At 59.4% G+C, this 57,251-nt stretch carries 53 protein-coding genes and 1 pseudogene; 28 read left to right on the top strand and 26 right to left on the bottom strand.

What is annotated here, in order from left to right:
* Positions 1 to 115 precede the first annotated feature (115 nt).
* The 10 genes and pseudogenes from JQ845_RS22270 to kch all read left to right on the top strand — a co-directional run bounded on the left by JQ845_RS22270 (position 116) and on the right by kch (position 9,420).
* Positions 116 to 370 carry an urease subunit gamma gene (locus JQ845_RS22270; RefSeq protein ID WP_203009473.1) on the top strand — a complete coding sequence of 85 codons (255 nt, stop codon included), beginning with the start codon at positions 116 to 118 and terminating at the stop codon, positions 368 to 370.
* Between the two features lie 54 nt (positions 371 to 424).
* Positions 425 to 844 (top strand): annotated as a pseudogene (gene ureB, locus JQ845_RS22265) (urease subunit beta); the annotation flags it as partial.
* Between the two features lie 179 nt (positions 845 to 1,023).
* Positions 1,024 to 2,742, top strand: a complete 1,719-nt coding sequence (locus tag JQ845_RS22260) for an urease subunit alpha (protein ID WP_003444965.1) — start codon at positions 1,024 to 1,026, stop codon at positions 2,740 to 2,742.
* Positions 2,743 to 2,849: 107 nt separating this feature from the next.
* Positions 2,850 to 3,536, top strand: coding sequence for an urease accessory protein UreE (locus JQ845_RS22255; RefSeq protein WP_003444967.1), 687 nt, complete (start codon positions 2,850 to 2,852; stop codon positions 3,534 to 3,536).
* 21 nt (positions 3,537 to 3,557) lie between these two features.
* Positions 3,558 to 4,244: an urease accessory protein UreF gene (locus JQ845_RS22250; protein WP_003444968.1), complete on the top strand. Its 687-nt coding sequence runs from the start codon at positions 3,558 to 3,560 to the stop codon at positions 4,242 to 4,244.
* A 79-nt stretch (positions 4,245 to 4,323) separates the two neighbouring features.
* A complete protein-coding gene (ureG, locus tag JQ845_RS22245; RefSeq protein WP_003444969.1) occupies positions 4,324 to 4,971 on the top strand; it encodes an urease accessory protein UreG in 648 nt (215 codons plus the stop codon).
* Positions 4,968 to 5,930 carry an urease accessory protein UreD gene (locus tag JQ845_RS22240; RefSeq protein ID WP_029612920.1) on the top strand — a complete coding sequence of 321 codons (963 nt, stop codon included), beginning with the start codon at positions 4,968 to 4,970 and terminating at the stop codon, positions 5,928 to 5,930. Before ureG ends, JQ845_RS22240 begins: the two co-directional genes overlap by 4 nt.
* Before the next feature lie 144 nt (positions 5,931 to 6,074).
* Positions 6,075 to 7,067, top strand: a complete 993-nt coding sequence (gene yut / locus JQ845_RS22235; RefSeq protein WP_127196404.1) for an urea transporter — start codon at positions 6,075 to 6,077, stop codon at positions 7,065 to 7,067.
* A 27-nt stretch (positions 7,068 to 7,094) separates the two neighbouring features.
* A complete protein-coding gene (locus JQ845_RS22230) occupies positions 7,095 to 8,153 on the top strand; it encodes a HoxN/HupN/NixA family nickel/cobalt transporter (protein ID WP_003444972.1) in 1,059 nt (352 codons plus the stop codon).
* Between the two features lie 91 nt (positions 8,154 to 8,244).
* The gene (gene kch / locus JQ845_RS22225; RefSeq protein WP_010657204.1) at positions 8,245 to 9,420 is read left to right on the top strand and encodes a voltage-gated potassium channel protein; all 1,176 of its coding nucleotides are present in this window, start codon (positions 8,245 to 8,247) and stop codon (positions 9,418 to 9,420) included.
* Between the two features lie 77 nt (positions 9,421 to 9,497).
* Here the strand turns inward: kch and crcB are convergent, their stop codons facing one another.
* Entirely contained in the window at positions 9,498 to 9,893 is a 396-nt protein-coding gene (gene crcB, locus JQ845_RS22220; RefSeq protein ID WP_003444974.1) for a fluoride efflux transporter CrcB, read from the bottom strand.
* A 15-nt stretch (positions 9,894 to 9,908) separates the two neighbouring features.
* Positions 9,909 to 10,289, bottom strand: coding sequence for a fluoride efflux transporter FluC (locus JQ845_RS22215; RefSeq protein WP_003444975.1), 381 nt, complete (start codon positions 10,287 to 10,289; stop codon positions 9,909 to 9,911).
* 182 nt (positions 10,290 to 10,471) lie between these two features.
* Here JQ845_RS22215 and JQ845_RS22210 point away from each other — a divergent pair, with 182 nt between their 5' ends.
* A complete protein-coding gene (locus tag JQ845_RS22210; protein WP_003444976.1) occupies positions 10,472 to 10,747 on the top strand; it encodes a hypothetical protein in 276 nt (91 codons plus the stop codon).
* Here the strand turns inward: JQ845_RS22210 and JQ845_RS22205 are convergent.
* From JQ845_RS22205 to JQ845_RS22195, 3 genes are all read right to left on the bottom strand, one after another.
* Positions 10,744 to 13,107 carry a DNA polymerase II gene (locus tag JQ845_RS22205; RefSeq protein WP_160627908.1) on the bottom strand — a complete coding sequence of 788 codons (2,364 nt, stop codon included), beginning with the start codon at positions 13,105 to 13,107 and terminating at the stop codon, positions 10,744 to 10,746. The genes JQ845_RS22210 and JQ845_RS22205 overlap by 4 nt on opposite strands.
* A 14-nt stretch (positions 13,108 to 13,121) precedes the next feature.
* Positions 13,122 to 13,475 carry a hypothetical protein gene (locus JQ845_RS22200; RefSeq protein WP_203009471.1) on the bottom strand — a complete coding sequence of 118 codons (354 nt, stop codon included), beginning with the start codon at positions 13,473 to 13,475 and terminating at the stop codon, positions 13,122 to 13,124.
* Between the two features lie 86 nt (positions 13,476 to 13,561).
* Positions 13,562 to 14,260, bottom strand: coding sequence for a FadR/GntR family transcriptional regulator (locus JQ845_RS22195; RefSeq protein ID WP_203009470.1), 699 nt, complete (start codon positions 14,258 to 14,260; stop codon positions 13,562 to 13,564).
* Between the two features lie 327 nt (positions 14,261 to 14,587).
* On the opposite strand from JQ845_RS22195, the gene JQ845_RS22190 reads away from it, so the two are divergent.
* From JQ845_RS22190 to JQ845_RS22180, 3 genes are read left to right on the top strand one after another with little or no spacing between them, the layout of a single operon-like run.
* Positions 14,588 to 15,928, top strand: coding sequence for an MFS transporter (locus JQ845_RS22190; RefSeq protein ID WP_029612923.1), 1,341 nt, complete (start codon positions 14,588 to 14,590; stop codon positions 15,926 to 15,928).
* 28 nt (positions 15,929 to 15,956) lie between these two features.
* Positions 15,957 to 17,306, top strand: a complete 1,350-nt coding sequence (gene gudD, locus JQ845_RS22185; RefSeq protein ID WP_203009469.1) for a glucarate dehydratase — start codon at positions 15,957 to 15,959, stop codon at positions 17,304 to 17,306.
* Positions 17,307 to 17,349: 43 nt separating this feature from the next.
* The gene (locus JQ845_RS22180) at positions 17,350 to 18,933 is read left to right on the top strand and encodes an aldehyde dehydrogenase (NADP(+)) (protein WP_161719928.1); all 1,584 of its coding nucleotides are present in this window, start codon (positions 17,350 to 17,352) and stop codon (positions 18,931 to 18,933) included.
* A gap of 478 nt (positions 18,934 to 19,411) precedes the next feature.
* Here JQ845_RS22180 and JQ845_RS22175 read toward each other — a convergent pair whose 3' ends face one another.
* The 10 genes from JQ845_RS22175 to JQ845_RS22130 form a co-directional block, all read right to left on the bottom strand.
* Positions 19,412 to 19,822: an SRPBCC family protein gene (locus JQ845_RS22175; protein WP_010657207.1), complete on the bottom strand. Its 411-nt coding sequence runs from the start codon at positions 19,820 to 19,822 to the stop codon at positions 19,412 to 19,414.
* A gap of 123 nt (positions 19,823 to 19,945) precedes the next feature.
* Positions 19,946 to 20,776 carry an amidohydrolase family protein gene (locus JQ845_RS22170; protein WP_161719926.1) on the bottom strand — a complete coding sequence of 277 codons (831 nt, stop codon included), beginning with the start codon at positions 20,774 to 20,776 and terminating at the stop codon, positions 19,946 to 19,948.
* Between the two features lie 27 nt (positions 20,777 to 20,803).
* The gene (locus JQ845_RS22165; protein ID WP_003444993.1) at positions 20,804 to 22,093 is read right to left on the bottom strand and encodes an MFS transporter; all 1,290 of its coding nucleotides are present in this window, start codon (positions 22,091 to 22,093) and stop codon (positions 20,804 to 20,806) included.
* A 122-nt stretch (positions 22,094 to 22,215) separates the two neighbouring features.
* Positions 22,216 to 22,947 (bottom strand): GntR family transcriptional regulator, encoded by a 732-nt coding sequence (locus JQ845_RS22160; RefSeq protein ID WP_003444995.1) that lies wholly within the window; start codon positions 22,945 to 22,947, stop codon positions 22,216 to 22,218.
* A 123-nt stretch (positions 22,948 to 23,070) separates the two neighbouring features.
* Complete coding sequence (locus JQ845_RS22155) at positions 23,071 to 23,376, bottom strand: NIPSNAP family protein (RefSeq protein WP_203009468.1); 306 nt, start codon at positions 23,374 to 23,376, stop codon at positions 23,071 to 23,073.
* A 166-nt stretch (positions 23,377 to 23,542) separates the two neighbouring features.
* Positions 23,543 to 24,502, bottom strand: coding sequence for an isoaspartyl peptidase/L-asparaginase family protein (locus JQ845_RS22150; RefSeq protein ID WP_160627914.1), 960 nt, complete (start codon positions 24,500 to 24,502; stop codon positions 23,543 to 23,545).
* A complete protein-coding gene (locus JQ845_RS22145) occupies positions 24,499 to 25,275 on the bottom strand; it encodes an amino acid ABC transporter ATP-binding protein (protein WP_003445001.1) in 777 nt (258 codons plus the stop codon). Before JQ845_RS22145 ends, JQ845_RS22150 begins: the two co-directional genes overlap by 4 nt.
* Positions 25,272 to 26,369 carry an amino acid ABC transporter permease gene (locus JQ845_RS22140; RefSeq protein ID WP_003445003.1) on the bottom strand — a complete coding sequence of 366 codons (1,098 nt, stop codon included), beginning with the start codon at positions 26,367 to 26,369 and terminating at the stop codon, positions 25,272 to 25,274. Before JQ845_RS22140 ends, JQ845_RS22145 begins: the two co-directional genes overlap by 4 nt.
* Before the next feature lie 2 nt (positions 26,370 to 26,371).
* Positions 26,372 to 27,526 carry an amino acid ABC transporter permease gene (locus JQ845_RS22135; RefSeq protein ID WP_003445004.1) on the bottom strand — a complete coding sequence of 385 codons (1,155 nt, stop codon included), beginning with the start codon at positions 27,524 to 27,526 and terminating at the stop codon, positions 26,372 to 26,374.
* A 13-nt stretch (positions 27,527 to 27,539) separates the two neighbouring features.
* Positions 27,540 to 28,577, bottom strand: coding sequence for an amino acid ABC transporter substrate-binding protein (locus tag JQ845_RS22130; RefSeq protein WP_003445005.1), 1,038 nt, complete (start codon positions 28,575 to 28,577; stop codon positions 27,540 to 27,542).
* A 155-nt stretch (positions 28,578 to 28,732) separates the two neighbouring features.
* Between JQ845_RS22130 and JQ845_RS22125 the strand changes: the two genes are divergently transcribed.
* On the top strand, positions 28,733 to 29,602 hold the full coding sequence (locus JQ845_RS22125) for a LysR family transcriptional regulator (protein WP_003445006.1): 870 nt from the start codon (positions 28,733 to 28,735) through the stop codon (positions 29,600 to 29,602).
* A gap of 170 nt (positions 29,603 to 29,772) precedes the next feature.
* A complete protein-coding gene (locus JQ845_RS22120; RefSeq protein WP_203009467.1) occupies positions 29,773 to 31,476 on the top strand; it encodes an amidase in 1,704 nt (567 codons plus the stop codon).
* A 1,790-nt stretch (positions 31,477 to 33,266) separates the two neighbouring features.
* Here JQ845_RS22120 and JQ845_RS22115 read toward each other — a convergent pair.
* Positions 33,267 to 34,541: a Zn-dependent hydrolase gene (locus JQ845_RS22115; protein WP_003442402.1), complete on the bottom strand. Its 1,275-nt coding sequence runs from the start codon at positions 34,539 to 34,541 to the stop codon at positions 33,267 to 33,269.
* A gap of 48 nt (positions 34,542 to 34,589) precedes the next feature.
* Entirely contained in the window at positions 34,590 to 36,077 is a 1,488-nt protein-coding gene (locus tag JQ845_RS22110; RefSeq protein ID WP_003442400.1) for an NCS1 family nucleobase:cation symporter-1, read from the bottom strand.
* Positions 36,078 to 36,675: 598 nt separating this feature from the next.
* Here JQ845_RS22110 and hydA point away from each other — a divergent pair.
* The 3 genes from hydA to preA are packed head-to-tail and all read left to right on the top strand — an operon-like array spanning position 36,676 to position 40,816.
* On the top strand, positions 36,676 to 38,115 hold the full coding sequence (gene hydA, locus JQ845_RS22105) for a dihydropyrimidinase (RefSeq protein ID WP_003442398.1): 1,440 nt from the start codon (positions 36,676 to 36,678) through the stop codon (positions 38,113 to 38,115).
* 58 nt (positions 38,116 to 38,173) lie between these two features.
* On the top strand, positions 38,174 to 39,541 hold the full coding sequence (locus tag JQ845_RS22100; RefSeq protein WP_003442396.1) for an NAD(P)-dependent oxidoreductase: 1,368 nt from the start codon (positions 38,174 to 38,176) through the stop codon (positions 39,539 to 39,541).
* Positions 39,542 to 40,816 carry an NAD-dependent dihydropyrimidine dehydrogenase subunit PreA gene (gene preA, locus JQ845_RS22095; protein ID WP_003442393.1) on the top strand — a complete coding sequence of 425 codons (1,275 nt, stop codon included), beginning with the start codon at positions 39,542 to 39,544 and terminating at the stop codon, positions 40,814 to 40,816.
* Between the two features lie 77 nt (positions 40,817 to 40,893).
* Here the strand turns inward: preA and JQ845_RS22090 are convergent, their stop codons facing one another.
* Both JQ845_RS22090 and JQ845_RS22085 read right to left on the bottom strand, forming a co-directional pair.
* Positions 40,894 to 41,514, bottom strand: a complete 621-nt coding sequence (locus JQ845_RS22090; RefSeq protein ID WP_003442391.1) for a TetR family transcriptional regulator C-terminal domain-containing protein — start codon at positions 41,512 to 41,514, stop codon at positions 40,894 to 40,896.
* A 143-nt stretch (positions 41,515 to 41,657) separates the two neighbouring features.
* The gene (locus tag JQ845_RS22085) at positions 41,658 to 42,014 is read right to left on the bottom strand and encodes a hypothetical protein (RefSeq protein ID WP_003442389.1); all 357 of its coding nucleotides are present in this window, start codon (positions 42,012 to 42,014) and stop codon (positions 41,658 to 41,660) included.
* A 252-nt stretch (positions 42,015 to 42,266) separates the two neighbouring features.
* Here JQ845_RS22085 and csrA point away from each other — a divergent pair, with 252 nt between their 5' ends.
* Both csrA and JQ845_RS22075 read left to right on the top strand, forming a co-directional pair.
* Complete coding sequence (gene csrA, locus JQ845_RS22080; RefSeq protein ID WP_003442387.1) at positions 42,267 to 42,461, top strand: carbon storage regulator CsrA; 195 nt, start codon at positions 42,267 to 42,269, stop codon at positions 42,459 to 42,461.
* Between the two features lie 284 nt (positions 42,462 to 42,745).
* A complete protein-coding gene (locus JQ845_RS22075; RefSeq protein WP_203009466.1) occupies positions 42,746 to 43,285 on the top strand; it encodes a DUF1269 domain-containing protein in 540 nt (179 codons plus the stop codon).
* A 52-nt stretch (positions 43,286 to 43,337) separates the two neighbouring features.
* Here the strand turns inward: JQ845_RS22075 and JQ845_RS22070 are convergent, their stop codons facing one another.
* Positions 43,338 to 43,658, bottom strand: a complete 321-nt coding sequence (locus JQ845_RS22070; protein WP_003442385.1) for a YbjQ family protein — start codon at positions 43,656 to 43,658, stop codon at positions 43,338 to 43,340.
* 297 nt (positions 43,659 to 43,955) lie between these two features.
* On the opposite strand from JQ845_RS22070, the gene ppnN reads away from it, so the two are divergent.
* A complete protein-coding gene (gene ppnN, locus JQ845_RS22065) occupies positions 43,956 to 45,329 on the top strand; it encodes a nucleotide 5'-monophosphate nucleosidase PpnN (RefSeq protein WP_003442384.1) in 1,374 nt (457 codons plus the stop codon).
* Positions 45,330 to 45,393: 64 nt separating this feature from the next.
* Here the strand turns inward: ppnN and JQ845_RS22060 are convergent, their stop codons facing one another.
* Positions 45,394 to 45,927 (bottom strand): DUF3087 family protein, encoded by a 534-nt coding sequence (locus JQ845_RS22060; RefSeq protein WP_003442383.1) that lies wholly within the window; start codon positions 45,925 to 45,927, stop codon positions 45,394 to 45,396.
* Between the two features lie 112 nt (positions 45,928 to 46,039).
* Positions 46,040 to 46,510: an Lrp/AsnC family transcriptional regulator gene (locus JQ845_RS22055; protein WP_003442382.1), complete on the bottom strand. Its 471-nt coding sequence runs from the start codon at positions 46,508 to 46,510 to the stop codon at positions 46,040 to 46,042.
* Positions 46,511 to 46,634: 124 nt separating this feature from the next.
* On the opposite strand from JQ845_RS22055, the gene JQ845_RS22050 reads away from it, so the two are divergent.
* Positions 46,635 to 47,828, top strand: coding sequence for a methionine gamma-lyase (locus JQ845_RS22050; RefSeq protein ID WP_010657419.1), 1,194 nt, complete (start codon positions 46,635 to 46,637; stop codon positions 47,826 to 47,828).
* Positions 47,829 to 47,902: 74 nt separating this feature from the next.
* On the opposite strand, the gene JQ845_RS22045 is transcribed toward JQ845_RS22050, so the two are convergent.
* Positions 47,903 to 48,043 carry a hypothetical protein gene (locus tag JQ845_RS22045; RefSeq protein ID WP_156428478.1) on the bottom strand — a complete coding sequence of 47 codons (141 nt, stop codon included), beginning with the start codon at positions 48,041 to 48,043 and terminating at the stop codon, positions 47,903 to 47,905.
* A gap of 108 nt (positions 48,044 to 48,151) precedes the next feature.
* A complete protein-coding gene (locus tag JQ845_RS22040; protein WP_003442380.1) occupies positions 48,152 to 49,072 on the bottom strand; it encodes a LysR family transcriptional regulator in 921 nt (306 codons plus the stop codon).
* 310 nt (positions 49,073 to 49,382) lie between these two features.
* On the opposite strand from JQ845_RS22040, the gene JQ845_RS22035 reads away from it, so the two are divergent.
* The 4 genes from JQ845_RS22035 (at position 49,383) to metC (ending at position 53,204) form a co-directional block, all read left to right on the top strand.
* Positions 49,383 to 50,114, top strand: coding sequence for a DUF969 domain-containing protein (locus JQ845_RS22035; protein WP_003442379.1), 732 nt, complete (start codon positions 49,383 to 49,385; stop codon positions 50,112 to 50,114).
* A complete protein-coding gene (locus JQ845_RS22030) occupies positions 50,111 to 51,061 on the top strand; it encodes a DUF979 domain-containing protein (RefSeq protein ID WP_003442378.1) in 951 nt (316 codons plus the stop codon). Before JQ845_RS22035 ends, JQ845_RS22030 begins: the two co-directional genes overlap by 4 nt.
* An 8-nt stretch (positions 51,062 to 51,069) precedes the next feature.
* Positions 51,070 to 51,711: a pyroglutamyl-peptidase I gene (gene pcp, locus JQ845_RS22025; RefSeq protein WP_161719000.1), complete on the top strand. Its 642-nt coding sequence runs from the start codon at positions 51,070 to 51,072 to the stop codon at positions 51,709 to 51,711.
* 323 nt (positions 51,712 to 52,034) lie between these two features.
* Positions 52,035 to 53,204, top strand: coding sequence for a cystathionine beta-lyase (gene metC / locus JQ845_RS22020; RefSeq protein ID WP_236010230.1), 1,170 nt, complete (start codon positions 52,035 to 52,037; stop codon positions 53,202 to 53,204).
* Positions 53,205 to 53,258: 54 nt separating this feature from the next.
* Here metC and JQ845_RS22015 read toward each other — a convergent pair whose 3' ends face one another.
* Together JQ845_RS22015 and JQ845_RS22010 are read right to left on the bottom strand one after the other, a co-directional pair.
* The gene (locus JQ845_RS22015) at positions 53,259 to 53,720 is read right to left on the bottom strand and encodes an Lrp/AsnC family transcriptional regulator (RefSeq protein ID WP_003442375.1); all 462 of its coding nucleotides are present in this window, start codon (positions 53,718 to 53,720) and stop codon (positions 53,259 to 53,261) included.
* A 34-nt stretch (positions 53,721 to 53,754) separates the two neighbouring features.
* A complete protein-coding gene (locus tag JQ845_RS22010) occupies positions 53,755 to 54,135 on the bottom strand; it encodes a RidA family protein (protein ID WP_003442374.1) in 381 nt (126 codons plus the stop codon).
* Positions 54,136 to 54,404: 269 nt separating this feature from the next.
* On the opposite strand from JQ845_RS22010, the gene JQ845_RS22005 reads away from it, so the two are divergent.
* Positions 54,405 to 57,251, top strand: a 2,847-nt coding sequence (locus JQ845_RS22005) for an RHS repeat domain-containing protein (protein ID WP_203009465.1), incomplete at its 3' end; no start/stop codon positions are given.

Raw genomic sequence — 57,251 nt, 5'->3', positions numbered from 1 at the left:
GAGATATTAGCCAGTACCTGATGCATCACTACAACTGGATCCGACCTCATCAATTTAACGATGGATTGGCCCCAGCGAAAACGGAAGAAAAACTCAAAACCGTGTCCGGGATGAGTTGACCACTACATTGCGACGCAAGGCTCGTGGCTTGAAGTTGAACTATCCGGAAGCAGTTTCGATTATCACCGTGACCGCACTGGAAGGCGCACGGGACGGAAAGTCGGTTGAAGACGTAATGAATGAAGCCAGCAAGGTGTTGACCAAAGACGATGTCATGGAAGGCGTCAGTGACCTAATTCCCAACGTTCAGGTTGAAGCGATTTTCACCGATGGCAGCCGCCTGGTTACGGTCCACGACCCGATCAAGTAAAGGCGCCCGCGACATCCGGCTAACGCAAGACAGACCCGTTTTGAGGAATCAGTCATGAGCAGCAAAAAAACCGCGACTCCCGCCAGTGCAGCAAGCCCGCACCAGGATACCCATCCGGATCACAAGATCCCCCATGCCAAAAACCCTGGCGGTGTGCATCAGGGTAATGAACAGGACGTGCCGCTGGGTGGCTGCATCTACGCCAGCAGCCCGATCGTGTTCAACGAAGATCGCCCGGTAACCAAGGTCAAGGTGCGTAACACCGGTGACCGGCCGATTCAGATCGGCTCGCACTTTCATTTTTTCGAAGTTAACCGTGCACTTGAATTCGATCGCGCAGAGGCCTTTGGCAAACGGTTGAATATTTCCTCAACCACTGCGATCCGCTTCGAGCCGGGTGACGAGATTGAAGTGTCGCTGGTGCCTTACGGTGGCAAGCAAACCCTGTACGGCTTCAACAACCTGGTGGATGGCTGGGCGCCGGACAAACTGACCAGCAACCATGAACGCCCGGAAAAACTGCAAGCGATCCAGCGCGCGCGCGATCACGGCTTCAAGTTTTCCAAGCCCGCCAAGTAATCAACGCATTCCCATACTTTGCACTCGCGCCGTTGAGTTATTGACGCCCGTGCGGCATTAGAAAGGAGCCACCGATGCCTACCATTTCACGCAAAGAATACGCCGGCCTGTTCGGCCCGACCACGGGCGACAAGATCCGCCTGGGTGATACCAACCTGTTTGTCGAAATTGAAAAGGATTTACGCGGTTACGGCGACGAGTCCGTATACGGCGGCGGTAAATCCCTGCGTGACGGCATGGGCGCCGACAACACCCTGACCCGCGATAACGGCGTACTGGACCTGGTGATCACCAACGTCACCATCATCGACCCGATCCAGGGCGTGATCAAAGCCGACGTCGGCATCCGCGACGGCAAGATTGCCGGGATTGGTAAAAGCGGTAACCCGGGCACCATGAATGGCGTAACCCCGGGCCTGGTGGTGGGTGTGAGCACCGACGCCATCTCCGGCGAACATCTGATTCTGACCGCTGCCGGGATCGACACCCACGTTCACCTGATCTCGCCTCAACAGGCTTATCACGCGCTGTCCAACGGTGTGACCACCTTCTTTGGCGGCGGCATCGGCCCGACTGACGGCACCAATGGCACCACAGTGACCCCGGGGCCCTGGAACATCCGCCAGATGCTGCGCTCACTCGAAGGCTTGCCGATCAACGTCGGCATGCTGGGCAAAGGCAACTCCTATGGTCGCGACCCGCTGGTCGAACAAGTGATCGCCGGGGTTGCCGGGTTCAAGGTTCACGAGGACTGGGGCGCAACTTCAAACGCCCTGCGTCACGCGCTGCGTACTGCCGATGAACTGGACGTCCAGGTTTCGGTGCACACCGACAGCCTCAATGAATGCGGTTACGTCGAAGACACCATCGACGCTTTCGAAGGTCGCACCATTCACACCTTCCACACCGAAGGTGCGGGTGGCGGTCACGCCCCGGACATCATCAAGGTCGCCAGCCAGACCAACGTGCTGCCGAGCTCCACCAACCCGACCCTGCCCTATGGCATCAACAGCCAGGCCGAGTTGTTCGACATGATCATGGTCTGTCACAACCTCAACCCGAACGTGCCGGCCGACGTGTCGTTTGCCGAAAGCCGGGTGCGCCCGGAAACCATCGCCGCCGAAAACGTGCTGCAGGACATGGGCGTGATTTCGATGTTTTCCAGCGATTCCCAGGCCATGGGCCGGGTCGGTGAAAACTGGTTGCGGGTGATGCAGACCGCCCACGCGATGAAAGCCTCCCGCGGCAAGCTGCCGGAAGACAGCGCCGACAACGACAACTTCCGGGTGCTGCGTTACGTGGCCAAAATCACCATCAACCCGGCTCTCGCCCAGGGCATCAGCCACGTGCTGGGCTCGGTGGAAGTCGGCAAAATGGCCGACCTGGTGCTGTGGGACCCGCGCTTCTTCGGGGCCAAACCGAAGCTGGTGATCAAGGGTGGCATGATCAACTGGGCCGCCATGGGCGATCCGAACGCCTCGCTGCCAACCCCGCAGCCTGTGTACTACCGCCCGATGTTTGGCGCCCAGGGCAAAACCCTGCAAGACACCTGCGTGACCTTTGTCTCCCAGGCAGCAGTGGATGACGGCGTCAAGGAAAAAGCCGGGCTGGAGCGTCAAGTGATGGCGGTGCGCGGTTGCCGGACCGTCTCCAAAAGGGATCTGGTGCGTAACGATAAAACCCCGCATATCGAGGTCGATCCGGAAACCTTCGCCGTGAAGGTCGATGGCGTGCACGCCACGTGCAAACCCATAGATACGGCCGCGATGAACCAGCGTTATTTCTTTGGCTGAGACTGTGGGAGCCGGCCCGGCGATGCAGACCACGCAGTTGCGTCTGTGTCGCCAGGCCCGGCTCCCGCAGGGTGTGGTCCGTAACAATCAAGGAAGGAGTTTGCAACGTGATTTTGATTGAACACATTCTGGGCAATGCCAAGAAAGACCCGGTCTGGAAACAGAAACTGGAAGGCGCCAACGTCGACCTGCTGGTGCTTGACCAGCGTGAAGCGCAAAAAAGCCGCTGCCGGCGCACCAGTATCGGCGGGCTCGATCTGGGGATTTCGCTGGAACGCAACGTAGTGCTGTCCGATGGCGATGTACTGATGTGGGATGAGCCATCGCGCACCGCCGTGGTGGTGCAGCTGAACCTGCGCGACGTGATGGTGATTGACCTCAAGGAGCTGAAAAAACAGCCCCTGGACGTACTGATCAAAACCAGCTTCGAGCTGGGCCACGCCCTGGGTAACCAGCACTGGAAAGCGGTGACCAAGAACAACGAGGTGTACATCCCGCTCACGGTCGAAACCAAAATGATGGATTCGGTGATGCGCACCCACGGCTTCCAGCATCTGCCGTACGCCTTTATTGGCGGCGCCGAGATTCTGCCCAAGCTCACCACCTCCGAAGCACGCCTGCTGTTTGGCGGCGCCGAAGAAACCGACACCCACGTTCACGTCGCCAGCCCGCAAGACAAGCTCGATGCTGCCGCCCTCAAGATCCAGGGCCTGCACAGCCATGGCGACGGTATCAGCCACAGTCACGGGCATGACCACGGCCACTCGCACCACGATCACGACCATAAGCATTAAATCCGGCAAGAAGGCGCCTAGATGAACGCATCTGATCTAATTCGCATCATGCAGTTTGGCGATTCCGTATTGCCAGTGGGTGCCTTTTCGTTCTCGAACGGCGTTGAATCCGCCATTCAGAAAGGCATCGTCCACGATGTCGCGACCCTCAAAGGCTTTGTCCTCACCGCCCTCAAACAAGCGGCCAGTTGTGATGGCATGGGCGTGGTCGCCGCCCACCGCGCGGCCAGCAATGATGATCGTGACGGAATTTTGCGCGCCGACTGGGCCGTAAATAACCGCAAGCTCAACGAAGAAAGCCGGTTGATGGCCACGCGCATGGGCAAAAAACTGGCAGAAATGTCGATCCATGTCGTCGAGAAACCGCTGGTGCGCTGGTGGCTGGAGCAGATCAAGGCCGGTAATGCAGCGGGCACCTACCCCGTCACCCAGGCGGTAGTGATGTCGACCCAGGGCATTGGCGCCCGCGAGGTGGTGGTGATGCACCAGTACGGTGTGGCCATGACCATTCTCAGCGCCGCGATGCGCTTGATGCGGGTCACGCACCTGGACACCCAGCACATCCTGTTCGAACTCAACCACGACATTGAAGCGTTCTGCGACATCGCCGAAATCGGTGATATCGAGCAAATGTCGTCCTATGTGCCGATTGTCGACGTGCTGGCTGCCGTCCACGTCAAAGCCCACGTGCGGCTATTTATGAACTGATGCTGCAAGCGAATCCGGATCAACAGCGCTGACCTGTGTCGACGCTGAATCAGCTTCAATTTTTGTTAAGGAATTTATCGTGAAAAAGATTACTCGCATTGGTATTGGCGGCCCGGTCGGCTCTGGTAAAACCGCGATCATCGAAGTGATCACTCCGATCCTGATCAACCGTGGCTACAAGCCGCTGATCATCACCAACGACATCGTGACCACCGAAGACGCCAAACAGGTCAAGCGCACGCTCAAAGGCATCCTCGACGAAGACAAGATTCTGGGGGTCGAAACCGGTGCCTGCCCGCATACCGCAGTGCGTGAAGATCCGAGCATGAACATTGCCGCAGTCGAGGAAATGGAAGAGAAGTTTCCGGACAGCGACCTGATCATGATCGAAAGCGGTGGCGACAACCTGACCCTGACCTTCAGCCCGGCCCTGGCCGACTTCTACATCTACGTGATTGACGTGGCCGAAGGCGAAAAAATCCCCCGCAAGAACGGCCCGGGACTGGTGCAGGCGGACATTCTGATCATCAACAAAATCGACCTGGCACCCTACGTCGGCGCCAGCCTCGATGTGATGGAAAGCGACACCAAGGTGGTGCGTGGCAACCGTCCTTATATCCTCACCAACTGCAAGACCGGCCAGGGCATCGAAGAGCTGGTGGACATGATCGAACACATGTTCCTGTTCGCCCAGAAACCGGCGGCCAAGAGTGAGGTCACTGCATGACAGCCCAATGCCAGATCGTGAACAACCCTTCAAGGCTTCGCGCTCACTCATTGGGTAATGATGCGCCGGAGCTTGCGCAGTATCAGGACGAGCCGCCGCAAATGAGCAGCGGCGCCGTCGGCAAAAGTGGTTACTTGCGCCTTGGTTTTGAAAAACGCGGCAACCGCAGCGTGCTGGCGGACATGGAGCGGCGGGTTCCGTCGCTGGTGCAGCGGGCACTGTATTGGGACGAAATAATGCCCGAACTGCCCTGCGTGACCATGATTTCGACCTCGGGCTGCATCCTGCAGGGCGATCGCCTGGCCACTGATGTCAATGTCGGGGTGGGTGCCTGCGGGCACGTCACCACCCAGTCGGCGACCAAAGTGCACTCGATGAACGCCAACTACGCCTCGCAAATCCAGAATTTTCGGGTTGAAGAAGATGGCTACCTGGAGTTCATGCCCGATCCCTTGATCCCCCATCGCAATGCGCGGTTTATCACCGAAACCAGAATCAGTATCCACCCTACGGCTACGGCGATTTACTGCGAAATCCTGATGTCGGGACGCAAGTATCACCATGTCGACGAGCGTTTCGGCTTTGACGTGTATTCCTCACGGGTCACGGCCGAAAACCTTGAAGGCAAGGAACTGTTTGTCGAGAAGTACATTCTGCAACCGAAAGAGGAAAGCCTGGACGCCATCGGCGTCATGCAAACCTTCGATGTGTTCGGCAACGTCGTGTTGCTGACCCCCAAGGAGCATCACGACCGGATAGTCGAGCGCGTCCCTGCGATCTTCGACATGGAGGCAGGAATTGCCAGCGGTGTCACCCGCTTGCCAAACAACTGCGGGCTGATTTTCAAAGTGCTGGGCAATGACAGCGGTGAAGTCAAAGCGCAGGTGCGCGAGTTCTGGAAAGTCGCCCGTGAAGAGATTCTGGGCCTGACGTTGCAACCGCAATTTTTGTGGCGATAGGAAATACCAAATGGATCCTGTGGGGGCCGGCTTGCCCGCGATAAAGGCAAAGCGGTTTGACTGACACTGCGCAGTGATGCTTTCGCTGGCAAGCCGGCTCCCCTTGCGATGGATCTGGCCAAGTGCACAATCGGGAGAGTCAATATGGATGCTGCATCAGCCCCTACGTCCAAGTGGTCACAGCTGACCCAAGGTAACGTCTTTCTGGAGTTCGTAGACGTTACCCTGCGCGGTTGTGCCCAGGTCATGTTCCAGAACAATCCGCTGACCGGACTGCTGTTTTTTGCCGCGATTTTTGTCGGTGCCTATGGTGAGGGCAACCCCGCGGTGGCCTATGGCGCGGTACTGGGTACTGTGGTTGCTACCCTTACCGGCTTGAACCTCAAGGACCGTAAATCCTGGAAAGCCGGTTTGTATGGCTATAACGGCTGCCTGGTGGGGGCAGCCTTGCCAACATTTCTGGATGTCACACCGGCGCTCTGGTTGTGCATCATCCTCGGCAGCATGGTCTCGGTGATCGTCATGATTTGCATCGCCGACATTCTCAAGACGTGGAAAGTCGCCGCCCTTACCGCCCCTTTCGTGCTGGTGACCTGGATCATGTTACTGGCCAGCTATGCCTTTGGCGGCCTGAACAGCAGCGTCTTGCCGGTACCCAACCTGCCCCATGAGCTGGTCGCGGTGAACAGCAGCCTGTTCGACGGCATCCATTTGGTCGATGGCACCTTCTACGGCATTTCCGAAGTGTTCCTGTTCAGCAGTGTCATTGGCAGCGTGCTGCTGCTGGCGGGGCTGGCGGTGTCCTCGGTATGGGCCGCAGTGTTTGGATTGTGCGGTTCGCTGCTGGCGATTCTGGTGGCCACGGTGCTGCAGGCCGAACACACCAGCGTCAATAACGGGATGTATGCATTCAGTGCCGTACTGACGGCCATCGCCCTGGGTTCGACCTTCAACAAGCCCAGCCGGCGCGTGCTGATCTATACCCTGATCGGGGTGATTTTCACTGTATTTGTACAGGGCGCCTTGAATACGCTACTGGCACCCGTTGGCATCCCGACCCTGACCATGCCGTTTGTTCTGGCGTCATGGCTATTCCTGGTCCCGAATAAGGATGTGATGCCGCATCACCGTCAATAACGCCCGACTTTTACAGGGAATTTTTCAATGACAGCTATCGCCCGGTTAGCGCCCGCTATCGAGTCGTCCAGCACGACGCGGCGCGCCATCTATTTATTGATCGGCCTGATCGCTGCCAACCTGCTTGCCTGGGCCTGGGCTTTTATCGAGTTCGGCGCCAACCCGGTATTGATGGGCACCGCGTTACTGGCTTACAGCTTCGGCCTGCGGCATGCCGTGGATGCAGACCACATTGCCGCCATCGACAACGTCACCCGCAAGCTGATGCAACAAGGCAAAAAACCCATTGCCGTGGGTACCTGGTTCTCCCTGGGACATTCCACCATCGTGGTGCTGGCATCCTTCGCCATTGCAGCCACAGCCATGGCATTCAAGGACGACATGGCCTGGTTCCATGAAACCGGCGGCCTGATTGGCACCCTGGTTTCTTCCGCCTTCCTGCTGCTGTTTGGCCTGCTCAACCTGGTGATCCTGCTGTCGGTGTACAAGAAGTTCAAACAGGTCAAGGCCGGCCAGCAACTGGCCCCCGAAGAACTCGACCTGCTGGTCGCCAACAAGGGTGGATTGATGGCGCGGATCTTTGGCCGGCTGTTCAATCTGGTGGATAAAAGCTGGCACATGTACCCGGTTGGTTTTTTGTTCGGCCTGGGCTTCGACACTGCCACCGAGATCGGCCTGCTGGGTATCAGTGCCACCAGCGCCTCACACGGCATCAGCCTGTGGTCGATCATGGTGTTCCCGGTGCTGTTTGCGGTGGGCATGGCCCTGATCGATTCACTGGACAACTTCGTGATGATCGGCGCCTACGGCTGGGCCTTCTCCAAACCGGTGCGCAAGCTTTACTACAACATCACCATCACCGCCGCTTCGGTGGTGGTGGCCCTGTTTATCGGCGGGATCGAAGCATTGGGCCTGATCGCCGACAAGCTTGAATTAACCGGCGGGATCTGGACCCCGATCAATGCCATCAACGAAAACTTCGGCCAAATTGGCTACTGGATCATCGGCATGTTTGTGCTGTGCTGGCTGATCTCGGGCCTTAACTACTATCTGCGCGGTTACGACCAACTGGGAGCCAATACCTGATGAAATTTGTCACAGTGCGGGCCTGCTGCGGGCAGCCTGCGAAACCTGGCCTAAAATCCATCCACCTCTCAACAGACGCGTCGTAGGTACTATGACTTTATTACAGGACGTAAAAAATCGGCTTTCCTTTGCCTACGGGGTCGCCTTGCTGGTGGCCATCAATGGCTTTCTCTTGTTCTTGCCGGTGCTGCAACGGGGGGTTGCGCACTCCAATGAGGCTGGTGGCTCATTTGACACCTGGAAGGAGGCGCTAAGCTTTTTGGCCTTGCTGGAAATACCCGGGTTCGTGGTGGGCTTTGTTCTGGTGCTGATGTCACTGGGGCTGCTGATCAAGTCCCGCATCAGTTGGTTCTTCGCCCTGTTGCTGCTGGTGGCTACGGTTTGCGTTGATTTTTTCATTCTGAAAAAGCCCGGCGGCATCACCTTCTTCTCGATCTTCACCATTGCGGTACTGGCCTTTTATTGGCGCCGGTTTGACCACTACAGCCTGGCCACCGGCAGCTTCTTTGCAGTGGTCAGCATCGCCTCGCTGATTGTCTACAGCACCCTGGGCACGCTTTACCTGGGCGAAGAGTTCGCACCGGCGGTGACAGACCTGCCGTCGGCGTTTTACTTCGCCATTGTGGTGATGTCCACCGTAGGCTTTGGCGACATAGTGCCGCACACCACCGATGCGCGTTTTTTCACCCTGACGGTGATCATTCTGGGCATCACCATCTTCGCGATCTCGGTGGCGTCCATTGCCGGCCCGCTGATCAGCAACAACATCCAACGAATCGTTAAAGGCAGGATTACCCATATGGCCCGTAAAAATCACTACATCCTTGTCGGCGTCGGCTCATTGGCCCAGAACATTTACAAGGGCCTGAGCGATCGTGGTGAGCATGTCACCGTTGTGTGCGCCACCGGCAGCCAGCACGAGCTACCGGAAAAGGCCGACATCATTGAAGGTGATCCATCGTCGGTAGCCACCCTCAAACTGGCCGGGGCCGCGGATGCCAAGTACATCGTGACCCTGTGCGACAGTGACGCCGAAAACGTCTTCACCATTCTGGCGGCCAAGGAAATAGCCGGTGACGACACCCAGATCATCGCGCTGGTCAATGAAACGCGGAACATGCCCAAGGTCAAACGCGTCAACCCGACCATGGTGCTGTCGTTGCCGCTGCTGGGCAGTGAGTTGCTGGTACGCACCCTTGAGGGGGATGAAATCAACAAGGACCTGATCACCGAAATGTTCTTTGGCAAACGTACTTCCCTGGCCTGACCCGGGCTGCAACTGCAGGAGCGAGCTTTTCAGGATCAAACGATCGCGAACAAGCCCGCTCCTGCAGGGTCAGGGCTTTAATCTGTCGCTGGCAATGGTTTAACCCTGGCTCCGGCGAACAGGCCCAGTTCAACCGCGGCAAAACCTACCACCAGGCTGGCCACCAGATAGCAGATGGATAGCAGCACCCCGCCCGGATCTTTCATCATCTCCACCGCACCGAATACAAAACTGGAAAAAGTAGAAAGCCCGCCCATGATCCCGGTGCCGATCATTACGTGTACGTATTGATTGATCCGGTTGCTCTTGAACAGCGAAGTGGCGACGCCCAACAGGAATGCCGCGACGATATTGGCGACAAAAATATCCATGGGAAAACCGTCGGCCAGGCGTGGTATCGACAGCATTACAAACTCGCGGCACATGGCACCGAATGCCCCACCGACGAAAATCAGAATAATCAGATTCAGCATATTCCCTGCTCCTTGTCAGCGCGCCAGCCAGGCGCCAAATGCGGCAGCGGCCAGACCCACCAGTACCGAAATGATCAGATAGCCGCCAGCCAGTGCACGGTCCCTGGCGTTGGCCAGTTTGGAGGCGTCCAGTTGCATGCTGCTGAATGTGGTATAGCCACCGAGAATGCCGGTGAGCACGGCAGCATTCATTACATCGCCATAACGGTCGCGCCAGTCCACGGCAAACAGAATGCTCAGGTAGCCGATAACAAAGGCACCGCTGACGTTGATCAGAAACGTGCCCAACGGAAATTTGCCTTTATAAAACTGCCCGACCCGCAGCCCGATCCACCATCGCAGCAGCGAGCCCAGGCCACCTCCCAGCCCCACCCAAAAAACGTCCAGCGCAGTCATGTAGATCCCTCTCGTGTCTGTTGGTTTGGGGGGAACTCTAGTTCATAAGGTCAGTGGTCGCTGACGAGTCACGAAGCTGCGATGGACTGCGCAGCAGACCTTGACGCGACTACGCAACTGCAGGGCGCGAAGAAAAGGAGTAACCTGCCGTCCGGCTTTAATTCCCGCCCCATGGAACCCCTATGTTTCCCAACGCTGAACGCTACAACCACTCCACCGAATACGCCAACAAGCTGGTGGACCGCATTGGCCAGACTCCGGCCTGGATCGCCCAGCGCATCGGCGTGACGGAAAAGCGCATGCGCTACATCCTTGCCGGTTCGCGCACCATCAAGGGTGATACCACCGAGATCATCATGAGTTACGCCGAACAGTTTTGCCTGGAGTGCCTGGCCGCCGAAGCCAAGGCCGCCAAAGACCGCGCCAAGTCCAAGGCAACCCCGGCCAGCGACGCTTAAAACAAGCCCAGCTGCCCGCCCACCAGTGCGCTGAAATCATCGTCGACAAACGCCAGAATCGCGTCCGCCACCGGTTGTAGCTGGCGCGTCAGGTAGTGATCGTAATCCAGCCCGGCCGTGCGGTTCTCCAACGGCTGGGGGCCGGCCAGGGTGATCACGTAGCTGATGGTGCCGCCGTTCTGGTATTGCCGGGGGCGCCCCTGCCGGTCGTTGTACTCGTCCGCCAGCCGCGCGGCCCGCACATGGGGCGGCACGTTGCGCTCGTAGTCACTCAGCTGCCGGCGCAAGCGCTTGCGGTAGATCAGCAGCTCGTCATGCTCCCCGGCCAGGGTACTGCGCACAAAGTCACGCACGTAGTCCTGATACGGCTGGCGATTAAAGATGCGCAGGTACAACGCCTGCTGAAACTGCTGGGCCAGCGGCGACCAGTCACTGCGTACGGTTTCAAGCCCTTTGTAGACCATCTCCCGGCGCCCGTCCGCGTGCGCAACCAGCCCCGCATAGCGTTTTTTACTGCCCTCTTCGGCCCCGCGAATGGTCGGCATCAAAAATCGGCTGTAGTGGGTTTCGAACTGCAACTCCAGCGCACTGCTGAGCCCGTACTCGTCACGCACATGGGCCTGCCACCATTGGTTGACGTGCTGCACCAGTTCGCGTCCGATACGGGCCGCATCGGCCTCACTGTGCTCACTGCGCAGCCAGACGAAGGTGGAATCGGTATCGCCATAAATCACGCTGTAGCCCTGGGCTTCGATCAAAGCCCGGGTCTTGAGCATGATTTCGTGCCCGCGCAAGGTAATGGACGACGCCAGCCGGGTGTCGAAGAAGCGGCAGCCGCTGGAGCCCAGCACCCCGTAGAACGCATTCATGATGATTTTCAGCGCCTGGGACAAGGGGGCGTTCTTCTCCCGCTTGGCGACCTCGCGACCATTGGCTACCCGCTCGATAATGGCCGGCAAACAGTGCCGGGTCCGGGAAAACCTTGCCCCGCGAAAGCCCGGCACCGAGGTCTCGTTACCGGGTTCACGCAACCCTTCCACCAGCCCCAGCGGGTCAATCAGGAAGGTGCGGATAATCGACGGGTACAGACTTTTGTAATCCAGCACCAGCACCGATTCGTACAGGCCCGGCCGGGACTCCATCACAAAGCCACCGGGGCTGGCTTGGGGCGGGTTGTCTCCGACATTGGGGGCAACGAAACCCTGTCGGTGCATCAGCGGCATGTACAAATGATAAAACGCCGCCACCGAGCCGCCGCTGCGATCCGCCTCCAGCCCCGTCACCGAGGCCCGCTCCAGTAAAAAGGTCAGCAGCTGGGTTTTTTCGAAAATCCGCGTCACCAGCTCGCAGTCCTTGAGGTTGTAACGCGCCAGCGCGGGCTTGTCCTCGGCGAACATGCGGTTGATTTCGTCCATGCGCTGGTACGGCGTGCTGATGTCCTTGCCTTCACCCAGCAGAGTCTGGGCAACGTTTTCCAGGCTGAACGACGGAAACGACCAGGTCGCCGAGCGCAACGACTCAATGCCATCGATAATCAGCCGGCCCGCGGCACTGGCGAAGAAGTGGTTGTTGCGGGTGCCGTGCTCGCGCCACTGCATCTCGCTGGCGCCGCGGCCCAACAGCAAGGGAATACCCAGGCGCCGGGCATGCTCGTGCAACACCCGCATGTCGAACTGGACCACGTTCCAGCCAATGATCGCGTCAGGGTCGTGCAGGGCCATCCACTGGTTCAAACGTTGCAGCAACTCGCCACGGGTGGCGCAGAACTCCAGGTCGAAATCCACCGCCGCATCGGCCTCGGTGGCCTTGCCCAGCATATACACCTGACGCTGGCCGCAGCCCTGCAGCGCGATCGAGTACAGATCGCCATGGGCACTGGTTTCGATGTCCAGGGACACCAGTTGCAAATGCGGCCGGTAGTCGGGATGGGGCTTCATTCGGGTATTGCGCAGCGGCCCGTCAGCCGCACAGGTGCCGCCGAAGCTCACCGGTGCGGTGATAAAGCGCTCCATCAAAAAGCGCTCCGGGGGGCGGATATCGGCCTCGAACACCTCGACCCCGGCACGCCGCAGGCGCTGGGCGCTATCGATCAGGCGGGCGTGCTGCTGGCAGTAAATACCGAGCACCGGGCGTGACTGAAAATCCTGTAGCGCCAGTTCACGAAACTCAATGCCGGGCTCATCCTGCAGCAACGCCTGCGCCTCAGAACGCTGGGCTGCCGGGATAAACATGACTGCAGTCTGATAAGGCAGGCGCACGTGCTGCGGCCCGTCATCGGTGGCCAGCCAGAATTCGACCTCAATGCCCGACGGCGTGTCGTGCCAATGCCGGGTGAGGACAAAGCCCTGTCTCAGGTCCATTCGTTACAGCCGGGTTACAGACATGTCGCCAGCATCGCCATACGGCGCATGGCTGCGCTGTCGTCCGGCTGTTTGGCGTAATAACTGACTGCCGTGCCCGTGCCCTGCGGCACCAGATCGGCAAAGGAACTGGCGTCACGGGTGTAAACCGTCAGTTCGCCGGACTTGCCGGAGTTGATATAAGCGCTGGCATCCACCCCGAACACCCCTTCGTCCTGCCACGAGAACTTGATGCACTCAGCCACCAGCGGGGTCGGTTTGGCCGAAGCCAGTACCCGGGTCGGGCTTTTGCTGCGGGCATCATTCATTGCAGGTGAAACGCAGCCGGCCAGCATCGCCACGCCCAAGACACCGATCAGTAATCGCATTGCAAATCCCCTCGAAAAGTTGAGCACGATAACACGCTGCCTGACTGGCTTAGCGCCCGGATCCATACCCTGGCAAAAAGCGCTGATCACAGCGTCATCCGTTCCAGGCTGTTGCTCAGGTGCAGCAGCATGGCCGCACGCGCCGCATCAGGGTCCTTGCGGCGGATGGCGCGCAGGATGGCTTCATGCTCAAGCACGGCCATTTGCCCCAACTGCTGTAAATCGGCATCACCGCGCTCGTCAGCATTGATCCGGGTCCGCGGTATGACCGTACGGCCAAGCTGACAGATGATGTCGGTGAAGTAGGTATTGCCTGTGGCCTGGGCAATCAGCTTGTGAAAGCGCAGGTCGTGCTCGACGCTACCATCGTTATTGGCCAGGGCGTTCTGATAGTCATCCAGCGCCTGACGCATCTGCAGCAATTGTTCTTCTGTGCGCCGCCCCGCAGCCAGGGCCGCGGCCTGCGTCTCCAGCCCCATGCGCAACTCAAGAATGCTGCGCACGCTGGCGGCGGTGGCACTGGTCAGGTGTATGCCCTGGGGCTCTTCGCGCTCAAGAACAAAGGTACCAATCCCGTGCCGGGTCTCAACGAAGCCCGATGCCTGCAATCGGGAAATCGCTTCGCGTACTACCGTACGGCTCACCCCCTGCTCGCGGACGATGACCGACTCGGAGGGCAGCTTGTGCCCCGGAGCCAGTTGCCCCAACAGAATCTGCCGGGTCAGTTCGGCCACGATGTCGTGGGCCAGACCCGGCGTGCGCTTGCGTATCGGTTGATCTTGCATGGCTATTCCCTTCACCTGAGGCGGCTTAATACTATCACCTGGTTCGAGCCTGAGAGGCCTCAACTCGTATGACAACCTTGTTAAAACTCAACAAAATTTTAAAACCCCCGGATCCACTCCGCTCTCCCCAACTTCACACCGTCGCTAAAACCCTGCCTAACCCCCTGTAAATACACTTAAAAGTATTACAAACAGGCCATTTATAACTTATTGGTTTGTTTCCGGGCATTGCGAGGCGAAAACTCAACTCGTATGATGTCCGTCAACCGGTCGGCCAAGCCACCGGTCAGCCACACCCGCATAAAAATAATCAGTGGGGTCAGATTTGTGAACATTTCCAGCAACGTGTCTGCTGCGCCCGCCAACGATCCTGTTCTGGCGCGCGCGATCCAAAAAGTGAAGAGGCATGTACTGCCGCTCTTCGTCATCATGTTCATCGTCAATTACATAGACCGCGTCAACATCGGCTTTGTACGCTCACATATGGAGCATGACCTGGGCATTGGTGCCGCCGCCTACGGCTTTGGCGCCGGGCTGTTTTTCATTGGCTATGCACTGTTCGAAGTGCCCTCCAACATGCTGCTGCAAAAAGTCGGGGCCCGCATCTGGCTGACCCGGATCATGTTCACCTGGGGCATCACCGCCACCCTGATGGCCTTTATCCAGAACGAAACCCACTTCTATATCCTGCGTTTTTTGCTGGGCGTCGCCGAAGCCGGCTTCTTCCCGGGGGTTATCTACTATTTCACCCGCTGGTTGCCTGGCGCCGAGCGCGGCAAGGCGATTGCGATCTTCCTCAGCGGTTCCGCGCTGGCATCCCTGATTTCCGGTCCGCTCAGCGGCCTGCTCCTGCAAATTACCGGCATGGGCCTGCATGGCTGGCAGTGGATGTACATCATTGAAGGCATGGCCTCGGTGCTGCTGTGCTTCTTTGTCTGGTTCTGGCTGGACTCCAAACCCCATGACGCCAAATGGCTCAGCCGTCAGGAACAGGATGCGCTGGTCAACGAAATTGACCGCGAACAACGCGAGCGGGATGCCGTCAACACCGTCAAGCCAACCCTGGGCAAACTGCTCAAGGACCGCCAGATCATGTTGTTCTGTGCCATCTACTTCTGCATCCAGCTGACCATTTACGCGGCCACGTTCTGGCTGCCGAGCATCATCAAAAAAATGGGCGACCTGAGCGATATCCAGGTGGGCTTTTTCAACTCCATCCCGTGGCTGATCTCGATCATTGCCATGTATGCATTCGCGGCCCTGGCCAGCCGGTTCAAGTACCAGCAGGCCTGGATTGCAGCTGCCTTGCTGATTGCCGCGCTGGGCATGTTCCTTTCGACCACCGGCGGTCCGATCTTCGCGTTCATTGCCATCTGCTTTGCGGCCATCGGCTTCAAATCGGCGTCGTCGCTGTTCTGGCCGATCCCCCAGGGTTATCTGGATGCGCGCATCGCGGCAGCGGTGATTGCACTGATCAACTCCATCGGCAACCTCGGCGGCTTCGTTGCACCCACCACCTTCGGCTTCCTGGAACAAACCACAGGTTCGATTCAGGGCGGGCTTTACGGCCTGGCCGGTACCTCGATCATTGCGGCCATCATCGTGTTCTTTGCCAAGACCAAACCCAAGCCCGCGGCTGTGATGCCTGCAGCTCTGCAACCCGCCTAGGCCCCTGACTCTTTTTAAGGAACACGACATGAATAACGAACACCAGCACCACGCGGCAAAAGCCCCGATTGTCACCAGCCTGCAGGTGATTCCGGTGGCCGGGCATGACAGCATGCTGCTCAACCTCAGCGGTGCCCACGGCCCTTTCTTCACCCGCAACATCGTGATTCTCAAGGACAGCAGCGGCAATACCGGGGTCGGCGAAGTACCGGGCGGCGAACGTATCCGCGAAACCCTGGAAGATGCCCGCAGCCTGGTGGTAGGCCAACCTATCGGTAACTACCAGAGCATTCTCAATGCCATGCGCACCACCTTTGCCGCCCGCGACTCGGCCGGCCGGGGCCTGCAAACCTTTGACCTGCGCATCACCATCCATGCGGTAACGGCAATGGAAGCCGCCCTGCTCGACCTGCTGGGCCAGTTTCTGCAAGTACCGGTCGCAGCCCTGCTCGGTGAAGGCCAGCAGCGCGACGCGGTAAAGATGCTCGGCTACCTGTTCTACATTGGTGACCGCCAGCAGACCGATCTGGCCTATCGCAGTGAAGCCGATGCCGATGACTGGTTCCGCCTGCGTCATGAACAGGCAATGACCCCGCAAACCATCGTCCGCCTGGCCGAAGCGGCCCAGGCCAAATACGGTTTCAACGACTTCAAGCTCAAGGGCGGGGTATTGCGCGGCGCGGAAGAGATCGAAGCCGTCACCGCCCTGGCCGAACGCTTCCCCGATGCACGCATTACCCTTGACCCCAATGGCGCCTGGTCACTCAAGGAAGCCATCGGCCTGTGCCGCGATCAACACCATGTGCTGGCCTACGCCGAAGACCCCTGCGGCGCCGAAAACGGTTACTCGGGGCGCGAGGTGATGGCGGAGTTCAGACGCGTCACCGGCCTGCCTACAGCCACCAACATGATCGCCACCGACTGGCGCGAAATGGGCCATGCGATCCAGTCCCAGGCGGTCGATATCCCGCTGGCCGATCCGCACTTCTGGACCATGCAGGGTTCGGTGCGGGTCGCCCAGATGTGCCACGAGTGGGGCCTGACCTGGGGCTCGCACTCCAACAATCACTTCGATATTTCCCTGGCCATGTTCACCCAGGTGGCGGCCGCCGCACCGGGCGAAATCACCGCCATCGATACCCACTGGATCTGGCAGGACGGTCAGCGCCTGACCCGCGAACCGCTGCAAATTGTCGAGGGTCACATCAAGGTTCCGGCCAGACCCGGTCTGGGCGTGGACATCGACATGGACGCAGTGGCCAAAGCCCACGAACTGTATAAAGGTATGGGCCTTGGTGCACGGGACGACAGCGTCGCCATGCAGTACATTGTTCCGGGCTGGAAATACGACAACAAAAAACCCTGTCTTGTGCGCTGAGTTCCATAGCGCGTCTAAAGCCTATCTAGCGAGGATTGAACCGATGTCTACCGTAACAGGCCAAAACTTTATCGGCGGCAGCCGTAGCGCTGCCGGCACAGTCACCCTTGAAAGCCTCGATGCCAGCACCGGCGTTGCCCTGCCCTTTCGCTTTCATCAGGCCACGCCCGAGGAAGTAGACCGCGCCGCCAATGCCGCCGATCAGGCCTTTATCGAATTCCGCCAGCTCAGCCCTGAACGCCGCGCCGAATTTCTCGATGCCATTGCTGACGAAATCGACCAGTTGGGCGACGACTTTGTGGCGCTGGTCTGCCGTGAAACCGCACTGCCCGCCGGGCGTATCCAGGGCGAACGCGGTCGTACCAGCGGCCAGATGCGCCTGTTCGCCAAAGTGCTGCGTCGCGGCGACTTTTTAGGCGCCCGTATCGACCTGGCCATGCCGGACCGCAAACCGCTGCCACGGGTGGACTTGCGTCAATACCGCATCGGCGTTGGTCCGGTGGCAGTGTTTGGCGCCAGTAACTTCCCACTGGCCTTTTCCACTGCCGGTGGCGACACTGCCGCTGCTTTTGCTGCTGGCTGCCCGGTGGTGTTCAAGGCCCACAGCGGTCACATGGCAACGGCTGACCAGGTCGGTTGCGCAATCATTCGCGCCGCAGAAAAAACCGGCATGCCCAAGGGCGTGTTCAACATGATCTTCGGCGCCGGCGTCGGCGAGCCGCTGATCAAACACCCGGCCATTCAGGCAGTGGGCTTTACCGGGTCGCTGCACGGTGGCAATGCGCTGAGCAAAATGGCTGCCGAGCGCGAGCAACCGATTCCGGTATTCGCCGAGATGTCGAGCATCAACCCGGTGATCCTGCTGCCCCAGGCCCTGGCCGCACGGGGTGGCAAGGTGGCAGGGGAACTGGCCGCATCCGTGACCATGGGCGGTGGCCAGTTCTGCACCAACCCCGGGCTGGTGATCGGCCTGCGCTCCCCCGAGCTGTCGGCGTTCATCGAACAACTCACGCAACAGATGGCCGAACAGGCGCCACACACCCTGCTCAATGCGGGCGGTCTGCGCAACTACGCCAAGGGCGTCGAGCACCTGCTCAGCCATAAAGGCATCACTCACCTGGCCGGCCACAGCCAGTCCGGCGCACAGGCCCAGCCACAGCTGTTCAAGGCCGATGTCAGCCTGCTGCTGAACAAGGATCCTTTGCTGCAGGAAGAAGTGTTCGGTCCGGCGACGATCATCATCGAAGTGGAAAATGACGCCCAGCTCAAAGCAGCGCTGCTGGCCCTGCGCGGGCAACTGACCGCCACCCTGATTGGCGAACCGGCCGACCTTGAGCACTACCAGTGGCTGATGCCGATTCTTGAGCAAAAAGTAGGGCGCATCCTGGTCAATGGCTACCCGACCGGGGTCGAAGTCTGTGATGCCATGGTTCACGGCGGCCCTTACCCGGCCACCTCGGATGCACGCGGCACCTCGGTTGGCTCACTGGCCATCGACCGGTTCTTGCGTCCGGTGTGCTACCAGAACTATCCCGACGCCTTGCTGCCGGCAGCGTTGCAAAATCGCAACCCGCTGGGCCTGCAACGTCTGGTTAACGGCGAGTGGAGTTCGAAAGCGATTGCTTAAGGCTTTATGACTGGACGACGGCGCCTGCAACGGGCGCCGTTTTTGTTTCTGCGCTTGTAGAAATTGGATCCAATATCAAATCTCAGGCAAAAAAAAGCCCAAGTAGCTGATGGAAACTTGGGGCTTAAAAATGCATAAACCGTGGTAGGTGAACGCAGGGCGATCTTACCCCAGTGTCACAATAAGTAACAAGTTATTTTGCACAATTTATTTCAAAGCAATACTGACCTAAGTCATTAAATAGTCACAAGTTTTCCAACCCGGACTGATTCTGGATGGCCACCATTTGCGGGTTTTTCGTTTTATTTCAAGGGTCTAGCTTGCCAATATCGACTTTATGAGCTTATGAGCAATATGCCACTACTGCTGCCTTGGTGAAAACTGCAGCAGAGTGTCAGAAGCCGATGCATCGACTGCCCCACCGCCATCGCTGGCAAGCCAGCCCCCATTGGATACAGGCTCCTGCAGGATTGGGCTGTCAGCCCGGGAAATTGGCGCGCAGCGCTGTCAGGCCGACCTGGTAGACACCCGTGAACAGTTCCTGTGCCTCGCCTTCAGTGACACCGACCGCCGTGAAATGACCGGACCATCTCACTCGCGCGCCGTCACCCAGGGCTTCAACGCTCAAGGTCGCCAGATAGTCCTGCACCGGAAAAGGGGACTCGGTCAGGGAGTAGCTGTAGGTTTTAGCGGCGTTGTCGAAGGTTTGCAGACGCTCGACAATCACCGTGCCATCCTCGGTGCGCAGGTTGCGCAAGCGCCCGCCTTCACTGAGTTCGCTTCGGGTGACGATCGGCAACCAGTCGGGCAGGCTATTGAAGCCACCGATCAATTGCCAGACCTGGTCGGCCGAAGCCGGGATGTCGATTACCGCTGATGCCGTTGCCATGTGATCTGTGTCTCCGGGTAACTGAAAAGGAAATGAAGCGCCATGCTGTCGACCCTACCACCGCAGCCCCGCAAGACCACGATTACATTGACAAGATCAAACTCGATACTGACCGATCTGCAGTCAAAACCCGAATAAGACTTTAGCCGCCTGCACCTGCAGCGACTGCAGCAATGGCGCCGGGCATTGCAGGGCCTGCAACTGCTCAATCACCCGGGCATAGTCAATAGTGTGTTCATGCTGGGTATGCGGCCAGTCACTGCCCCACACCAATCGGTCCGGGCCAAAGTTCTGCACCAGTAAGGGCAATGCCGCCCGGGCAAACTCGAGGTTTTGCCGCTCGCTGCCACCCAGACGATAGATACCAGAGACTTTCACCCATACCCGACCGCTGCGCCCCAGTTCGAGCATTTGCGCAAAACCGGGTTGATCCAGACCCAGACGTGCGTCCGGGCGGCCAAAATGATCAATCACCACTTTGACCCCGGACGCCAGTAGCTGGCGTGCAAGATCCGGCAGGTCCTCGATCTGACGGTGCAACTCGACATGCCAGCCCAGCCCGGCAATGCGGCCCAGAAAGTCTTTCCAGACTGGCTCGGCCAGGTCCGGCAAGGCCTTGCCCATCAAGTTCAGGCGCACCCCGACCACGCCCTGGCGGGCCATGTCGTGCAGCACCCCGGGCTTGACCCCGGGTTCCAGCACCACCACCCCGCGCAGTTGCCCGGGCGCCTGTTCCAGCGCTGCCAGCAGGTAGCTGTTATCGGTGCCCAGAAAGCTGGGCTGCACCAGCACGCCGTGACTCAGACCGTGGTCGCCCAGGTATTTCAAGTACTGCGCCAGGGTCGCGTCATAGTCCGGGGTGTAACGCCGGGCCGCGCTCAGGCTCAGCTCGCGACTGAATACATGGGCATGGCTATCGATGCCGGTCAGGGTTGTGGAACGGGGATCAGACATGGATTTCATCTACAAAAGTAAGCGGCTTCAGGCACGGGCGCCCTCTTTGCCAAGGGTGTCGTCCGGGATCACGGACGTGGATTTTTCAAGGCTGCGGCCACGGGTTTCCGGCAAGCAAAGGGCGGCGAGAACGGCCACGCCATAGGCGATGCCGGCGTCGATGCCAATCGCCGAGCCCAGGGACATGGACTCGCTCATATGCCCGACCAGGAACGGGAACACCGCCGACAGCACCCGGCCAAAGTTGTAGCAAAAACCCACACCGGCACCGCGCACGTCCGCCGGGTACAGTTCGTTAAACAGGGCCCCAAGGCTTGCGGGAATACCGGCGGCGAAGAAGCCCAGCGGGAAGCCGAGAAACAGCATCTGGGTATTGCTCAGCGGCAGGAACACGTAGCACTGCACCGTGACCACACAGCACAACGCGAACAGCACAATGTTCTTGCGACGCCCGATACGGTCGATCAACAAACCGCTGACCACGCAGCCGCACCAGAAGGCAAAGATAATCACCGCCAGATAACCGCCGGAGTTGAGTACCGACAGGTTGCGCTCGGTTTTAAGGAACGTCGGCAGCCAGGTCATGACCGCGTGGTAACCACCGTGGGCGCCCAGCCCCAGCAGCCCCCCGAACAAGGTCACGCGGATCAGTTCCGGGCGGAAGATGCCCGCCAGGGATTTGAAGAAGCTTTGGGGGATGACACGTTCCTTTTGCATGCGCTGGAAGCTGTCGGGCTCCTCGACATTGCGCCGCACCCAGATGATCAGGAACGAAGGCAGCAACCCGACCACGAACATCACGCGCCAGGCCATGTCCTGCGGTACCAGCGAATAGATCAGGGCGAACACCCCGACCGCCAGACCCCAACCGACCGCCCAGGCGCTTTGCACGGTGCCCATGACCTTGCCGCGATATTTCGGGTTGATGGTCTCGGCCATCAGTACTGCGCCGGCCGCCCATTCGCCACCGATGCCAAACCCCTGCAGCGCCTTGACGATCAACAGTTGATGGAAGCCGGTGACGAAGGCTGACAGAAAGGTGAAGAACGAGAACCAGAGAATCATCCACTGCAGCGTGCGCACCCGACCATAGCGGTCAGACAGCGTGCCGCCGACCCAGCCACCGATCGCCGACGTCACCAGGGTGACAGCGCTGATCAATCCTGCATCGCCCTTGGTCAAGGCGAAGGCGGCAATCAGCGCCGGAATCGCCAGACCGAACATTTGTACTTCCAGCGCGTCGAGGGACCATCCGCCGAAGCAGGCCCAAAACGTTTTTCGCTCCCGGGGAGTGACCTGCCGATACCAACTGAACATGATTCTTATCCTTATGGGTGGAACCTGAGGCAGCCGAACGCGAACCGCGCCGCTATCGGGCCAGTCATGACAAACACAACGATGAACCCCCTGCCGGCCAACGGGCCCACAGGGGTGGGGGGTTAACGGATATCCACGCTGTAACGGAAATGCTCGGCATGCCCGCGCGAGCGTCGCCACTCCAGCGGCGTACCGGCGTAATCCCGGGCCAGCCGCTCGATCACCACCACCGGGCTGTTGACCTCGACCTGCAGCAGCCGGGCATGCACTTCATTGACCGATTCGGCGGTCAGGGTTTCTTCGGCATAGGCCACAACCTGGCCGCACATCTCTTCGTAGATGGGATACAGCAACGGCCCCTGCTCACTCAGATCGATCTTGAGCAGCGGCTCGAAACGGCTGCGGGGCAGCCAGATTTCTTCGGCAAGCAGCGGCTGAACTTCCAGCAGGCGAATACGCACAATCCGGATCACTGCTGCATCGACAGCCAGCCCCAGTGCCTGGGCCACTGCCGAGGGCGCAGCCACGGGCTCGACGCTGAGGATGCGACTTTGCGGCACCAGGCGTTCGCCGGAGGCCGTCTGAAAGCGGAAAAACCGGAACAGCGAAGATTGAAACTGGGGACGGCGGACAAAGGTACCGCGACCCTGTTGGCGTTCCAGGACGCCATCACTGACCAGCATGTCTATGGCTTTGCGCACGGTGCCGGTGGACAGGTGATATTGCGCAGACAGCGCAGCCTCGGTAGGAATCGCCTCCCCCGGGCGCCAGCGGTTCCTGGCGATCTGCTCAGCCAGATGGTCACGCAGGCGTTGGTAATGCGGCAGGCGGGTATCACTGGAAAGAGCATTCATAGACTTTATGCGCCAAGTTATATAGTCATATATATGAATATTGGCGACGAGTATTTCCTCATCGCCAATGACTGTCAATATGGATCGGAATATTCACCCTGGTAATCCGTAGTCGCTGCCCGGTTACCGGAACACCGGACGCAGGAAGCTGCGCTCGTAACTGACAATGCAGCGGTTGTCCTCTGCCAGCTTGAACGCCGCGATACACTCGGGGTCGGTTTTAGAGCGCTCGCGGTAGTCTTCATAGGCTGCCAGGGAGGGGAACGAAAACATGGCCAGCGCTATGTTGTTGGCGCCTTCCGATGGCAGGAAGTAGCCATGGTGGATGCCACCGAATTTCTCTACCAGCGGGATCCACAACCGCCCGTACGCTTCGAATTCGGCCAGTTTGTAAGGGTCAATCACATAGCGCAGATGGCAGGTAATCATGTCTTCAGTCCATGGCGTAAAAGGAGGCCGAGACTAAGCTGCGGCCTCCTCTGAGGTCAATATGCCATCACTGCGCCCCACCCGCCTTCCCCTGCAGGAGCGAGCCTTTGCAACCTGACAACAAAGAGCTTGCGAGCACGCTCGCTCCTACAGGGGGCGGTATGTGTCAAACAGCGTGCAGGCGGTCATCCTCGGCATAAATCGCCGTGTGCATACCACCCTCCGCATCCCGCCAGGCGCGGTACATGCCGGGGGTGTTGAAGCTCAGAACGGTCTCGCCCGAAGGGGATACCGCCACTACGCCGCCGCTGCCTCCCAGTTCCTTGAGCTCGCCCTGCACCACCGCCTCACAGGCCTGGTCCAGGCTCGATCCCACCAGGCGGATCCGCGACGCGATGTTATGGGCGACCACAGTGCGGATAAAGAATTCGCCGTGCCCGGTGGCCGAGATGGCGGCACTGCGGTCATCGGCCCAGGTACCGGAGCCGATCAGCGGCGAGTCGCCTACCCGACCGTAGCGCTTGTTGGTAATGCCACCGGTGGAGGTAGCTGCAGCCACATGCCCGTTGCAGTCCAGGGCCACAGCGCCCACGGTGCCGAATTTCTTTTCAATGCCCCCCGGCTCCAGCATCAGGGTCTCGGGTTGCTGTTGCTGGGCGGCCCACTGCCGACGGCGCAAGGGCGTGTCATACCAATCGTTGCTGACATGCTCCAGCCCCGCTTGCTCGGACAGGAACAGATCGGCGCCGGTACCGGCCAGCAACACATGTTCACTGTGCTCAAGCACCGCCCGCGCTCCGCAAATCGGGTTGCGCACATGGTGCACGCCCGCCACTGCACCGGCCTCCAGGTTGGCGCCGTTCATGATCGCGGCGTCCAGTTCATGATCGCCGCAGTGGGTAAAGACAGCGCCTTTTCCGGCATTGAACCAGGGGCACTCCTCCAGCTCGACCACGCTGGCCTGCACCGCATCCAGGCTGCTACCGCCGCGCTCCAGCACTGCAACCCCGGCCTTGAGCGCCTGCAACAACGCCTGGTGGATCGCCTGTTCGTCGTCTTCAGTCAGCATGCCGGGCATCAGTACGCCGGCGCCACCGTGCAAGGCCATGGCAATAGAAGGGGTCATTGTGCATGCACTCCGTGGTTGATGATCTGGCTCAAAAAACGTTGGGTTCGCGGGGATTCAGGGGCCGAGAAAAACCGCTCGGGCGGGGCCTCTTCAACAATTTCGCCCTGATCCATAAATACAATCCGGTCCGCGACCTTGCGCGCGAAACCCATCTCGTGGGTCACACAGATCATGGTCATGCCTTCATGGGCCAGACTGGTCATCACCTCCAGGACCTCGGCAATCATTTCCGGGTCCAGGGCCGAGGTCGGTTCATCAAACAACATGACTTTGGGCTGCATGCACAACGCCCGGGCTATCGCGATACGTTGCTGCTGGCCGCCGGACAACTGGGACGGAAACTTGTTGGCATGGTCGCGCATCTTGACCTTGTCCAGCAGGCTCAGGGCGCGCTCGATGGCCTGGTCCTGGGGCACGCCAAGGTTGGAGGTTTGCGCCAGGGTGCAGTTTTTCAGCACGGTGAGATGGGGGAACAGATTGAAGTGCTGAAAGCACATGCCGACCTGACGACGAATGCGCTCCAGCCCCTTGACGCTGCCATTGAGCTCCTCCCCCAGCACCTCGACTGTGCCTTGCTGGTGTTGTTCGAGCTGGTTGATGCAGCGGATCAGGGTCGACTTGCCCGAACCCGAAGGCCCGCAAATCACCACCTTCTCCCCCGCTTCAACGTTCAGGGAAATATTTTTCAGTACGTGGGCATTACCGAACCATTTGTTCAATTGCTCGATGCGCACCATCAGGGCTGGATCGGACTTGGCTTTGCTGATCATGAGCGGCTCTGCTCCATACGTTGTTCAAGGTGTCGGGCGTAGCGCGACAGTGCAAAACAGATGACAAAGAAATAAATCGCCAGGAACACATAGATTTCGTGGCCGTACTCGACCCACTCAGGGGTGACGGCGGTGCTCATGGCAATGCCCACGATGTCCAGTACGCCGACAATCATCACCAGCGTGGTCTCTTTGAACAGGCCGATAAACTGCGTCAGCAACGGCGCAATGGATTGCTTGAGCACCTGCGGCAGGATGATCTGGCCCATGGTTTTCCAGTAGCCGAAGCCCAGTGCCTGGGCTGCTTCGTACTGGCCCCTGGGCAGATTCTGCAAGCCGCCACGCAGGGTCTCGGCCATATAGGCTGCGGTGAACAGGATCAACACCAGCTGCACCCGCAGCAGGATGTCAAAAGCCGAACCCGGCGGCAGGAACAGTTGAATCATCAGCGACGCCATGAACAGCAGCGAGATCACCGGCACCGAACGCACCAGCTCGATGTACAGCACGCACAGCAGGCGGACCACCGGCAGTTTGGAGCGTCTGCCCAGGGCCAGCAGAATTCCCAGCGGCAAGGCGAAAATCATCCCGGCCGTGCCGAGGAACACCGTTACCAGCATCCCGGCGAACCTGGTCGAAGACACCTCCGGCAAACCGGCGCCGCCCTTGAGCAGCCACCACATCACGATGGGCAGCAACGCCAGGTAAGCCAGGAGCAGGCGACGGTCCAGGCGCTTGAAAAACAGCAGCCCGAACGCCGAACCCGCCAGCACAAATGACAGGGTCACCCGCCACTGTTCGGCCTGGGGATAGAAGCCATAGACAAACAGGTTCCAGCGCTGGGTTATCGGCAACCAGCAAGCCCCGGCAGGGTTGCAATCCCTGGCATGTTCGCCAACGAAGGTGGCATCAAAAACCAGCCAGTTGAGGGCCGCGGGCACGCACCAGCACAGCAGTGCAATCACCCCGAGGGTCAGCAAACTGTGGCCCGCGCTGGGGAACAGCTGGCTGCGGGTCCAGGTCAGCGCGCGCCGGGTCCAGGGCAGTCGTGGCGGCGCCAACGGCAGCGTCAGTGCTTGATTCATTGCAGTCATGTTCAGTGCCCCCTCTGGCCGATACGGTGGTTGTAGATGTTCATCCCCAGGGAGATCACCAGGCTGATTGCGCAGTAAGTGCCCATCACCAGGGCGATGCACTCAATGGCCTGGCCGGTCTGGTTAAGGGTGGTGCCGCCGGTGGACGACACCAGCTCCATGAAACCGATGACTACCCCCAGCGAGGAGTTCTTGACGATGTTGAGGTAGGTGTTGGTGATCTGCGGAATCATCGGGTAGATCGCTTGCGGCACGATCAGCTGGCGCATGGTTGAGCCGGACTTGAAGCCCAGTGCCCTGGCTGCTTCGTACTGGCCGCGATGAACCGACTCGATGGCGCCGCGCACGATTTCGGCGATGTAACTGGCGCTGTAGAACGACAGGGCCAGACACAGGGCGAGCATTTCCGGTACCAGGGTGATCCCGCCCTTGAAGCCGAAGCCACGCTGCACCGGCACCTCCCACTGCACCTGGGCCCCGCTCAAGGCGTACACCAGCAACGGCAGCAACAGGGCCCCGGCCAACAGTGCCGGCCAGCGCCGGGAAGCAAACCCGCGCCACGGCGCACGGGCATCCTTGACTCGACAAAACCCATAGCCCAGCAAGGTACCCAGGGCCATCAAGGTCAGGCCCCAACCCACCAGGCTGCCTTGCTCAAGCCAAGGCAGGGTGAGGCCGTTGTTGTTCAAAAACACCACGCCGGCCAGTGAAGCCGAGTGTTTGACCCCGGGCAAGGCCAGGACCAGCCCGTACCACCACACCAGATGCACCACCAGCGGCACATTGCGCAGAAACTCGACGCAGGTGCCGCTCAGGCGCTTGATCAGCCAGTTGTCCGAGACCCTGGCCAGGCCCAGTGCGCCACCCAGCAGGGTCGCCAGCACAATACTCAGCACCGATACCAGCAAGGTGTTGAGCAGGCCCACCAGATAAGCCCGGGCGTAGGTCGCGTCCGGGGTGTAGTCAATCAGCGAGAAACTGATGTCGTAACCGGCACGCTGAGATAAAAAACCGAATCCCGAGGCGATATTCAGGTGCTTGAGGTTCAACGCGGCGTTACTGGCGAGCAAATAAAAGACTGCCGCAACCAGGGCCAGTACCAGCCCCTGCTGCAACACACTGGACAGACGCAGATTGGGCGAACGATGGGTCGACATAAGCGTAATTCCCTTAACGAATCGGCGGTGCATACATCAAGCCATGGTCTTTCCAGCTGCGGTTCAACCCGCGGGGAATGTTCAGGGCTGTCTGCTGGCCGAGGTTACGGTCGTAGATCTGCGCGTAATTGCCCACTTGCTTGAGGGCGCGGTATGCCCAGTCATTGTCCAGGCCAAAGGATTGACCGATGGTGCCTTCAGTCCCCAGCAAACGGGCGATATCGGTTGATGCCGTTTTACTGGTGCGTAACTGGTCGACGTTGTCCGAGGTCACGCCCAGCTCTTCACCGGTCATCAGCGCGTAGGCGGTCCAGGTCACGATGTTGCGCCAGGTGGTGTCACCCTGGGCGACGAAAGCGCCCAGAGGCTCCTTGGAGATCACTTCGGGCAGCAGCGCGTAGTCCTGGGGGTTGTTCATCAGCGCCAGGCGTGCGGCCAGGCCCGAGGAGTCGTTGGAGATGGCATTGCAGCGCCCGCGCTGGAAGGCCGCGTACAGCTCGGGGCTTTTCTCGATGACCACGGTTTTATAGGTCAGGCCACGGCGGCCGAAATAGTCCTCCAGATTCTGCTCGGAGGTGGTGCCCGGTGACAGGCAAAAGGTTGCGCCGTCCAGATCGGTGAGTTTTTCGATGCCGTCGGCGGCGTGGGTCATAAAGCCCTGGCCGTCATAAAACCAGACGGTGGTGAAATCCACCCCCAGGTTGGCTATCCGCTCGGCCGTCCAGGACGCGGCGCGGGACAGAATGTCGATTTCCCCGGACGCCAGGGCGGTAAAGCGGTTTTTGGCGGTGGTGGTCAGGTACTCGACCTTGTCCGCATCGCCCAGCACCGCGGCAGCCACTGCCCGGCAGAGATCCACGTCCATGCCGGTCCAGCGCCCCTTGTCATCGATCAGGGAAAAGCCCGGTTTGTCGCCGGCTACCCCACAGCGCACAGAGCCATGGGCTTTGACTTTATCCAGCACACCTGCCTGGGCGGTTTGGACACAGGTGGCGAGCAGTGCCAGTACGGGCGCGCCAAGTAAAAGCTTCACCCTATTCAATTTGTGCATATCATTGCCCCTTTAAAAATTCTTCTTGTTATGCCTGACAACCACAGTTCAACGGCAGGTGGCGTATTATGGGCACAATAAAGACAGAGCCACGGGCCGGATAGCGACTCTTGATCCACAATGCTGGACGCCCTATCGAATATTGGAATAACTCTATGAATATCGACTGGTATGAAGACTTTCTCGCCCTGGCCGATACCGGCAAGTTCACCGCGGCTGCCAGCATGCGTGGCTCGTCGCAATCGGCGTTGAGCCGGCGCATTCAGTTACTTGAAGGCCACCTGGGAGCGACCCTGGTGGACCGCGACCGCAACCCGGTGCGCCTGACGGCTGCCGGCGAAGCCCTGCTGCCGAATGCCGTGGAACTGGTGCGCATGGCCCGGGACTGCGAGCAGAGCGTAAGAGTGCTGAACCGGCCGCTGACATTCGCCTCGTTGCACACCCTGGCCTGCAACTTTTTCCCGGGCTGGATCAGCCGGCTCAACAGCCCTGAGGCGCCCCTGTTTACCCGGATCGATACCGGTTATCGCAGCACCGATGATTACTACATGGCGCTGATGTCGGGACGTTGCGATTTCATCCTGTTCTACCGCGACGCCAAGACTGCGCCCTACTCCCGTCAGAGCGAGTTCGAGGTCAAGTCCCTGGGCCAGGACGAACTGTACTGGGTCGCCACCCCGGCCCTGGCCGCGCACTGTGCGCAGACCGATGCGCCGATCCCGCTGTTGAGTTACTCGCGCAGTGCGCAACTGCATGAACTGTCGCGCACCCAGATCAACCGCCATCCACAACCACAGCGCCTGCTGCAGGTGTTCGAAGCGACCGTATCCGAAGCCCTGAAACCCATGGTCGCCAGCGGCCAGGGCGTGGCGTGCATGCCCCACAGCATGGTCGCGCCCCTGATCGAGCGCCAGGAACTGGTGCGCTTGTATCCGGACATGGAATCGGACCATCTGGAAGTGATTCTGGTGCGCTGGCGGGATAACCGTAATCCCCAGGCCGATGCGTTTTGGCAGAGGTTGTAGCCAGGTCTACCGGCGCCACAGCCTTCAATATGGGCCCGGCAAAAAGCTCGCGAGACAAGCTCGCTCCTACATGGGGCTGGAACGGGCAGGGTTTATCATCACATCGCTGGCTGAGCAGGTACGACTTTAGATAAGCTCTGCGTCCCCCATCAGCAACCAGCGGTAAGCGCATGTTTGAAGTCACCGAGGTCCCCATCGCCCAACTGCGCGCCGCGCTCGAGTCCGGACAGGTAACGGCGCTTGAGCTGGTGCAGGCTTATCTTGCCCGCATCGATGCCTATGACACGCCCGATACAGCCACTGCCCTCAATGCCGTGGTGGTGCGCAACCCTGAGGCGCTGGCCGAAGCGCAGGCCAGCGATGCACGGCGGGCCAAGGGCCAGACCCTGGGACCTCTGGACGGCATCCCCTACACCGCCAAGGACAGCTATCTGGTGAAAGGGCTGACCGCAGCGTCGGGCAGCCCCGCCTTCAAGGACCTGGTGGCCCATCGCGATGCGTTTACCATCGAACGCCTGCGTGGTGCCGGGGCCATTTGCCTGGGCAAGACCAATATGCCGCCCATGGCCAACGGTGGCATGCAGCGCGGGGTATATGGCCGTGCCGAGAGCCCGTATAACGCCGACTACCTCACCGCGCCCTTTGCCTCGGGCTCATCCAACGGTGCAGGCACGGCAACCGCAGCCAGTTTTTCGGCATTTGGTCTGGCGGAAGAAACCTGGTCCAGCGGACGAGGCCCGGCCTCGAACAATGGTTTGTGCGCCTATACCCCATCGCGCGGGGTGATTTCGGTGCGCGGCAACTGGCCGCTGACCCCGACCATGGACGTGGTGGTGCCGTTTGCCAGAACCATGGCCGACCTGCTTGAAGTACTGGACGTGGTCGTGGCCGAAGACCCGGACACCCGCGGTGATCTGTGGCGCCTGCAGCCCTGGGTACCGATACCCGCAGTGGCCTCGGTGCGCCCTGCCTCTTACGCAGAGCTCAATGCCGGCGCTGACGCACTGGCAGGCAAGCGCTTTGGCATACCGCGCATGTACATCAATGCCGACCCCGAAGCGGGCACGGCCGAAGCACCGGGTATTGGCGGCCCGACCGGCCAGCGGATCATTACCCGGGCCTCGGTGATCGAGCTCTGGCAAGCCGCGCGTCAGGCCATTGAAGCCCGGGGTGGTGAAGTGATCGAAGTCGACTTCCCGCTGGTATCCAATTGCGAGGGTGACCGCCCCGGAGCACCCACCGTGTTTACCCGCGGTCTGGTGTCCAAAGAGTTTTTGCATGATGAGTTGTGGGAGCTGTCGGCCTGGGCGTTTGACGACTTCCTGCGGGCCAATGGTGATCCGAAACTTGGCTGTCTGGCAGACGTTGACGGTGCACTGATCTTCCCCCACGACCCGGGAACCTTGCCCAATCGCGAAGATGAACTGGCGGCGGGCATGGATGAATATGTGCGCATGGCCGAGCGCGGCATTACCCCGTGGGACCGGATCAGTACCGTGCCGGATGGCCTGCGCGGTCTGGAGCAGACCCGCAGGATTGACCTGGAGGACTGGATGGATGGTCTGGGTCTGGATGCAGTGCTGTTCCCGACGGTTGCCGATGTAGGGCCGGCGGATGCGGATGTGAATCCGGTATCTGCGGATATTGCGTGGAGCAATGGGGTTTGGGTTGCCAACGGTAACCTGGCGATCCGGCATCTGGGTGTGCCGACGGTGACGGTGCCTATGGGTGTGATGGCGGATATTGGCATGCCGGTGGGGCTGACCTTTGCCGGTCGGGCCTATGATGATTCGGCGTTGTTGCGGTTTGCTGCGGCGTTTGAAGCCACCGGCAGCAAACGCCTGATCCCGCCGAGGACGCCGCCATTGGCATAAGTTCTGGTTTTGGTTTGGGCTTGGGCTTGGGCTTTTAAAGACGATGCTCCTGCCGCCACTCGATAGTCGGAACGACGCGGATGCCCATCACAGAAGGCCGAACGCAGGTGCTGTTGTGGGGGTGGCGAGGCAGGACGCCGAGCCAGCCGTGCCGGGCCATGGATGGCCCGTCACGGCGTGCCCCCACAACAGCGCCGGAGTGAGGGCACCGGGCGAGCCTAGGCGAGCTCGGCCGTATGGTAGGGCACAGACCTTTTGGTTCCTTTTGGGGCGTTTGCCAAAAGGGACTCGCCGTAAGGGCGAAACCCGTAAATCGCCGTTGCGCATTGAACGGATATGTACCTAGTTCAAGCAGCTGGAATACCGCGTACATATCCGTTTGATGTATCACAGCTTTCTACGGGTTCCGCCCTTACGGCGGCTCACTTTTGTCAAACAGCCGAGTGTCGGACCACCACAAAAATAAGCAAAAAGGCCTTGCCCCAGCGTACGGCCTTCGCTGCGCTCAGGTTCCCTCGCTCCGGTCCCGCTCCGTGGCCACGCCGTGACGGGCCATCCATGGCCCAACACGGCTCTCCCGGCATCCATGCCGGGAGGACCACTACGCAGAACCTCCTCTCGGCCTCCCGAAGGGGCCAGTAGATCAAGATCAAAAGCCAATCAAAAGCAGATCAAAAACGATCTGTAAGCGCTGTTTTGCTTTTTGCTTTTAAAGGCGATGCCCCTGCCGCCACTCGATAGCCGGAACGACGCGGATGCCCATCACAGAAGGCCGAACGCAGGTGCTGTTGTGGGGGTGGCGAGGCAGGACGCCGAGCCAGCCGTGCCGGGCCATGGATGGCCCGTCACGGCGTGCCCCCACAACAGCGCCGGAGTGAGGGTACCGGGCGAGCCTAGGCGAGCACGGCCGTATGGTAGGGCACAGACCTTTTGGGTACTTTTGGGGCGTTTGCCAAAAGTACCTCGCCGTAAGGGCGAAACCTGTATTTCAGATAAACGCCTGTGCAGGATATGTATCCGGTAGATCTATAAATCCCACCGTGTACATATCCGTTTGATGTATCACGGCTTTCTACGGGTTCCGCCCTTACGGCGGCTCACTTTTGTCAAACAGCCGAGTGTCGGACCACCACAAAAATAAGCAAAAAGGCCTTGCCCCAGCGTACGGCCTTCGCTGCGCTCAGGTTCCCTCGCTCCGGTCCCGCTCCGTGGCCACGCCGTGACGGGCCATCCATGGCCCAACACGGCTCTCCCGGCATCCATGCCGGGAGGACCACTACGCAGAACCTCCTCTCGCCCTCCCGAAGGGGCCAGTAGATCAAGATCAAAAACAAATCAAAAGCAGATCAAAAGCAGATCAAAAGCAGATCAAAAGCAGCCTTGTAGGCACTGTTTTGCCTTTAAAGCAGATGCCTCTGCCGCCACTCGATAGCCGAAACGACGCAGACGCCCATCACAGAAGGCCGAACGCAGGTGCTGTTGTGGGGGTGGCGAGGCAGGACGCCGAGCCAGCCGTGCCGGGCCATGGATGGCCCGTCACGGCGTGCCCCCACAACAGTGCCGGAGTGAGGGAACCGGGCGAGCCTAGGCGAGCTCGGCCGTATGGTAGGGCGCAGACCTTTTGGTCCCTTTTGGGATGGTCCGACACTCGGCGTTTGCCAAAAGGGACTCGCCGTAAGGGCGAAACCCGTAAAAAGCCGTGATACATAGAACGGATATGTACGCTCAGTTTTAACTGCGGTACCGCGTACATATCCGTTTGTGCATCCCAAAGACGCCAGCAACACCCCTTAGCGGGTTTGCGCAACTATCTGCGATGCCGCAAGCATCGCCTTGAGCAACACCGCACATCCCGCCGCCAGATCCCCAGGATCGGCATTCTCGATCTCGTTGTGACTGATCCCCCCCTCACAGGGCACAAAAATCATCCCCGCCGGACCCAGCTCGGCCAGGAAGATCGCGTCATGCCCTGCCCCGCTGACGATGTCCATGTTGGATAACCCCAACTCATTGGCCGCGTCGCGCACCGCATCCACACAATCCGGGTTGAAGTACAACGGCGGGAAGTCCGCAGTCGGGGTCAGTTCAAAACTCAGGCCATGCTGCTTGCAGGTGGCTTCGATCACTCCACGCACTTGCTCGATCATCGAGTCCAGTCGCTCCGGCAACAGGTGACGGAAATCCAGAGTCATGCGCACTTCGCCCGGGATTACGTTGCGTGACCCCGGATAGGCTTGCAGGCAACCCACGGTGCCACAGGCATGGGGCTGATGGCTCAAGGCGGCCTGGTTGACCGCGGCCACCACGGCCGCAGCGCCGACCAGGGCGTCTTTGCGCAGGTGCATGGGCGTCGGTCCCGCGTGGGCTTCTACGCCGCGCAGGTTGAGGTCGAACCATTTTTGCCCCAGAGCGCCAAGCACCACGCCTATGGTTTTGCGTTCGTCTTCAAGGATCGGCCCTTGCTCGATATGGGCTTCGAAGTAAGCACCCACCGGGTGGCCACTGACTTTGCGGCTGCCGGCATAACCAATGGCATTCAGGGCCTCGGCAACCGTTACGCCCTGGGCGTCGGTCTTGGCCAGGGTCTCTTCAAGGGTGAATTTTTCCGCAAATACCCCGGAGCCCATCATGCACGGCGCAAACCGCGAGCCTTCTTCATTGGTCCACACCACCACTTCCAGCGGGGCTTGTGTCTCGATGTTGAGGTCATTGAGCGTGCGCAGTACTTCGACACCCGCCAGCACTCCGTAGCAACCGTCAAACTTGCCGCCGGTGGGCTGGGTATCGATATGGCTGCCGGTCATTACTGGCGGCAAGTCCGGGTTGAGCCCGGGACGACGGGCGAAAATATTGCCCACCGCGTCGACACTGACCGTGCAGCCCGCTTCTTCACACCAGCGTACGAAGATGTCCCGGGCCTGACGGTCGAGGTCGGTCAGGGCCAGGCGACAGACCCCGCCTTTGACTGTGGCTCCCAGTTGCGCCAGCTCCATCAGCGAGGCCCAGAGGCGCTCTCCATTGATGGACTGCGGGCGTTGCTGCTGAAGGTCTTGTACAGCGTTCATGGCGTTTTCCTCAGGCAGTTCTTATAAGAATTGATGGGGGGGGGAATTTCAAATTGCACCTTTGACCACGGTCACCTGCGGGCGGCTCAGGCGGCACAATCCGTAGTAAATCGCAGCTCCCAGTAACGACCCGGTAAACCAGCCGTAGTCGTAAAACCAGCTGAAGGCGCTGCTGCCCAGTGACAACAGGGTCAGCGCAACCGGCACGCCGAAGGCAATAAAACCGTTCCAGTTCCAGGCCGGGTACACACCATCGAGGTAGAGCCCCTCAAGGTCGAGTTTTTGCTGACGGATGATGAAATAGTCCACCACCATGATCCCGGCAATCGGCCCCAGCAGGCTGGAATAGCCCAGCAGCCAGTTGGAGTACACGGTTTCAAGGCTCACGTCAGAGACCAGCAGGCCGAGTTTTTTCAGCAGTTCATGGGCCATCAAGGCCAGCCCCACCAGACCGGTCAACATCACGGCCTTGGTGCGGTTGATCAGTTTTGGCGCGATGTTCTGGAAGTCGTTGGTGGGCGAGACAATGTTGGCTGCCGTGTTGGTGGACAGCGTGGCGATGATGATCAGGGCCATGGCCAGGGCCACCCAGCCAGGACTCTGGATGTGACCAATGAGGCTCACCGGATCGGACACCGTGACGCCCACCAGTTTTTCCGAGGCAGCGGTCAGCACTACCCCCAGCGCGGCGAACAGAAACATGGTCAGGGGCAAACCGAATATCTGGCCCAGAATCTGGTCTTTCTGGCTTTTGGCGTAGCGGCTGAAGTCCGGGATATTCAGGGACAGGGTCGCCCAGAAACCGACCATGGCGGTCAGGCCGGCAAAGAAGTATCCGTACACGCTGGCACCCTCGGGGCGCTTGGGCGGCTGGGCCAGCAACTCGGTCATTGACACGTTTGGTAACGCCCAAACCAGCAAGCCGATACCGACCAGTACCAGCAGCGGGGCCGACAGGGTTTCAAGCCATTTGATCGACTCGGCACCGCGTAATACCACCCACAGATTGAGGGCCCAGAACACCATGAAGCCGATCACTTCTCCGGTGCCGCCGAGGCTTTTCCAGCCTTCAAATACCGAACCCAGGAACAGGTGAATGGCCAGGCCGCCGAACAGGGTTTGAATGCCGAACCAGCCGCAGGCCACCAGGGCGCGGATCAGGCACGGAACGTTGGAGCCAAGGATGCCGAACGAGGATCGCAGCAATACCGGAAAGGGAATGCCGTACTTGGTGCCCGCAAATGCATTGAGGGTCAACGGAATCAGGACCACGATATTGGCCAGAAAAATCGCCAGCAGCGCCTCGCCCACACTGAGCCCGAAGTAGGCGGTCAATACGCCGCCCAGGGTGTAGGTCGGCACACAGATGGACATGCCGATCCACAGCGCCGTGATGTGCCATTTGTTCCAGGTGCGCTCGTGAACTTTGGTGGGCGCCATGTCGTGGTTATATCGGGGACTGTCGAGAACGTCAGTCCCGGCCTCCAGTTCGAACAACCCGTTACGTTCGGTGACTTGTGATCTGCTTGGCTGCATGCTCGTTCACTCTCTTGTTTTGGTGTTCTGGTAACAGGCGCTGCGCAATAACACAGTGCGACTCACTTGCCTGGTCCGGTGAATCCGGTTCTGGCAGCGACAATCAAGAACTGTGCCGTGTTAGTTGCCTCCCCCTGTCTATCGGCTTTCGGTACTTGCAACTGGCTGGTTTAAAAGGTTTTAACCATCAAGGCAAATGACACTCATTCCCGTTAAAGACCCTCTTTTAACTCGTTCCTCTTTTTTCATATAACAAAACGAAACAACTCGGTGCACGCTTATTTATTTTCCGCTTTAAGCTCCCGTTCGCTCAGGGCCTCAAGCGCCTGATTTAGCATAAGAAACTTCGCCTATATTTGAATCCTGTCAAGTGCGTCAAAATGGTGATGCCGTGCACTATTTTGGTGATTTAAATTAAAAACATATATAAATCAGTTAGTTATATAAATATAAGTGCTTTAAAAATAAAGTTTGATCATTTAGCAACAACACTCTAGATTTCATTCCTGACACCAGTGACAGGAACCGATCCTGTACAGCGGTCGTAATAACAACACTTAGAGCCGGTTATAGCCGGTCTGCCTGCGAGGAACTCGGTATGTCACTGTTAATCCGTGGCGCTACGCTTGTGACCCATGATGAAAGTTATTGTGCTGATGTTTATTGCGCTGACGGTCTAGTCCGCGCAATTGGAACTGATCTTGATGTTCCGGCCGGCTGCGAAGTGCTCGATGGCAGCGGTCAATATTTACTTCCCGGCGGTATCGATCCGCACACCCATATGCAATTACCCTTTATGGGAACTGTGTCCAGCGAAGACTTTTTCAGTGGTACTGCTGCCGGTCTGGCCGGTGGCACAACTTCAATTATCGACTTTGTGATTCCCAACCCTCAGCAGTCCTTGCTGGAGGCCTTTCATCAATGGCGCGGCTGGGCTGAAAAATCGGCTTCGGATTACGGCTTCCACGTGGCGATTACCTGGTGGAGCGAGCAGGTGCGCGAAGAAATGGCCGAGCTGGTCAGCCACCACGGGATCAACAGCTTCAAACATTTCATGGCTTACAAAAACGCGATCATGGCCACCGACGACACCCTGGTCGCCAGCTTCGAGCGCTGCCTGGAACTGGGTGCTGTGCCCACCGTGCATGCCGAAAACGGCGAGCTGGTGTATCACTTGCAACGCAAGCTCATGGCCCAGGGCATGACCGGGCCCGAGGCCCATCCGCTGTCGCGCCCCTCCCAGGTGGAGGGCGAAGCAGCCAGCCGGGCGATCCGCATCGCGCAGACCATCGGTACGCCGCTGTACATGGTGCATGTCTCGACCCGTGAAGCGCTGGATGAAATCACCTACGCCCGCAGTCAGGGCCAGCCGGTGTATGGCGAAGTATTGGCTGGCCATTTGCTGCTGGATGAAAGCGTGTACCAGAACCCCGACTGGCAGACCGCCGCCGGCTACGTGATGAGCCCGCCCTTCCGTCCTCGCGGGCATCAGGAGGCGCTTTGGCATGGCTTGCAGTCCGGCAATCTGCACACCACGGCCACCGATCACTGTTGCTTCTGCGCCGAGCAAAAAGCCGCCGGGCGTGATGATTTCAGCCTGATTCCCAACGGCACGGCCGGCATCGAGGACCGCATGGCGGTGCTCTGGGATGAAGGCGTGAACACCGGGCGCCTTTCCATGCAGGAGTTCGTCGCACTGACCTCCACCAACACCGCGAAGATTTTCAATCTGTACCCGCGCAAAGGCACGATCCGGGTCGGGGCCGACGCCGATCTGGTGCTGTGGGACCCCCAGGGCACGCGCACCATTTCCGCCAAAACCCACCATCAAAAAGTCGACTTCAACATCTTTGAAGGCAAGACCGTGCGCGGTGTCCCCAGCCATACCATCAGCCAGGGCCGCCTGGTATGGGCCAATGGCGATCTGCGGGCGGTGCGCGGCGCCGGTCGCTATATCGAACGTGCGGCCTACCCCGCGGTGTTCGACCTGCTGAAAAAACGCGCGGAGCAGCACATGCCCGTTGCCGTAAAGCGCTGACTATAAAAACCACTGCCCGACAGAGGCAGACGATCCCCACAACCGTGAGGCAACCAACGTGATCAAGTCCCTGAACCATTTGCCGCATTCCCACCAGGATGCGGTGGCGCTGGCCAGTCATTTCACTGATCTGGCACCGCCCCTGAACGCCCGACAGGCCGTACTGGAAAGCTCGCGCTGCCTGTATTGCTATGACGCTCCGTGTGTCAATGCGTGCCCCAGCGATATCGATATCCCGTCGTTCATTCGCAATATCCAGCAGGAGAATGTCCAGGGCGCCGCGCACAAGATCCTCTCGGCCAACATCCTGGGCGGCAGTTGCGCCCGGGTCTGTCCGACCGAGGTGCTGTGCCAGCAGGCCTGCGTGCGTAATAACGACCAGGAATGCGCCCCGGTCTTGATTGGCTTGCTCCAGCGGTATGCGGTGGACAATGCGCAGTTCAGCGAATACCCGTTCACCCGGGCAGCGCCCACCGGCAAGCGTATCGCCGTAGTCGGGGCGGGCCCCGCCGGCCTGGCCTGTGCCCATCGCCTGGCCCTGCTCGGGCATGAAGTGGTGATCTTCGAAGCCAGCGAGAAAGCCGGCGGCCTCAATGAATACGGAATCGCCAAATACAAGCTGGTGGACGACTTTGCCCAGCGCGAGGTGGATTTCGTGCTGCAAATCGGTGGCATCGAGGTGCGCCATGGCCAGCGACTGGGCAGCAATCTCAGTCTGAGCGAGCTGCATCTGCAGTTCGATTCGGTGTTTCTGGCCATCGGCCTGGCAGCCAGTCGCCAGTTGGGCCTGCCCGACGAAGACGCGCCCGGCCTGCTGGCCGCCACCGACTACATCCGTGAACTGCGCCAGAGCGACGACCTGACGCAACTGCCCCTGGCCGATCGCTGCATCGTGCTGGGCGCGGGCAATACGGCCATCGATATGGCGGTGCAAATGGCCCGTCTTGGTGCTCGCGAGGTCAATCTGGTGTACCGCCGAGGCCTTGAGGACATGGGCGCCACCGGGCACGAGCAAGACATTGCCAAGGCCAATCAGGTGCGGCTGATGACCTGGGCCCAGCCACAGGAATTGCTGCTGGATGAACAAGGCCGCGTGCGCGGCATGCGCTTTGCCCGTACCCGCCTTGAAGGCGGGCGCCCGGTGAGCACCGGTGAAAGCTTTGAGCTGGCGGCAGATGCGGTGTTCAAGGCCATCGGCCAGACGTTCGATGAAAGCGCGCTGAACGATCCGCTGGCCCAGGCGTTGAAGCGTGCGGGTGACCGGATTGAGGTGGATGAGCAACTGCGCACCAGCGTACCCGGGGTCTATGCCGGGGGCGATTGCACCTCCCTGGGCCAGGATCTGACCGTACAGGCGGTACAACACGGCAAGCTGGCCGCAGAAGCCATTCATGCCCATCTCATGCTTAACCAGGAGGCAGCGTAAATGGCCGATCTCTCGATTGTTTTCGCCGGTATCAAGGCACCCAACCCGTTCTGGCTGGCCTCTGCGCCCCCCACCGACAAAGCCTATAACGTGGTCCGCGCCTATGAAGCGGGCTGGGGCGGCGTGGTCTGGAAAACCCTGGGTGAAGACCCGGCGGCGGTCAATGTGTCGTCCCGCTATTCAGCCCACTTCGGGCCTAACCGCGAAGTCATGGGCATCAACAATATCGAGTTGATTACCGATCGCTCCCTGGAGATCAATCTACGGGAAATTACCCAGGTCAAAAAAGACTGGCCGGACCGGGCGTTGATCGTGTCATTGATGGTGCCGTGCGAGGAGCAGGCGTGGAAATACATCCTGCCGCTGGTTGAGGCCACCGGCGCCGATGGTATCGAGCTGAATTTCGGCTGCCCCCACGGCATGCCTGAGCGGGGAATGGGGGCGGCGGTGGGCCAGGTGCCCGAGTACGTGGAGATGGTGACCCGCTGGTGCAAGACCTATTGCTCGCTGCCGGTGATCGTCAAGCTGACGCCCAACATCACCGATGTGCGACTCAGCGCCCGGGCCGCCCACCGCGGCGGTGCGGATGCAGTGTCGTTGATCAATACCATCAACTCCATCACCAGTGTCGACCTGGAGCGCATGGTGGCGCTGCCAATGGTCGGCAGCCAGAGCACCCACGGCGGCTATTGCGGCTCGGCGGTCAAGCCGATAGCCCTGAATATGGTGGCCGAAATTGCCCGCGATCCACAAACCCGGGGCTTGCCGATCTGCGGCATTGGCGGCATCGGCAGCTGGCGTGATGCGGCGGAATTCATCGCCCTGGGCTGTGGCGCGGTGCAGGTGTGTACCGCAGCGATGCTCCACGGGTTCCGGATTGTGGACGAGATGAAGGATGGCTTGTCGCGCTGGATGGACAGCCAGGGCTACACCAGCCTGGAGGATTTCTCCGGGCGCGCTGTGGGCAACACCACCGACTGGAAGTACCTGGATATCAATTACCAGGTGATCGCCAAAATCGACCAGGATGCCTGTATCGGTTGCGGGCGCTGCCACATTGCCTGTGAAGACACGTCGCACCAGGCCATTTCCAGCGTCAAGCTGGCCGACGGTACCCGTCGTTATGAGGTTATCGAGGACGAGTGCGTGGGTTGCAATCTGTGCCAGATCACCTGCCCGGTGGAGTCATGCATCGAGATGGTGCCACACGACAATGGCTTGCCGTTCCTGGACTGGAACCATGATCCACGCAATCCGTATCACGTGGCATCCTGAAGCACGGGGCCAGCGGATAACCCCGTCGCGAGCAAGCTCGCTCCTGCAGGTCTGAGCCTGTGGGAGCCGGCTACCGCTCAGGGCTCCAGGCCGATCCCGCGCAGGATCACGCTGGTGACCGTCTGCACCGCCCGCTCGAACTGGATGTCCGACAGTGGCTGGTGATCGTTGAGGATGTTTACCTGATGGTCGAAGTCGGCGTAATGCTGGGTTGAGGCCCAGATCATGTACAGCACGCTGGCGGGCTCCACCGGCAGAATCCGCTTGTCCACCACCCATTGCCGGATCTTGGCTTCTTTCATCTTGGCCCAGTCATAGAGGCTGGCATCCAGCGCCAGGCCCAGCGAAGGAGCGCCGTGGATGATTTCGTTGGCCCAGACTTTCGAGCCGTAAGGCCGGGTGCGCGAATGGTTCATTTTGGCCCGGATATAACTGCTGAGTACCAGCCGCGGGTCGTCGTAGGTCTCGAAACACAGCGCATCCTGTTTCCACACGTCGAGCAGGCCCAGCAGCACTGCACTATAGAGCTCGGTTTTGGTGCTGAAGTAATAATGCAGGTTGGAGCGTGGCAGCTGAACTTCAGCGGCGATGTCCGCCATTGCCGCGCCCGCAAAGCCTTTTTCTGCAAAAATCTTCTCGGCGCCGAGAAGGATTTTTTCTACGTTCGCCCGGCGAATTTCAATTTTGTGATTGCTCATTGCTTATCGCCCTTGTCCTTGTGCTTCATCGATGAGCACCCTGACAATTCAGGCCCCCCCGCAGACGCAAAATATTCTCGCCAGAAGCGTCGCATAGCGCCTGTTAAGGCTACGCTTACGCTGCTACGCGACACTGCGGCAGTTTAATTCGCGGCGGGTAATTCAATCACGTCCGTTTCAATGCCATCGAGTTTGGGCTTGAGTTTCATTTTTTCCTGCGCCTCATGAGCCTGGGCTTCAGTGGCGAATGGTCCGACCAGGAAGTGTTTCACGCCCTCACGCTCATAAATATAAGGAGTGAAACCATTGTCAAGAAGCCTTCCCGTGGTATCGGTGATAGTCGCGCGCTGGCCCTCGGTGATCTCCAGCGCCCAACGGGCAACCGGGGCCTGGACCGCCGTAGCTTCAGAAGCTGCTTTAGCCCGCTGGATTTTATCGTTAGACTCCTGACCGCAAGCCGTCAAGGCCAATATTGCTGTCATCACGATGACTTTACGCACTGCGTTTCCCCTGTCTGTTTGTGTGAATCGATTTTATCACTGGGGCACCAACCATTGCTCACCTTGAACAAATCCGATTCGCCCCAATTTAAGGCTCATACGCGAGAACTTTTCCCCTGTGGGGAATTAAGTCCCTGGCGCTGACGTCTGTAATGAGCGGCGCATTTATACGCACTAAGCAGTATTCTGTAGTCATGAACGAAGCCGCACCGTCTCAGAGACGTGCCTTACAAAGCCCTCAAGGAGAAAAAAATGCTGATTCTCACCCGTAAAGTTGGTGAAAGCATAAACATTGGTGATGATATTACGATCACTATTTTAGGAGTCAGCGGGCAACAGGTCAGAATCGGCATCAACGCGCCGAAAGATGTCGCTGTTCACCGTGAAGAAATTTATCAACGCATCCAGGCAGGTCTGTCTGCCTCTGACAAAAACGATCAACCGTAAACCTCCGAGGTATCAGCCCTTGGAATGAGTGTCAGGGCTGCCCGGCCAGCCCTCCTCAATCCACGACCTCAGAGGCAACCCGTCACGCCCTCCCCCTCGCTTGTTCAAGCCTGCTTCAGTACTGGATTATTCCTGCCTACTTGACCGTTCCAAGGTTTGCGACCACGCTCAGTCCGCGTAGAAAGCTGATACAGACTGAGTCACTGCACTGATGAAGGTCTGAAAGCGCCTCCTAATGTCAGCCCGGCAAAGGGCTGGACCTGTACCGTCAAGGAATGAAAGACATGTCCGATTTAATCGTAGTGGGATTTTCAGATACCGAAGTAGCAGATCGCGCCCTCACCAAAATGGTTTCGCTCAGCAAAGAGCACCTGGTAGAGCTGGAAGATGCGGTCATTGTGGTTCGTAACGCCGACGGCAAAATCCATATCAAGCAAAGCGTCAACCTTACCGCTCTCGGGGCTACTTCTGGCCTGGTCACCGGCGGCCTTTGGGGGGCACTGGTGGGCCTGCTGTTCCTCAACCCGCTGGCCGGTTTTGCCATTGGCGGCGCTCTGGGCGCAGGCACCGGCGCCCTTTCGGGTTCGTTGAGCGACTACGGGATTGATGACCAGTTCATCAAGTCCCTGAGCGAAACCATCCCCAACGATTCCTCGGCCCTGTTTTTGCTGCTGCGCAAATTCCAGCCGGAAAAAGTGCTGCAAGAGCTTGAAGACTCAAACTTCAAAGGCAAGGTCCTGCGCACCTCGCTGTCCCCTGAACAAGAGCAGAAGCTGCAGGACGTCCTGTCCAAAACCGCGGCAGTGGGTACTACAACCGTCTAAGCCCTTATTCGGGTTGCATCGGCCATTCGGCAGCCTTGATGGCTGCCGGATTCTAGCCCAGGCGCACTGCCGTGCCGGTGGCAAACACCACCAGCATCCCGCCACGCCCTGAAGGCATGCTGATTTCGAAGTTCAGCCCGACAATGGCATCTGCCCGCAAGCCCTGCGCCCTGTCGCGAATTTCATCCGTAACCTCGGCACGCGCTTCTTTCAGTGCCCGCTCCAGGGTCTGAGAGCGCCCGCCAAAGAAATCCCGCACCCCGGTAAAAAAATCCCGCACTACGTTGATGCCGTGTACCGACTCGGCACTGACCACTCCCAGGTACTCGGTGATCTGGCGGCCTTCTATTCGGTTGGTGGTGGTGATGATCATGGCGGTTCCTCAAATATTCGCGAGCGGGATGGTGCTCCCTGATTGTGCAAAAGATTAACTCAAACCCCCGCACCTTTGCCGCGCCCGCTGCTCTAAACAGGGCTGCGCTGGCCTTATCCGCCTGCAGTGGTACTGTTGTCAAAGCTGTGACAGGCCCCACCCGGGGCTACTATGCTTAAAGCGAATAAATCTAAAGACGTAAGAGTTGGGACCTCTCGCTCGGCAGATGCAGATGGCTGATATGAACTCAATAGCTGCGCCAAGCCACTTTTCGATCCCGCTTACAGGAAGCCCATAATGGTTCAAAGACAAGTCATCAATGCCTCGGTCAGCCCGAAAGGCAGTCTGGAAACACTCTCGCAACGTGAAGTTCAGCAATTGAGCGAAGTCGGCTCAGGCAGCAGTTACACCCTGTTCCGACAGTGCGTGCTGGCGATCCTCAATACCGGCGCCCAGGTCGACAACGCTAAAACCATCCTTGAGGCCTATCAGGATTTCGAGGTGCGGATTCACCAGCAGGACCGTGGCGTTCGCCTTGAACTGCTCAATGCGCCGGCTGATGCATTCGTTGATGGCGAAATGATCGCCAGCACCCGCGAGATGCTGTTCAGCGCCCTGCGCGACATTGTCTACACCCAAAGCGGCCTGGACAGCCCGCGCATCGACCTGAGCACCTCAGCAGGCATCACCGACTATGTGTTCCACCTGCTGCGCAACGCCCGCACCCTGCGCCCGGGCGTAGAACCCAAGATCGTCGTGTGCTGGGGTGGTCACTCGATCAATACCGAAGAGTACAAGTACACCAAAAAGGTCGGCCACGAACTGGGCCTGCGCAGCCTGGACATCTGCACCGGCTGCGGCCCGGGCGTGATGAAGGGGCCAATGAAAGGGGCCACCATTTCCCACGCCAAACAGCGTTTGACCGGTGGCCGTTATCTGGGCCTGACCGAACCGGGCATCATCGCCGCCGAAGCGCCGAACCCCATCGTCAACGAACTGGTGATTCTGCCGGACATTGAAAAACGCCTTGAAGCCTTCGTCCGGGTTGGCCACGGGGTGATCATCTTCCCGGGCGGCGCCGGGACTGCCGAAGAGTTCCTGTATCTGCTCGGTATCCTGATGCACCCGGAAAACAGCGATGTGCCGTTCCCGGTCATCCTGACCGGGCCAAAGGAAGCAGCCCCCTATTTGCAGCAGCTGCATGAATTTGTCGGCGCCACCCTCGGCGAGGCGGCACAGACCCATTACCAGATCATCATCGACAATCCGGCCGAAGTGGCCCGGCAAATGACCTCGGGGCTCAAGGCGGTGAAAATGTTCCGCCGCGAGCGCAATGACGCGTTCCACTTCAACTGGTTATTGAAAATCGATGAGGGCTTCCAGCGTCCGTTCGAGCCCACCCACGCCAATATGGCCAGCCTGCAATTGCGCAGCGACATGCCGGCCCATGAACTGGCGATCAACCTGCGCCAGGCTTTTTCCGGGATTGTGTCGGGCAACGTGAAGGAGAAAGGCATTCACTTGATCGAGCAGCACGGCCCGTACGAGATTCATGGTGACCCGGCAATCATGAAACCGCTGGATAAACTACTCCATGCATTCGTTGCCCAGCACCGCATGAAACTACCGGGTGGCGCGGAGTACGTACCCTGCTATCGCGTCGTAAGCTGAGCCTGTCCTGAGGGGCATGCCGGGCGGGCAAAAGCGCATTGCGCCCGGCTTGCCCGGCAAAGGATTACTTCAACGGTGCAAATTTTTTGACCGTTTCCAGCCAGGCCGGATCCAGCCGGGTCTGTTCGGTATCGATACCGAGCGCCTCCAGCCGTGCCTTATGCAGATCAATCTCGTGAACCATCTGGCTCAGCGCACTGGAATTGGCGTCCAGCTGGTACATCTGGGTAATCCCCAGGTGATAGAAGCGCAGCAGCTTCATGGCCGTCACATCGCCAGCCATCACCCCCGCCGTCACATGGTGCATGACGTTGGTGACTTTCATCAGACTGCGTTTGAGCTGCCAGCCATACACCGCCGGTGCCATCCAGGGCTGCGACCAGAAGTTGAACCGCACCAGGGCAATGGTGATGAGCAAAGCCACAATCACGCCGGCCAGGTTCAAACGGAAATTATCACCACCCTCGACTCCCAGCAGCATCACTGCCAACCCGGATACCAGTAGCGCCAATGCGGCAAAGGTCAGCGCGATGTACAGGGTGCTGCGCCGGGTCTTCTGGCGATAGATCTCGGGGCTGAGCGGTTTTATTTCAAACATCACTGTCACAAAACTCCTGGCTGATTATGAAAGTCCGAGGCGCATTATGCCCGTCCACAAGCCAAGGGGATTGAATCAATCAGCGTAACGCGCGGGGTGCGCTGATTGGCAGTCAAGGTTGCATCGGAATGACGCGATTGGGCTTGACCGCCTTGAACGAGAAACTTGAATAAATTTCCTTTACCGCGGGCAAGGTCTGCAGCACCTCCCGGGCAAATTCACCGAAGGACTCCAGGTCTTTGGCCACCACTTCGAGCAAGAAGTCATAACGGCCCGAGATGTTATGGCAGGCAATAATTTCAGGGATGTCCAGCAAGCGCTGCTCAAAATCCCTTGCGGTCTCCCTGGAATGCGAAGCCATCATCAGACTCACAAAAGCTGTCACCCCATAGCCCAGCTCCCTGGGTGAGAGAATCGCTTGATAGCCACAAATAAGGCCGCTTTCCTCCAGGGCTTTTACCCTTCGCCAACAGGGTGAAGTGGTCAACGAAACTTTCTCGGCCAGCTCGGCAATGGTCAGTCGCGCATTGCCTTGCAGCGCGCTAAGCAGGGCCTTATCGGTTCTATCCAGAGCAATTGGCATAATTTGCCTCCAAGTTTCAGCATGACCGGCTTTTATGCCAATAAATCTGTATTTGGCTGGCCAATATGGAATTTTTATTGTTGGTTTTAAGCATAGCATCGGAGGAAATATCGGAGAGTCCGCCATGACTGACAAGAACAATGACTTCGGTTTTTCTACCCGCGCGATTCATCACGGCTACGATCCACTGCAGAATAACGGCGCGCTGATACCACCGATTTATCTCACCTCAACCTTTGCCTTTCCCACCGTCGAATATGGCGCAGGGTGTTTTGCCGGTGAGCAAAGCGGGCATTTTTACACCCGCATTTCCAACCCGACCCTGGCCCTGCTGGAGTCGCGCATGGCGGCACTGGAAAACGGCGAAGCGGGTGTGGCATTCAGCTCCGGCATGGGTGCGATTGCCGCCACCTTCTGGACCCTGCTCAGACCCGGCGATGAAATCATCGTCAACCGCACGCTATACGGCTGTACCTTTGCCCTCCTGCACCACGGCATCGGCGAATTCGGGGTCAAGGTCAAGCATGTCGACATGTCCGACCTGATCGAACTCGAAGCCGCGATCAGCCCGGCAACGCGCATGATCTACTTCGAATCACCGGCAAACCCCAACATGAAGCTGGTGGATATAGCCGCCGTTTCAGACATTGCCCACAAGCACCAGGACATTGTCGTCGCCATCGACAACACCTACTGCACCCCGTACCTGCAACGCCCGCTGGAACTGGGTGCCGACCTGGTCGTGCATTCGGCCACCAAATACCTCAGCGGTCACAGTGACATTACGGCGGGCATCGTCGTGACCAGTCAGGCCCTGGCAGACCGGATCCGCCTGCAAGGCCTCAAGGACCTCACGGGTGCAGTAATGTCGCCCCAGGATGCCTATCTATTGATGCGCGGCCTCAAGACCCTGGCCTTGCGCATGGACCGCCATTGCAGCAACGCTCAAGTCATCGCCGCTTGTTTGCAGGAGCACCCCGCGGTGGAATGGGTCGCCTACCCCGGCCTGCCCTCTTTTCCCCAGCACGCACTGGCATCCCGGCAAATGAAACTGCCGGGGGGCATGATCGCCTTTGAACTCAAGGGTGGCCTTGCCGCGGGCCAGCGGTTCATGAACGCCCTGCAACTGTTCAGCCGTGCAGTCAGCCTCGGCGGAGCAGAGTCGCTGGCGCAGCATCCCGCGAGCATGACCCACTCCACCTACACCCTGGAAGAACGGGAGCGGCATGATATTTCCGAGGGGCTGGTGAGACTGGCGGTAGGTCTGGAAGACATTGCCGATTTGTTGGCGGATATCGAGCAGGCACTGCAAGCCTGAACCGCATCTGGGCAGCGACTACAGAAAATGCGGTTGTTTGGTAAGCATGTGCACAGGTGTGAACCGATGCCGGCTCAACCCGGCGGGATCGTCGCCAAAATGCCGATGCCGATGGTCAACGCCAAAAAACCACCTAAAAACCATGCCATCTTGCCCATAACAATTGCCCTCAAACGTTCGTAATAAAACAGGCGCAGAACACCTGCCAGCACCATGGGAGTGATGCCCGGGGCTCACGCCCTTGCCTGTCTCGAAAGGTTGGGGGCAATTCTGCGCCGCGAACTGCACACATAACAGTCGCAGATAATGCGAATAAAAGCGGATCAGTTGTGCGGCAACACAAAGTGGGCCGGTGACACGCTGCGCTGATACTCGGCCACAACGGCCTGGCTCAGGTTAACCACCGCCTCGTTCAACTCCAGGCCGGCACCGGCGCGCCAACTGGCATACACCGAAAAACCCGGAGCGGCCTCGATCGGCAAGGCGATCATCGCCCCGCTCTGCAATTCACGGCTGACCAGTACCGGAGGCAAGGCGCCGATGCCGAAACCGTCGGCTACCAGTTTGATAATGGCCGCCACCGAGTTGATACAGCTGACCCTCGGCGCCGCAATGGCGTGCTGATGCAGAAAGTTGAGCATGTCCTGATGGGGCCGGGAATGCCGGGAGAACGTCAGCAACCGTTCCTGACACAGATCCGCCAGGCTGGCGTAACTGCGATCCTGCGCGCCAGCACGGGCCACGACCCAGCTCAGCGGGTAACTGGCCAGTTGCACGTTGCGTACCCCGTCTGCCCGGAGCAGATCGGTCTGGAACACCAGATCCAGCTGCCCCTTGAGCAATTGCTCACTCAGGTTCAGCGCGGTATCGGCCGTCAGTTCGACTTCGACCTGCGGATAATCGCGGCTCAAGGCACTGATCAACTCGCTCAGCCAACTGTGAATCACGGTGTCCATCACCCCGATCCGCAAGCGCCCGGCAAAGCTGTCGGCCAGGCCCAGGGACTGCTGCAGGCGTTGCTGGGTGGCCAGCATTTCTTCGGCGTAACCCAGCACCTTGTGCCCCTCGCGCGTCAGGCTCACCCCACGCGAGTCACGCAGGAACAACTGCACACCCAGCTCGGTTTCGAGGACCGATATGCGACTGGATATCGCCGCCTGGGTGGTTGAAAGTTTCTCTGCGGTCAGGCGGAAACTGCCAAGACGCGCCACCCAGACGAACGTAAGAAGAAAACGCATGTTCATTAAGGGGGTTTTCTCCGGACCGGAACAAGTGCGTCACTCTAAACCTTTGCCGTGAACTCAATCCAGTCGGCTTAAGTCGGTGATTGGCAAAACTTTTTTGTTCGGGGGTGACAACTTTTTTTGACTGGACGCGTAGCTCAAAGCCACCAACCATATCGGCCAATGATGCTCCCTCATCGGGCGTCAAAAATAAAAAAACACGCTGAGTCCGGCAGCGTACCGATTTTGCGAAAGTGTGCCTGACCGCTTTCGCCTTGCCCGCACCAGCCTGCCCTGGTGTTGCGGCATTCAGCTAAGGGATTTCCCCCTCATGCAAACCGTCGTAAACCTGTGGCCCCTGATTGGCGTGTTCGTCATCATTGCGGGCTTTATACTGCGCTTCAATCCACTGCTGGTGGTGAGCGCGGCGGCTATCGTCACCGGCCTTGCAGCCCACTTCCCCCTGGAAAAAATCATTACCCTGATGGGCGAAGGCTTTCTCCAGACCCGCGCCCTGCAACTCATTCTGTTATTACCCCTGGCGGTGATCGGCCTGCTGGAGCGCCACGGTTTGCGCCTGCATGCACAAAACTGGATCGCCAGCTTTCAGCGGGCAACCGTCGGCCGGCTGCTGATCATGTACCTGTTCCTGCGTGAAGCCACCGCCGCGGTGGGCCTGACCAGCCTGGGCGGTCATCCGCAAATGGTGCGCCCGTTGCTGGCCCCCATGGCCGAGGGTGCGGCCGAGAACAAATACGGCAAGCTGCCGGACAAGGTGCGACACAAGGTGCTGGCCATGTGCGCCGCCACCGATAACATCGGCCTGTTCTTTGGCGAAGATATTTTTGTCGCCTTTGGTGCCATCGCCCTGATGCATACCTTCCTGCTGGGCTCGGGGCTGGATGTCGAGCCGCTGCACATTGCCTTCTGGGGCATCCCCACCGCCATCTGCGCCTTTATCATCCATGCATTACGCCTGTATCGCTTCGATCTGATGCTGTCGCGCAGCATGGCCGAAGTCGCTCAAGACGATGCTGACGCGGCGAAGGAGCTGGCACGATGATTATCTCTATCGAGTATTTCTACTGGCTGGCCGGCGCGCTGTTGCTGATCACCGCGGGCATGATCGCAACTGACCGCACCCACCCCAAGCGCTGGACCAGCAGCCTGTTCTGGGCACTGTTCGCGATGGTATTTCTGATTGGTGACCGGCTTTCGCCGTTCGTGGTCGGGGTTGGCGTGCTGGTGATGGCCGTTATTGCCGGCATCGGTGGCGTCGGTCGCGGCGCCCATGCCGAGTTGCACGTCAAAGCTGCACGGGCCAGCGCCGGCCGCCTGGGCCACAAGCTGTTTATCCCGGCGCTGTCGATTCCACTGGTAACGGTGATTGGCTCGGTGCTGCTCAAAAACGTCCAGATCGGCGGCGTACCGCTGCTCGACCCGAAGAACACTACCTTCGTATCGCTGGGCATCGGCTGCATGGTGGCACTGGTACTGGCTTGCATTCTGACCCGCGACACACCGCTGCAGGGCTTGCGCGAGTCCCGGCGTCTGACCGAAGCCCTGGGCTGGACCATGGTATTGCCGCAAATGCTGGCCATGCTCGGCCTGCTGTTCAATGACGCCGGAGTCGGCGCGGCAGTCGCCCACGTCACCACCGCCTACATCAACATGGACTACCGTCTGGTAGCAGTGATGGTCTACGTGCTGGGCATGGCCCTGTTTACCGTGATCATGGGTAACGGCTTTGCTGCATTCCCGGTGATGACCGGCGGTGTCGGGGTGCCAATACTGGTGGGGGTCTACGATGCCAACCCGGCAGTGATGGCGGCGATCGGCATGTTTTCCGGCTATTGCGGCACCCTGATGACGCCAATGGCAGCCAACTTCAACATCGTGCCCGTCGCCCTGCTGGAGCTGCCGGACAAATACGCCGTGATCAAGGCCCAGATGCCAACGGCGCTGCTGATGCTGGTGGTCAATATCGTCCTGCTTTATCTGTTGATGTGAGGCCCGCCATGCGCACTGTGCTGCTGACCGGTTTTGAACCGTTCGACCAAGATACGATCAACCCGTCCTGGGAGGCCGTGCGCCTTCTGGACGGCGTTTTGCTCAGCGATGATGTGCGCATCGTCGCCCGCCTGTTGCCCTGCGCCTTCGCCGAGGCGCCAGCCCGGCTTACCGAGTTTCTGGCGCAACTGGCACCCGAGATGGTGATTGCCGTAGGCCTGGCAAGCGGCCGTGCAGACTTGTCGGTCGAACGGGTGGCAATCAACCTCAATGACGCGCGGATCCCCGACAACCAGGGCCTGCAACCGATCGACACGCCGGTGGTGGCGCAAGGGCCTGCAGCGTATTTCAGCACCTTGCCGATCAAGGCCATGGTGCGGGCAATCAAGGCTGCCGGCATTGACGCCTCGGTATCCCATACAGCCGGCACCTTTGTCTGCAATCAGGTGTTCTATAGCTTGCAGCATGCCCTCGCCGGCTCGGGAGTACGCAGTGGCTTTATCCATATTCCCACGCTGCCGCAACTGGCCCAGGAGTCCGGGGTGCCGTCCATGGCACTGGAGACTGTGGTTCAAGGGCTGCGGATTGCCCTGATCAGCGCGCTGAACACCGAACAGGATGTGCTTGAAACCGGCGGTCAGGTGAGCTGATCGCTGAATCCCGGCCCTTGGCGTCATGGGTGGCAGCCAGCCAGGGGCCCTGATGACAGCCCCCTGCGAGGGCCATTTCACCCGCCCTTGATTGAGCCCCCACGCTCGGCGCCCTCTGGCAGCAGGGCCATACTGCACCTCGCGCTCCAGAATCCTACGCAGCAATTCATTATGAGATTTGTTTTCTATTTATAGGCATATTTATAGAATAACCTTTACCAAAAATCTGATAACAGGCAAAAACATTCAATATTTTTCGCTCCATTAGTCGGTACCATTTTCCTCACACTTTGCAGGAAGGTACCGCTGTAATGCATGACGCCATGACTCGCTACATACACGCCGGAAGAACCCCGCAGGCCTTCGGCGGGCTGGTCAACACCCCGGTCTTTCGCGGTTCGACCGTCCTGGCGGACAGCTTCGCCAGCTGGGAGGCGAGCAAAAAAAACGGCAATCCCTACTCCAACTATGGACGCTTCGGCACACCCACCACCCGCTCGTTCGAGCAGGCCATGGCCGAGCTTGAAGGCGGCCATGGCTGCCTGGTTTTCCCTTCGGGCCTGGCAGCCTGCACCCACGCCCTGCTGGCTTTTGTCAGTGCCGGCGATCATGTGCTGATGACTGACAACATCTACGGGCCCACACGTACGTTTGCCAGCAATGTACTGAGCCGCCTGGGGGTTGAAGTCGAGTATTTTTCACCGCTGATTGGCGCCGGTATTGCTGCCCTCATGCGCCCCAACACCCGGGTAGTCTTCACCGAATCACCGGGCTCGCTCACGTTCGAGGTGGCCGACCTGCCTGCAATCTGCGCTGCCGCCCACGAGGCAGGCGCCTTTGTGCTGCTGGACAATACCTGGGCATCCCCCCTGTACTTCAAGCCGTTTGAACATGGGGTTGATGTGTCCATCCAGGCGGCCACCAAATACATCGTCGGCCACTCGGACGCCCTGCTGGGCACGGCCACGGCCAACCAGAAGGCCTGGGAGATCCTTAAAGCCGGGGCCCATGATTTCGGGCAGACCGCCAGCCCGGACGACTTGTTTCTGGCACTGCGTGGCTTGCGCACCCTGCCGATCCGCCTGCAACAACACTGGCGTAGCGGCGTGGCACTGGCGCAAAGCCTGAGCGAGCACCCGGCCATCAGCCAAGTGCTGCACCCGGCCCTGGCCAATGACCCCGGGCATGACCTCTGGAAGCGGGATTTTCTGGGCGCCAGCGGCCTGTTCTCGATACGGGTCAAAACCCGGGACACAGCCGTGCTGGGGCGGCTGTTCGATAATTTGCAACTGTTCGGGATCGGGCTGTCCTGGGGCGGCTTCGAAAGCCTGGTGGTCCCGGTCGGCCAGCCTGTGCGCAGCTGCACCCGCCAGCCCGACGAAGGTTATCTGATTCGGGTACATGCCGGGCTGGAACACATCGACGACCTGGTCGAAGACTTCCATCGGGCTCTGGATATAGCGTTTAAACAATGCAGGGTTGCGGTGGCCTGAACCCATCGCGAGCAAGCTCGCTTCTACAAGTCTGCGCTGTGGCGACTACACACCTTATGGCGCATAGCGCAGAGGCAGCCGCGTGGAATACTTGATTTGCTCCATGGAAAAACTCGAGCTGATGTCGGCCAGACCCGGGATGCAAATCAACTGTTTGTAAACCCCGTCATAGGCCGCGACATCCGGCACTGCCACCCGCAACAGGTAATCCGTGTCACCCGCCATCCGATAGACCTCAACCACCTCATCCACTGCCGAGACCGCGGCGTGAAACTGCGCCAGCCAGTGCGCATTGTGTTGCGTGGTTTTGATCGACACGAACACCACCACCCCGACATTGAGTTTGTGGCCGTCCAGCAAGGCGACCCGGGCACGGATGATTCCGGACTCTTCCAGCTTCTGAATCCGCCGCCAGCACGCCGTGCTGCCCAAGCCAATCTGGTCGGCAATTTCGGCCACCGGCCGCGTGCAATCGGTTTGCAGAATTTGCAGGATGGCCCGGTCAAGCTTGTCCATGGAGGTCTTTACCTTGCTGGAAAAATGGAACGGCTCAGCCCTTGGCTGCCATTGCGGTCACTTCCACACGCATGCCTTCGACTGCCAATGCGGCTACACCCACGGCGGCGCGAACCGGCCATGGTCTGGCAAAGAAACGCTTGTACACCTCGTTGAATGCCGCGCGGTCAGCCATGTCCGTGAGGTAAATGGTCAGATGCAAGACCCGGTCCATGGAGCTGCCTGCGCGTTCCAGCGCGACCTTGAGCGCTTGCAGCGTGCATTCGCTCTGCTCGGTGATACCCCCCAGTTCCAGGCTGCCATCGGCACGGGTGGGAATCTGGGTGGAAACCAGCAGGCCGGCAAAACCGGCCACGTCGGACGAGATCGACTGGGTGTCTGGATCAGGGGTGAAGGTGATGTCTTGGTTGGCCATGTAAATCTCTTTTTGTTGGGGAACTGTCACGCTTGAAGCGCCACAGTTTACAGCCTCAGCGTCGGAACGTTGTTGATCGAGTCTTAAATAACCGCAACCCGGACCGTCACTGTGGCGACTTGCGCGGCAATCGCGCCAGTCAAACAAGCGCTCATCCGCACTTGCCGGGGTGACTTTTTGTCATGACATCCTCTACAGCTGCTGCTCATTGTCAGCCTCAAGCCAGCGCTCCTATTTTGCTATTTCGTTCCAGCCAAGGAGTAGCAAACATGCATCACTCATCTGAGCACACCCCCGACATCCAGTCCGCCGCCAGCCTGCTCAACAGCGGCGATGTGTATTCCGGCGCCTACAACTTTATGAGCAGCATCAGTGCCGGGGTCGATCCGCGCACCGGTGCGTTCTCGGCCTCGATCAGCCTGCCCACCGGCGCCGCCAATGATTTGCGCGGGCCCATCGGCCAGTTGCATCTGAGCCATAGCCCGCTGATGACAGCCGACCAGGGCTTTGGTCTGGGCTGGATGCTCGGCACCACTTCCTGGGACGGTGTCAGCCAACAACTGCAGCTCAATTCCGGCGAGCGCTTTCGCGGTGAGATTGTCGGCCAGAGCATGCGTTTCCCCGATGTGCGCTTGCCGGTGGTAACGGTCACGGTGCAGCGCCAGGAAATGTGGATCCGGCATAACGACGGCAGCTGTGAACGCCTTATCCCCTTACCCGGACATCCAAGCCTGTGGGTGGTCAGCACCCTGGTGGGTGCCGATGGCAGCGCTCTGAGGTTTGACTGGCGTTCGGTTGGCAACGCGGCCTACCTGCAAAAAATCAGCGATGCCCAGGGCCGCACGGTGCTGGCACTGACCTACGAGGGCGTGCTGACCCATCTGACGTTGCAACCGGATACCCCCTCACAGGTGGTGATGTCTTTTCACCGGGTCTCCGGGCAGTTGCGCCGAGTGACGGTGGACGGCCTGCCCGATAATGGCTGGCAGTTTGAATACACCCGCAGTGATTCAGGCCTGTTGCTGCTGAGCAAATGTACCCAGCCCACCGGCAGCACCGAGGAAGTGACCTATAGCGAGGCAAACGGTCTGGCGTTGCCGCCGGGGGCGCCGTTCCCACGGATGCCGGTGGTCAGTCAGACCCGCAAGGACCCGGGGGACGGCCAGCCGGTGCAGCTGGTTCGCTATGACTACGGCCTGTACGGCAGCAACAACTATTTTGGCTGGCCGGCAGTACGTCAATGGCGCAACCGCGAAGACAATCTCTATCACCTGACCGGGGGCGGCGATTTTCTCTACGGCTCCACCGAAACCCTGATGGATGCCCGGGGCACCCCCCTGCAAACCATCAGCCGCACCTTTAACCGTTTCCACCTGCTGACCCGCGAACGCACCTTGCAGGGCCAGACCCTGCAGGAAACCGAGACCACCTATTACGACGAGCCCTGGCTGCCCATTGCCCGGCAACTGCCGTATTTCCAGTTCCCGCATAAAGTCATTACCCGCAAGGCGCAGCTGGATGGCCAACGGGTGCTGCGAGAACTTGTTACCGAGGAAGAAACCCGCTACGACGAGCTGGGTAACCCGGTGTGGCACCGCAATGCATTGGGGGCCGTTGAAGAGTCCGAGTACTATCCGGTAACCGGTGAGAGCGACGACTGCCCGGCCGACCCACTGGGCCGCATCGCCCGTCTGAAAAGTCGTACGGTCAGTCCGCCACCCGGTACCGAAGGCCCGGTCAAGCAGACCCGCTACCGTTATCAGGCGCTACCGGTGCGTGGGGATGCCCCGGGGTTTGCATTGCCGACTTTTATCCAGAGCAGCGAAGAGCGGTTGCTGCTGGTTGAAGGCGATAAACCCACTGAATTGGGCCGTTCCAGCCAGACCTTTATCAATGCTCCGGCCTCACCCCATCACGGCCGTATGCTCAGCGAAACCCAAAGGGTACAGGGCAAAAGCACCACCCGGACCTACAGCTACACCCTGACCCAAGCGCCAGACGCCCGCTCTCTTCAACGTGCCGTGTTGCAGGAAAATGTGACAGTCACCGGGCACGATGGGCACTCAACTGTTGCCCAATCCTCACAAGATCTGTACTCGGGGCTAATGGTCACCGAGCAGACCGACGAGCAGTTGCGCATGGCCTTTGCCCACGATGCCCTGGGGCGTGTGACTCAGGAAGTCGCAGCCCCGGATTCGGCGTTCGAGGCTGAGGTCAACTGGGCCTATTCGTTGTCGGCCAGCGAGCGCTGCCAGACCCGAATCGGCGCTTCCGGGCGTAAGGAAACTGTCTGGCTCGATGGTATGGCCCGGGAAATCCGCCGTGAAAAACAAACCGACAGCGGTGAGACCTATACCGCCTGGACCGCCGAATATGACGTGCTGGGCCGGGTGTTCCGTGAAACGACTTACGATCCCGGTAACGAAGACGTTCCGGCCTTGAGCCTGACCACCGAACGCACCTTTGATGACTGGGGCAATGTGTTGACTGAAACCAGCGCAGACGGTATCACCCAGCACACTCTGGCCGACCCGGTGGCCCTGACCGGCAGCAGCTGGCAGACCGATGCCAAGGGCGTGCCCGGGGCCAGAACCGTGACCACCCATACCCTGGATGGCAAGCCGCTGACCGAGCAATTATTTTGCGCCAAAGGGGAGTTGCAACACACCTTGCGCTGGAGCTATGACGGCCTTGGCCGTTGCGTCAGCCAGTTCGATGCCATGGGCCGGGAGACCCGCCAAGAATGGGATGTACGGGACCGACTACTGTCCACCACCCTGCCCGACGGCAGTGTCATCAAGCGCACCTACGCCGAAGGCCATGACGGCGATTTACCGGCCACGGTCTCGATCACTCATCCTTCTTTGGGCACTAATGAAGTCCTGCTGGGCGAGCGCAAATATGACGGTCTGGGCCGACTGGTGTGGGAAAAGGTCGGGCAGAGTGTCTCTGAATGGGAATATGCCGAAGGCGAAATCCACGCCCATAGCCAAATCCTGCCCGACGGTACCCGGGTGAAGAGTGAGCGCCAACCGGAACTGGGCGGTGCATTGCTGTCGCTGCAAGCCCCCGGCATCAGCGTGTTCAATCAATACGATCCGCTAAGCGGCCTTTTA

The sequence above is a fragment of the Pseudomonas paraversuta genome (assembly GCF_904063065.1).
Taxonomy (GTDB): Bacteria; Pseudomonadota; Gammaproteobacteria; order Pseudomonadales; family Pseudomonadaceae; genus Aquipseudomonas; species Aquipseudomonas paraversuta.
This window is presented reverse-complemented; position numbering and strand designations above follow the sequence as displayed.

Excerpts from the sequence above, each read along its gene's own strand:
- JQ845_RS22260 (WP_003444965.1), top strand. The coding sequence starts at position 1,024 with ATGCCTACCATTTCACGCAAAGAATACGCCGGCCTGTTCGGCCCGACC.
- JQ845_RS22250 (WP_003444968.1), top strand. The coding sequence starts at position 3,558 with ATGAACGCATCTGATCTAATTCGCATCATGCAGTTTGGCGATTCCGTA.
- JQ845_RS22240 (WP_029612920.1), top strand. The coding sequence starts at position 4,968 with ATGACAGCCCAATGCCAGATCGTGAACAACCCTTCAAGGCTTCGCGCT.
- yut (WP_127196404.1), top strand. The coding sequence starts at position 6,075 with ATGGATGCTGCATCAGCCCCTACGTCCAAGTGGTCACAGCTGACCCAA.
- JQ845_RS22230 (WP_003444972.1), top strand. The coding sequence starts at position 7,095 with ATGACAGCTATCGCCCGGTTAGCGCCCGCTATCGAGTCGTCCAGCACG.
- kch (WP_010657204.1), top strand. The coding sequence starts at position 8,245 with ATGACTTTATTACAGGACGTAAAAAATCGGCTTTCCTTTGCCTACGGG.
- crcB (WP_003444974.1), bottom strand. The coding sequence starts at position 9,893 with ATGCTGAATCTGATTATTCTGATTTTCGTCGGTGGGGCATTCGGTGCC.
- JQ845_RS22215 (WP_003444975.1), bottom strand. The coding sequence starts at position 10,289 with ATGACTGCGCTGGACGTTTTTTGGGTGGGGCTGGGAGGTGGCCTGGGC.
- JQ845_RS22210 (WP_003444976.1), top strand. The coding sequence starts at position 10,472 with ATGTTTCCCAACGCTGAACGCTACAACCACTCCACCGAATACGCCAAC.
- JQ845_RS22205 (WP_160627908.1), bottom strand. The coding sequence starts at position 13,107 with ATGGACCTGAGACAGGGCTTTGTCCTCACCCGGCATTGGCACGACACG.
- JQ845_RS22200 (WP_203009471.1), bottom strand. The coding sequence starts at position 13,475 with ATGCGATTACTGATCGGTGTCTTGGGCGTGGCGATGCTGGCCGGCTGC.
- JQ845_RS22195 (WP_203009470.1), bottom strand. The coding sequence starts at position 14,260 with ATGCAAGATCAACCGATACGCAAGCGCACGCCGGGTCTGGCCCACGAC.
- gudD (WP_203009469.1), top strand. The coding sequence starts at position 15,957 with ATGAATAACGAACACCAGCACCACGCGGCAAAAGCCCCGATTGTCACC.
- JQ845_RS22180 (WP_161719928.1), top strand. The coding sequence starts at position 17,350 with ATGTCTACCGTAACAGGCCAAAACTTTATCGGCGGCAGCCGTAGCGCT.
- JQ845_RS22175 (WP_010657207.1), bottom strand. The coding sequence starts at position 19,822 with ATGGCAACGGCATCAGCGGTAATCGACATCCCGGCTTCGGCCGACCAG.
- JQ845_RS22170 (WP_161719926.1), bottom strand. The coding sequence starts at position 20,776 with ATGTCTGATCCCCGTTCCACAACCCTGACCGGCATCGATAGCCATGCC.
- JQ845_RS22165 (WP_003444993.1), bottom strand. The coding sequence starts at position 22,093 with ATGTTCAGTTGGTATCGGCAGGTCACTCCCCGGGAGCGAAAAACGTTT.
- JQ845_RS22160 (WP_003444995.1), bottom strand. The coding sequence starts at position 22,947 with ATGAATGCTCTTTCCAGTGATACCCGCCTGCCGCATTACCAACGCCTG.
- JQ845_RS22155 (WP_203009468.1), bottom strand. The coding sequence starts at position 23,376 with ATGATTACCTGCCATCTGCGCTATGTGATTGACCCTTACAAACTGGCC.
- JQ845_RS22150 (WP_160627914.1), bottom strand. The coding sequence starts at position 24,502 with ATGACCCCTTCTATTGCCATGGCCTTGCACGGTGGCGCCGGCGTACTG.
- JQ845_RS22145 (WP_003445001.1), bottom strand. The coding sequence starts at position 25,275 with ATGATCAGCAAAGCCAAGTCCGATCCAGCCCTGATGGTGCGCATCGAG.
- JQ845_RS22140 (WP_003445003.1), bottom strand. The coding sequence starts at position 26,369 with ATGACTGCAATGAATCAAGCACTGACGCTGCCGTTGGCGCCGCCACGA.
- JQ845_RS22135 (WP_003445004.1), bottom strand. The coding sequence starts at position 27,526 with ATGTCGACCCATCGTTCGCCCAATCTGCGTCTGTCCAGTGTGTTGCAG.
- JQ845_RS22130 (WP_003445005.1), bottom strand. The coding sequence starts at position 28,577 with ATGCACAAATTGAATAGGGTGAAGCTTTTACTTGGCGCGCCCGTACTG.
- JQ845_RS22125 (WP_003445006.1), top strand. The coding sequence starts at position 28,733 with ATGAATATCGACTGGTATGAAGACTTTCTCGCCCTGGCCGATACCGGC.
- JQ845_RS22120 (WP_203009467.1), top strand. The coding sequence starts at position 29,773 with ATGTTTGAAGTCACCGAGGTCCCCATCGCCCAACTGCGCGCCGCGCTC.
- JQ845_RS22115 (WP_003442402.1), bottom strand. The coding sequence starts at position 34,541 with ATGAACGCTGTACAAGACCTTCAGCAGCAACGCCCGCAGTCCATCAAT.
- JQ845_RS22110 (WP_003442400.1), bottom strand. The coding sequence starts at position 36,077 with ATGCAGCCAAGCAGATCACAAGTCACCGAACGTAACGGGTTGTTCGAA.
- hydA (WP_003442398.1), top strand. The coding sequence starts at position 36,676 with ATGTCACTGTTAATCCGTGGCGCTACGCTTGTGACCCATGATGAAAGT.
- preA (WP_003442393.1), top strand. The coding sequence starts at position 39,542 with ATGGCCGATCTCTCGATTGTTTTCGCCGGTATCAAGGCACCCAACCCG.
- JQ845_RS22090 (WP_003442391.1), bottom strand. The coding sequence starts at position 41,514 with ATGAGCAATCACAAAATTGAAATTCGCCGGGCGAACGTAGAAAAAATC.
- csrA (WP_003442387.1), top strand. The coding sequence starts at position 42,267 with ATGCTGATTCTCACCCGTAAAGTTGGTGAAAGCATAAACATTGGTGAT.
- JQ845_RS22075 (WP_203009466.1), top strand. The coding sequence starts at position 42,746 with ATGTCCGATTTAATCGTAGTGGGATTTTCAGATACCGAAGTAGCAGAT.
- JQ845_RS22070 (WP_003442385.1), bottom strand. The coding sequence starts at position 43,658 with ATGATCATCACCACCACCAACCGAATAGAAGGCCGCCAGATCACCGAG.
- ppnN (WP_003442384.1), top strand. The coding sequence starts at position 43,956 with ATGGTTCAAAGACAAGTCATCAATGCCTCGGTCAGCCCGAAAGGCAGT.
- JQ845_RS22060 (WP_003442383.1), bottom strand. The coding sequence starts at position 45,927 with ATGTTTGAAATAAAACCGCTCAGCCCCGAGATCTATCGCCAGAAGACC.
- JQ845_RS22055 (WP_003442382.1), bottom strand. The coding sequence starts at position 46,510 with ATGCCAATTGCTCTGGATAGAACCGATAAGGCCCTGCTTAGCGCGCTG.
- JQ845_RS22050 (WP_010657419.1), top strand. The coding sequence starts at position 46,635 with ATGACTGACAAGAACAATGACTTCGGTTTTTCTACCCGCGCGATTCAT.
- JQ845_RS22045 (WP_156428478.1), bottom strand. The coding sequence starts at position 48,043 with ATGGTGCTGGCAGGTGTTCTGCGCCTGTTTTATTACGAACGTTTGAGG.
- JQ845_RS22040 (WP_003442380.1), bottom strand. The coding sequence starts at position 49,072 with ATGAACATGCGTTTTCTTCTTACGTTCGTCTGGGTGGCGCGTCTTGGC.
- JQ845_RS22035 (WP_003442379.1), top strand. The coding sequence starts at position 49,383 with ATGCAAACCGTCGTAAACCTGTGGCCCCTGATTGGCGTGTTCGTCATC.
- JQ845_RS22030 (WP_003442378.1), top strand. The coding sequence starts at position 50,111 with ATGATTATCTCTATCGAGTATTTCTACTGGCTGGCCGGCGCGCTGTTG.
- pcp (WP_161719000.1), top strand. The coding sequence starts at position 51,070 with ATGCGCACTGTGCTGCTGACCGGTTTTGAACCGTTCGACCAAGATACG.
- metC (WP_236010230.1), top strand. The coding sequence starts at position 52,035 with ATGACTCGCTACATACACGCCGGAAGAACCCCGCAGGCCTTCGGCGGG.
- JQ845_RS22015 (WP_003442375.1), bottom strand. The coding sequence starts at position 53,720 with ATGGACAAGCTTGACCGGGCCATCCTGCAAATTCTGCAAACCGATTGC.
- JQ845_RS22010 (WP_003442374.1), bottom strand. The coding sequence starts at position 54,135 with ATGGCCAACCAAGACATCACCTTCACCCCTGATCCAGACACCCAGTCG.